Origin of the sequence: Mesorhizobium sp. KR1-2, assembly GCF_040045035.1 — a bacterium.
GTDB lineage: Bacteria > Pseudomonadota > Alphaproteobacteria > Rhizobiales > Rhizobiaceae > Pseudaminobacter.
The window spans coordinates 112,893-168,602 of sequence record NZ_JBDZDS010000005.1 but is presented as its reverse complement, the minus strand read 5'-3'; the positions used below and the strand labels follow the sequence as shown (position 1 = coordinate 168,602).

Annotated in this window: 52 protein-coding genes, 1 tRNA gene and 1 pseudogene (2 of these 54 running past the window's edge); 31 read left to right on the top strand and 23 right to left on the bottom strand. The window is 65.2% G+C overall.

Annotated features, from left to right (window positions below):
- Nucleotides 1–1,088, bottom strand: the 5' portion of a protein-coding gene (locus ABLE85_RS12460; RefSeq protein WP_348793045.1) for a sugar ABC transporter permease. The gene continues 298 nt to the left of window position 1, outside the view; 1,088 of the gene's 1,386 nt are visible here — the first part of the coding sequence; it begins with the start codon at nucleotides 1,086–1,088; the stop codon falls past the left edge of the window.
- A 209-nt stretch (nucleotides 1,089–1,297) separates the two neighbouring features.
- Nucleotides 1,298–2,341: a D-xylose ABC transporter substrate-binding protein gene (xylF, locus tag ABLE85_RS12455; protein ID WP_348793044.1), complete on the bottom strand. Its 1,044-nt coding sequence runs from the start codon at nucleotides 2,339–2,341 to the stop codon at nucleotides 1,298–1,300.
- Between the two features lie 191 nt (nucleotides 2,342–2,532).
- On the opposite strand from xylF, the gene ABLE85_RS12450 reads away from it, so the two are divergent.
- Complete coding sequence (locus ABLE85_RS12450) at nucleotides 2,533–3,771, top strand: ROK family protein (RefSeq protein WP_348793043.1); 1,239 nt, start codon at nucleotides 2,533–2,535, stop codon at nucleotides 3,769–3,771.
- An 8-nt stretch (nucleotides 3,772–3,779) separates the two neighbouring features.
- Here ABLE85_RS12450 and phoB read toward each other — a convergent pair whose 3' ends face one another.
- The 7 genes from phoB to ABLE85_RS12415 all read right to left on the bottom strand — a co-directional run bounded on the left by phoB (nucleotide 3,780) and on the right by ABLE85_RS12415 (nucleotide 13,550).
- A complete protein-coding gene (gene phoB, locus ABLE85_RS12445) occupies nucleotides 3,780–4,469 on the bottom strand; it encodes a phosphate regulon transcriptional regulator PhoB (RefSeq protein ID WP_348793213.1) in 690 nt (229 codons plus the stop codon).
- Nucleotides 4,470–4,486: 17 nt separating this feature from the next.
- Entirely contained in the window at nucleotides 4,487–5,194 is a 708-nt protein-coding gene (gene phoU, locus ABLE85_RS12440; protein ID WP_348793042.1) for a phosphate signaling complex protein PhoU, read from the bottom strand.
- Between the two features lie 47 nt (nucleotides 5,195–5,241).
- Entirely contained in the window at nucleotides 5,242–6,066 is an 825-nt protein-coding gene (pstB, locus tag ABLE85_RS12435) for a phosphate ABC transporter ATP-binding protein PstB (RefSeq protein WP_348793041.1), read from the bottom strand.
- A 15-nt stretch (nucleotides 6,067–6,081) separates the two neighbouring features.
- Nucleotides 6,082–7,401, bottom strand: coding sequence for a phosphate ABC transporter permease PstA (pstA, locus tag ABLE85_RS12430; protein WP_348793040.1), 1,320 nt, complete (start codon nucleotides 7,399–7,401; stop codon nucleotides 6,082–6,084).
- The gene (gene pstC, locus ABLE85_RS12425) at nucleotides 7,398–8,864 is read right to left on the bottom strand and encodes a phosphate ABC transporter permease subunit PstC (protein ID WP_348793039.1); all 1,467 of its coding nucleotides are present in this window, start codon (nucleotides 8,862–8,864) and stop codon (nucleotides 7,398–7,400) included. The genes pstA and pstC overlap by 4 nt, the downstream gene beginning before the upstream one ends.
- A 68-nt stretch (nucleotides 8,865–8,932) precedes the next feature.
- Nucleotides 8,933–9,970: a substrate-binding domain-containing protein gene (locus ABLE85_RS12420; protein WP_348793038.1), complete on the bottom strand. Its 1,038-nt coding sequence runs from the start codon at nucleotides 9,968–9,970 to the stop codon at nucleotides 8,933–8,935.
- A gap of 313 nt (nucleotides 9,971–10,283) precedes the next feature.
- A complete protein-coding gene (locus ABLE85_RS12415; RefSeq protein WP_348793212.1) occupies nucleotides 10,284–13,550 on the bottom strand; it encodes a response regulator in 3,267 nt (1,088 codons plus the stop codon).
- A 176-nt stretch (nucleotides 13,551–13,726) separates the two neighbouring features.
- Between ABLE85_RS12415 and ABLE85_RS12410 the strand changes: the two genes are divergently transcribed.
- Nucleotides 13,727–13,984 (top strand): hypothetical protein, encoded by a 258-nt coding sequence (locus ABLE85_RS12410; RefSeq protein ID WP_348793037.1) that lies wholly within the window; start codon nucleotides 13,727–13,729, stop codon nucleotides 13,982–13,984.
- Between the two features lie 39 nt (nucleotides 13,985–14,023).
- On the opposite strand, the gene ABLE85_RS12405 is transcribed toward ABLE85_RS12410, so the two are convergent.
- Complete coding sequence (locus ABLE85_RS12405; RefSeq protein WP_348793036.1) at nucleotides 14,024–14,947, bottom strand: LysR family transcriptional regulator; 924 nt, start codon at nucleotides 14,945–14,947, stop codon at nucleotides 14,024–14,026.
- Between the two features lie 94 nt (nucleotides 14,948–15,041).
- Here ABLE85_RS12405 and ABLE85_RS12400 point away from each other — a divergent pair, with 94 nt between their 5' ends.
- The 8 genes from ABLE85_RS12400 (at nucleotide 15,042) to ABLE85_RS12365 (ending at nucleotide 24,180) form a co-directional block, all read left to right on the top strand.
- The gene (locus ABLE85_RS12400) at nucleotides 15,042–15,851 is read left to right on the top strand and encodes a phytanoyl-CoA dioxygenase family protein (protein ID WP_348793035.1); all 810 of its coding nucleotides are present in this window, start codon (nucleotides 15,042–15,044) and stop codon (nucleotides 15,849–15,851) included.
- 316 nt (nucleotides 15,852–16,167) lie between these two features.
- Nucleotides 16,168–17,229: a dipeptidase gene (locus tag ABLE85_RS12395; protein WP_348793034.1), complete on the top strand. Its 1,062-nt coding sequence runs from the start codon at nucleotides 16,168–16,170 to the stop codon at nucleotides 17,227–17,229.
- Between the two features lie 50 nt (nucleotides 17,230–17,279).
- Entirely contained in the window at nucleotides 17,280–18,911 is a 1,632-nt protein-coding gene (locus ABLE85_RS12390) for an ABC transporter substrate-binding protein (protein ID WP_348793033.1), read from the top strand.
- A 37-nt stretch (nucleotides 18,912–18,948) separates the two neighbouring features.
- Nucleotides 18,949–19,995 (top strand): ABC transporter permease, encoded by a 1,047-nt coding sequence (locus ABLE85_RS12385; protein ID WP_348793211.1) that lies wholly within the window; start codon nucleotides 18,949–18,951, stop codon nucleotides 19,993–19,995.
- On the top strand, nucleotides 19,992–20,909 hold the full coding sequence (nikC, locus tag ABLE85_RS12380; RefSeq protein ID WP_348793032.1) for a nickel transporter permease: 918 nt from the start codon (nucleotides 19,992–19,994) through the stop codon (nucleotides 20,907–20,909). The genes ABLE85_RS12385 and nikC overlap by 4 nt, the downstream gene beginning before the upstream one ends.
- Nucleotides 20,906–21,739 (top strand): ABC transporter ATP-binding protein, encoded by an 834-nt coding sequence (locus ABLE85_RS12375; RefSeq protein WP_348793031.1) that lies wholly within the window; start codon nucleotides 20,906–20,908, stop codon nucleotides 21,737–21,739. Before nikC ends, ABLE85_RS12375 begins: the two co-directional genes overlap by 4 nt.
- The gene (locus ABLE85_RS12370) at nucleotides 21,736–22,485 is read left to right on the top strand and encodes an ABC transporter ATP-binding protein (protein ID WP_348793030.1); all 750 of its coding nucleotides are present in this window, start codon (nucleotides 21,736–21,738) and stop codon (nucleotides 22,483–22,485) included. Before ABLE85_RS12375 ends, ABLE85_RS12370 begins: the two co-directional genes overlap by 4 nt.
- A 180-nt stretch (nucleotides 22,486–22,665) precedes the next feature.
- A complete protein-coding gene (locus ABLE85_RS12365; RefSeq protein ID WP_348793029.1) occupies nucleotides 22,666–24,180 on the top strand; it encodes an ATP-binding protein in 1,515 nt (504 codons plus the stop codon).
- A 647-nt stretch (nucleotides 24,181–24,827) separates the two neighbouring features.
- Here ABLE85_RS12365 and ABLE85_RS12360 read toward each other — a convergent pair.
- The 3 genes from ABLE85_RS12360 to ABLE85_RS12350 all read right to left on the bottom strand — a co-directional run bounded on the left by ABLE85_RS12360 (nucleotide 24,828) and on the right by ABLE85_RS12350 (nucleotide 27,049).
- Entirely contained in the window at nucleotides 24,828–25,310 is a 483-nt protein-coding gene (locus ABLE85_RS12360; RefSeq protein ID WP_348793028.1) for a hypothetical protein, read from the bottom strand.
- A 251-nt stretch (nucleotides 25,311–25,561) separates the two neighbouring features.
- Nucleotides 25,562–26,218 carry an acyl-homoserine-lactone synthase gene (locus tag ABLE85_RS12355; RefSeq protein ID WP_348793027.1) on the bottom strand — a complete coding sequence of 219 codons (657 nt, stop codon included), beginning with the start codon at nucleotides 26,216–26,218 and terminating at the stop codon, nucleotides 25,562–25,564.
- A gap of 105 nt (nucleotides 26,219–26,323) precedes the next feature.
- Entirely contained in the window at nucleotides 26,324–27,049 is a 726-nt protein-coding gene (locus ABLE85_RS12350; RefSeq protein ID WP_348793026.1) for a LuxR family transcriptional regulator, read from the bottom strand.
- 140 nt (nucleotides 27,050–27,189) lie between these two features.
- Between ABLE85_RS12350 and ABLE85_RS12345 the strand changes: the two genes are divergently transcribed.
- From ABLE85_RS12345 to ABLE85_RS12330, 4 genes are all read left to right on the top strand, one after another.
- Nucleotides 27,190–27,402: a hypothetical protein gene (locus ABLE85_RS12345; protein WP_348793025.1), complete on the top strand. Its 213-nt coding sequence runs from the start codon at nucleotides 27,190–27,192 to the stop codon at nucleotides 27,400–27,402.
- 289 nt (nucleotides 27,403–27,691) lie between these two features.
- Nucleotides 27,692–29,494: an adenine deaminase gene (gene ade, locus ABLE85_RS12340; RefSeq protein ID WP_348793024.1), complete on the top strand. Its 1,803-nt coding sequence runs from the start codon at nucleotides 27,692–27,694 to the stop codon at nucleotides 29,492–29,494.
- 181 nt (nucleotides 29,495–29,675) lie between these two features.
- A complete protein-coding gene (locus ABLE85_RS12335) occupies nucleotides 29,676–30,452 on the top strand; it encodes an ABC transporter substrate-binding protein (protein ID WP_348793023.1) in 777 nt (258 codons plus the stop codon).
- Nucleotides 30,453–30,628: 176 nt separating this feature from the next.
- Entirely contained in the window at nucleotides 30,629–30,949 is a 321-nt protein-coding gene (locus ABLE85_RS12330) for a YMGG-like glycine zipper-containing protein (protein ID WP_348793022.1), read from the top strand.
- Nucleotides 30,950–31,078: 129 nt separating this feature from the next.
- On the opposite strand, the gene ABLE85_RS12325 is transcribed toward ABLE85_RS12330, so the two are convergent.
- The 3 genes from ABLE85_RS12325 to ABLE85_RS12315 form a co-directional block, all read right to left on the bottom strand.
- Nucleotides 31,079–31,705, bottom strand: coding sequence for a hypothetical protein (locus ABLE85_RS12325; RefSeq protein ID WP_348793021.1), 627 nt, complete (start codon nucleotides 31,703–31,705; stop codon nucleotides 31,079–31,081).
- A 34-nt stretch (nucleotides 31,706–31,739) separates the two neighbouring features.
- On the bottom strand, nucleotides 31,740–33,134 hold the full coding sequence (locus ABLE85_RS12320; protein ID WP_348793020.1) for a selenium-binding family protein: 1,395 nt from the start codon (nucleotides 33,132–33,134) through the stop codon (nucleotides 31,740–31,742).
- Nucleotides 33,135–33,354: 220 nt separating this feature from the next.
- On the bottom strand, nucleotides 33,355–33,807 hold the full coding sequence (locus ABLE85_RS12315; protein ID WP_348793019.1) for a hypothetical protein: 453 nt from the start codon (nucleotides 33,805–33,807) through the stop codon (nucleotides 33,355–33,357).
- Between the two features lie 235 nt (nucleotides 33,808–34,042).
- On the opposite strand from ABLE85_RS12315, the gene ABLE85_RS12310 reads away from it, so the two are divergent.
- Entirely contained in the window at nucleotides 34,043–34,948 is a 906-nt protein-coding gene (locus ABLE85_RS12310; RefSeq protein WP_348793018.1) for an alpha/beta hydrolase, read from the top strand.
- Between the two features lie 103 nt (nucleotides 34,949–35,051).
- Here the strand turns inward: ABLE85_RS12310 and ABLE85_RS12305 are convergent.
- From ABLE85_RS12305 to ABLE85_RS12295, 3 genes are all read right to left on the bottom strand, one after another.
- Nucleotides 35,052–35,126, bottom strand: a tRNA-Glu gene (locus ABLE85_RS12305).
- Between the two features lie 103 nt (nucleotides 35,127–35,229).
- Nucleotides 35,230–35,610 carry a VOC family protein gene (locus tag ABLE85_RS12300; protein WP_348793210.1) on the bottom strand — a complete coding sequence of 127 codons (381 nt, stop codon included), beginning with the start codon at nucleotides 35,608–35,610 and terminating at the stop codon, nucleotides 35,230–35,232.
- Between the two features lie 17 nt (nucleotides 35,611–35,627).
- Nucleotides 35,628–36,017, bottom strand: a complete 390-nt coding sequence (locus ABLE85_RS12295) for a fimbrial protein (protein WP_348793017.1) — start codon at nucleotides 36,015–36,017, stop codon at nucleotides 35,628–35,630.
- A 31-nt stretch (nucleotides 36,018–36,048) separates the two neighbouring features.
- Between ABLE85_RS12295 and ABLE85_RS12290 the strand changes: the two genes are divergently transcribed.
- The 3 genes from ABLE85_RS12290 to ABLE85_RS12280 all read left to right on the top strand — a co-directional run bounded on the left by ABLE85_RS12290 (nucleotide 36,049) and on the right by ABLE85_RS12280 (nucleotide 38,952).
- The gene (locus ABLE85_RS12290) at nucleotides 36,049–37,077 is read left to right on the top strand and encodes an RluA family pseudouridine synthase (RefSeq protein ID WP_348793016.1); all 1,029 of its coding nucleotides are present in this window, start codon (nucleotides 36,049–36,051) and stop codon (nucleotides 37,075–37,077) included.
- 176 nt (nucleotides 37,078–37,253) lie between these two features.
- Nucleotides 37,254–38,165: an RNA polymerase sigma factor RpoH gene (gene rpoH / locus ABLE85_RS12285; protein WP_348793015.1), complete on the top strand. Its 912-nt coding sequence runs from the start codon at nucleotides 37,254–37,256 to the stop codon at nucleotides 38,163–38,165.
- 496 nt (nucleotides 38,166–38,661) lie between these two features.
- The gene (locus ABLE85_RS12280; protein ID WP_348793014.1) at nucleotides 38,662–38,952 is read left to right on the top strand and encodes a GIY-YIG nuclease family protein; all 291 of its coding nucleotides are present in this window, start codon (nucleotides 38,662–38,664) and stop codon (nucleotides 38,950–38,952) included.
- Between the two features lie 529 nt (nucleotides 38,953–39,481).
- Here the strand turns inward: ABLE85_RS12280 and ABLE85_RS12275 are convergent.
- Together ABLE85_RS12275 and ABLE85_RS12270 are read right to left on the bottom strand one after the other, a co-directional pair.
- Nucleotides 39,482–39,847: a cell division protein ZapA gene (locus tag ABLE85_RS12275; RefSeq protein WP_348793013.1), complete on the bottom strand. Its 366-nt coding sequence runs from the start codon at nucleotides 39,845–39,847 to the stop codon at nucleotides 39,482–39,484.
- 5 nt (nucleotides 39,848–39,852) lie between these two features.
- Nucleotides 39,853–40,125, bottom strand: a complete 273-nt coding sequence (locus ABLE85_RS12270) for a DUF4164 domain-containing protein (RefSeq protein ID WP_348793012.1) — start codon at nucleotides 40,123–40,125, stop codon at nucleotides 39,853–39,855.
- A 260-nt stretch (nucleotides 40,126–40,385) separates the two neighbouring features.
- Here ABLE85_RS12270 and tkt point away from each other — a divergent pair, with 260 nt between their 5' ends.
- The 8 genes from tkt (at nucleotide 40,386) to ABLE85_RS12230 (ending at nucleotide 50,089) form a co-directional block, all read left to right on the top strand.
- The gene (gene tkt, locus ABLE85_RS12265) at nucleotides 40,386–42,383 is read left to right on the top strand and encodes a transketolase (protein ID WP_348793011.1); all 1,998 of its coding nucleotides are present in this window, start codon (nucleotides 40,386–40,388) and stop codon (nucleotides 42,381–42,383) included.
- Between the two features lie 26 nt (nucleotides 42,384–42,409).
- A complete protein-coding gene (gap, locus tag ABLE85_RS12260) occupies nucleotides 42,410–43,420 on the top strand; it encodes a type I glyceraldehyde-3-phosphate dehydrogenase (protein ID WP_348793010.1) in 1,011 nt (336 codons plus the stop codon).
- Between the two features lie 193 nt (nucleotides 43,421–43,613).
- Entirely contained in the window at nucleotides 43,614–45,437 is a 1,824-nt protein-coding gene (locus ABLE85_RS12255; RefSeq protein WP_348793009.1) for a potassium/proton antiporter, read from the top strand.
- 111 nt (nucleotides 45,438–45,548) lie between these two features.
- Complete coding sequence (locus tag ABLE85_RS12250; RefSeq protein WP_348793008.1) at nucleotides 45,549–46,745, top strand: phosphoglycerate kinase; 1,197 nt, start codon at nucleotides 45,549–45,551, stop codon at nucleotides 46,743–46,745.
- A gap of 143 nt (nucleotides 46,746–46,888) precedes the next feature.
- Nucleotides 46,889–47,914 carry a class I fructose-bisphosphate aldolase gene (locus tag ABLE85_RS12245; protein WP_348793007.1) on the top strand — a complete coding sequence of 342 codons (1,026 nt, stop codon included), beginning with the start codon at nucleotides 46,889–46,891 and terminating at the stop codon, nucleotides 47,912–47,914.
- A 253-nt stretch (nucleotides 47,915–48,167) separates the two neighbouring features.
- Entirely contained in the window at nucleotides 48,168–48,701 is a 534-nt protein-coding gene (locus tag ABLE85_RS12240) for a dihydrofolate reductase family protein (protein WP_348793006.1), read from the top strand.
- Between the two features lie 112 nt (nucleotides 48,702–48,813).
- The gene (locus ABLE85_RS12235) at nucleotides 48,814–49,263 is read left to right on the top strand and encodes a cupin domain-containing protein (RefSeq protein ID WP_348793005.1); all 450 of its coding nucleotides are present in this window, start codon (nucleotides 48,814–48,816) and stop codon (nucleotides 49,261–49,263) included.
- A gap of 106 nt (nucleotides 49,264–49,369) precedes the next feature.
- Entirely contained in the window at nucleotides 49,370–50,089 is a 720-nt protein-coding gene (locus ABLE85_RS12230) for an SGNH/GDSL hydrolase family protein (protein WP_348793004.1), read from the top strand.
- Nucleotides 50,090–50,371: 282 nt separating this feature from the next.
- Here ABLE85_RS12230 and ABLE85_RS12225 read toward each other — a convergent pair whose 3' ends face one another.
- Nucleotides 50,372–50,533, bottom strand: a complete 162-nt coding sequence (locus tag ABLE85_RS12225) for a hypothetical protein (protein ID WP_348793003.1) — start codon at nucleotides 50,531–50,533, stop codon at nucleotides 50,372–50,374.
- A gap of 146 nt (nucleotides 50,534–50,679) precedes the next feature.
- On the opposite strand from ABLE85_RS12225, the gene ABLE85_RS12220 reads away from it, so the two are divergent.
- From ABLE85_RS12220 to ABLE85_RS12205, 4 genes and pseudogenes are all read left to right on the top strand, one after another.
- Entirely contained in the window at nucleotides 50,680–52,587 is a 1,908-nt protein-coding gene (locus ABLE85_RS12220; protein WP_348793002.1) for a propionyl-CoA synthetase, read from the top strand.
- A 98-nt stretch (nucleotides 52,588–52,685) separates the two neighbouring features.
- On the top strand, nucleotides 52,686–52,853 hold the full coding sequence (locus ABLE85_RS12215) for a hypothetical protein (protein WP_348793001.1): 168 nt from the start codon (nucleotides 52,686–52,688) through the stop codon (nucleotides 52,851–52,853).
- Between the two features lie 27 nt (nucleotides 52,854–52,880).
- Nucleotides 52,881–53,222: pseudogene (locus tag ABLE85_RS12210) on the top strand (DJ-1/PfpI family protein); the annotation flags it as partial.
- Between the two features lie 230 nt (nucleotides 53,223–53,452).
- Complete coding sequence (locus ABLE85_RS12205) at nucleotides 53,453–54,172, top strand: YafY family protein (protein ID WP_348793000.1); 720 nt, start codon at nucleotides 53,453–53,455, stop codon at nucleotides 54,170–54,172.
- 136 nt (nucleotides 54,173–54,308) lie between these two features.
- Here the strand turns inward: ABLE85_RS12205 and ABLE85_RS12200 are convergent, their stop codons facing one another.
- Nucleotides 54,309–55,016, bottom strand: a complete 708-nt coding sequence (locus ABLE85_RS12200; RefSeq protein WP_348792999.1) for a DUF1013 domain-containing protein — start codon at nucleotides 55,014–55,016, stop codon at nucleotides 54,309–54,311.
- Nucleotides 55,017–55,416: 400 nt separating this feature from the next.
- On the opposite strand from ABLE85_RS12200, the gene ABLE85_RS12195 reads away from it, so the two are divergent.
- A protein-coding gene (locus ABLE85_RS12195; RefSeq protein WP_348792998.1) for a DUF3291 domain-containing protein crosses the window boundary here: on the top strand, nucleotides 55,417–55,710 show its 5' portion. It continues 261 nt past the right edge of the window; the window shows 294 of its 555 coding nt (coding positions 1–294); it begins with the start codon at nucleotides 55,417–55,419; its stop codon lies off the right edge, out of view.

Genomic DNA, 55,710 nt, shown 5'->3' with positions numbered 1-55,710 from the left:
ATCAGCATGAAGATCTTCATCGTCACCCAGCGCGTGTTGATGCCGGCAAGCTCGGCGGCTTCCGGATTGCCGCCGATCGCGAAGACGTAGCGGCCGAAGCGGGTGCGCGTGGTGATGAAGGTCATGATGATACCGGCCGCGATCGCCATCAGCACCGGGATGGCGATGCCGTGGGCGATGAACAGCCCGCCGTCCGGAATGGTGATGTTGTTGGCCTCGGCATATTTCTTCACCGTGCCAGCCGGCCAGGGATAGGAGTTGGCGACCAGGACAGCGGCGAGGATGAGGATGCAGGCGACAGCTCCCAAAAACGTCTCCGCCCAGACGGGGCGGAGTGGGAAACGGAAGCGCTTGCGTTGGTTGCGGCCCGAGACCAGCATCAGGATGACGGCCGCGCAGGCGACGAGACCGACGATCCAGCTCCAGGTCGCGCCGATCGCGCCCTCCGGCCCGCCGCCCATCAGGCGGAAGGTGGCATCCATCGGCGCCACGGTCTGGCCGCTGGTGACCCACCAGGCGGCGCCGCGCCAGACAAGCAACCCGCCGAGCGTGATGATGAAGGCGGGAACGCCGAGATAGGCGATGAGAAAGCCCTGGAAGGCGCCGATCGTCAGCCCGACCAGCAGGCCGGCGGCCAGGGCAATGATCCAGATCGAGGGATCGCCAAGCGAATAGCCGCCAAAGCGCGGCAGGACGATCGCCTGGGTGACGCCCATGATCATGCCGCACACGCCAAGGATGGATCCGACCGACAGGTCGATGTTGCGCGTGACGATGACCAGCACCATGCCGGTCGCCATGACGGCGACCGAGGAGGATTGCACCGACAGGTTCCACAGGTTGCGCGCGGTCAGGAAGGTCCGGCTGTCGAACTCGAACGGACTGACGCCCAAGCGCAGGCTTGAGATGAACTGGAAGCCGATCCAGATGAGCAGCAGCGCGCCGACCATGCCCAGCATGCGCGTGTCGAGTTCGGTCGCCTGGAGGAAGCGGCCGACCGCGCCCGTCTCGGACGCTCGCGCCCGGTCCACGAGCCCATGACCCACGGTGTCCTGCGCCGCGGGTTCCTCAGTTGTCACTTCGGTCATGACGTCCTCCCGCCCGGTCCGGTCTTGCGCCGGTTGCCGGCTGCATCCTAGCGCACGCCCCTCGAAAAACGGAATCGATTTTCCGGAAGCGATCATGTGGGAATTCAAGGTGTTGCGGTGCCCCGCATCGGTGGGCACGCAGCACCGCCGAATGAAACGCCGCGGTTCGTTCAAACCGCGGCGTCGAATGATCCGGACAGCGTCTCGTCCTAGTCGCAGGCCGCGACCGAACCCGCCTTCACGCCCTGGCAGACCACGTCCTTGCCAACCCAGCCGGCGTCGATGACGGCCTTGAGGTTGTCCTTGGTGACAGCGACGGGCTTGAGGAAGACCGACGTCATCTCGACCTTGTTGGGGCCGTCAGACCACTTCACCGCATGCGGGATGTCGTCCATCTTCTTGCCGTCGGCGAGCTGCGAGGCGATCTCGGCAGCCGCCTTGCCAAGCTCACGCGCATCCTTCCACACCGACACGGTCTGCGTGCCGAGCGCGATGCGGTTGAGCGCGGCATGGTCGCCGTCCTGGCCCGACACCGGCACCGAACCGGCCAGGCCCTGCGCGTCGAGGGCTGCGATCGCGCCGCCCGCAGTGCCGTCATTGGAAGCCACCACCGCGTCGACCTTGTTGTCGTTGGCGGTCAGGAACTGCTCCATGTTCTTCTGCGCGTTGGCCGGCAGCCAGCCGTCGGTATAGGCCTCGCCGACATTCTTGATCTTGCCGGCACCGATGGCGTCCTTCAGCACTTCCATCTGGCCGGAGAACAGGAAGTCGGCGTTCGGGTCGGCGCCGTTGCCCTTGATGAAGACGTAGTTGCCTTCGGGCTTGGCCTCGAACACCGACTTGGCCTGCAGGCGGCCGACTTCCTTGTTGTCGAAGGTCAGGTAGAAGGCGTCCTTGTTCTCGATCAGGCGGTCATAGCCGACGACCGGAATGCCTTCGGCCACGGCCTTCTCGACAGCGGGCCCGATCGCGCTGGAGTCCTGCGCCAGGATGATCAGCGCGTTGGCGCCCTGCGAGATAAGGCTTTCCACGTCGGTCAGCTGCTTGGACGCCGAGGACTGGGCGTCGGCGGAAATATACTTGTCGCCCGAGGCTTCGAGCGCGGCCTTGATCGCCGCCTCGTCGGTCTTCCAGCGCTCCTCCTGGAAGTTCGACCAGGAGACGCCAATGATCTTGTCCTTCGCCTGCGCCACGGCAGCCAGCGACATGGACAGAGCAACACCCGCCAGCATGGCGGTTGCAAACTTCTTCATGATTTCCTCCCTGCGCCCCCTCCAGGGCGCGATGACGATGGTCTGCGGCCTTGGTCGAGGCTATTTTTTCGAGCCTCGAAAAAAAGAATGGCGTATGGCCCGAGTTCTGTCAATATCCTTGTATGACCGTTGACGCGGGGCGTGCGAACTGGAATGTGCTCAGCGCTACGGGGCCGGGAGGAATGCCGAACATGTCGACGGCGATCCGTCACGACGATCTGCGCAAGCGCAACCGAGCCATGGTCATCGCGGCCGTGCGGCGCGCGGGCCAGCCGTCCCGCACCGAGATCGCCGGCTCGACCGGCCTCAGCCATTCGACCATTTCCGCGATCTCGGCCGACCTCATCGCCGAAGGCATCCTCGTCGAGACCAAGGGGACGGAAGCAGTCAGCTCGAAGCGCGGCCGGCCCCAGGTGGCGCTGGGCCTTGCCCCCGATGCCGCCGAAATCGTCACCGTTGTGCTCTCCCTCCACCTTCTCGCGGTCGCGGTGGTCGACTATTCCGGGCAGGTCATCGCGGCGGAGGAGCGCCGCCTCGACACGCTGACCATGTCGCGCGAAGCGCTCCTCGGCGACTGCGTGGCCATGGTGTGCCGGCAGATCGAGGCGCGCCGCGCCGCCGGCCGGCGCGTGCTGCGCATCGGCATGGCCGTGCAGGGCATCACCGATTCCGTCTCGCGCATTATGCTGTGGTCGCCGATCACCCCGCACGCGCATCTCGAATTCGGCGACCGGCTCGAAGCCGCCACCGGCATTCCCGTCACGGTGGACAACGACTGCAACATGATCGCGGTGGCGCTGCGCTGGCGCCGGCCCGAGCGCTACCGCAACGACTTCATCGCCATCCTGCTCTCGCACGGCATCGGCATGGGCATGATGCTGAGGGGCGAGCCGTTCACCGGCACGCAGTCGTCGGGCGGCGAGTTCGGCCACATGATCCACCGGCCCGACGGGGCACTGTGCCGCTGCGGCCGGCGCGGCTGCGTGGAGGCCTATGCCGGCAACTACGCGATCTGGCGCAACGCCGGACGCTGGAGCGAGGACGAGGCCCCCCTGGCCGACATTTCGGACGAGGAGATACGGGCTCTGGCCGACCGGGCGCGCGCGGCCGACGGTCCCGAGCGCGAGGCCTTCCGCGTCGCCGGAGAGGCCATCGGCTTCGGCCTCGGCAGCCTGTTTGCGCTGATCGACCCGGCGCCGGTCGCGCTGGTCGGCATCGGCGCGACCGCTTTCGACCTGATCGAGCCGGCACTGCGCGAGGCGATCGCCAAGACCGCCGGCGGCCAGCACAACGGCGAGATATCCTTCGACATCGAGCCCAACGAAGTGCCGCTGATCCGCGAGGGCTGCACCATGAACGCCCTCACCTTCGTCGACCGCGAGATATTCGCGCCCGGCGCCGCGCCGGCAAGCACCGAAGGCGCGGCCTGAACGACGGCTCAGTCTTCGCGGATCGCGTAGCCCGAGCCGCGGATGGTGCGGATGACGTCCGGCATGCGGCCGTGGTTCACCGCCTTGCGCAGGCGCCCGACATGCACGTCGACCGTGCGCTCGTCGATATAGATCGTCTCGCCCCAGACATTGTCGAGCAGCTGGCTGCGCGAGAAGACGCGGCCCGGATGCCGCATCATGAATTCCAGCAGGCGAAACTCGGTGGGCCCGAGCTTGATCTCGGTCTTGCCGCGATAGATCCGGTGCGCCTCGCGGTCGAGCATGATGTCGCCGACCTTGAGCACGCTGGACAGGACCTCGGGCTTGGCGCGGCGCAGCAGCGCCTTCACCCGCGCCATGAACTCGGGCGTGGAGAACGGCTTGACCAGATAGTCGTCGGCGCCGGTGGAAAGGCCGCGCACGCGGTCGCTCTCCTCGCCGCGCGCCGTCAGCATGATGATGGGCAGGCGCTCGGTCTCGGGCCGCATCCTCAGGCGCCGGCACAGTTCGATGCCGGAAACCGCCGGCAGCATCCAGTCCAGCACCAGAAGGTCCGGCACGTTTTCCTGCAGCCGGATCTCGGCCTCGTCGCCGCGTGGCACGACCTCGACCTGATAGCCTTCCGATTCCAGGTTGTAGCGGAGCAGGACGCCGAGCGGCTCCTCGTCCTCCACCACCATGATTTTCGGTGCAATCATCATTTGGAAGCTCTGCCTCAGACCGCCGGCGTCGCCAGCGAGGTTTCGTCGAGCTTCGGCCGGTTTGGCGGAAGCTGCTGCCCGGTCAGCACGTAATAGGCGTTTTCGGCGATATTGGTGACGTGGTCGCCGATGCGCTCGAGATTCTTGGCGCAGAACAGGAGATGCGTGCAGGCGGTGATGTTGCGCGGGTCTTCCATCATGTAGGTGAGAAGCTCGCGGAACACGGCGGTGTATTTCACGTCGATCTTCTCGTCCGCGGCCCGCAGCGTCTTTAGCCCCTCGGGCTCGCGCGAGACATATTTGTCGACCACGCCGTTGACCTGGTCCAGCACCATGGCCGACATCGTCTCGATCGAGTGGGCAAGGCTGCGCGGCATGGCGCTCTCGCCCACGGCGTTGACGCGCTTGGCGATGTTCTTGGCGAGATCGCCGATACGTTCGAGATCGCCGGCCATGCGGATGGCGCCGACCACGGCGCGCAGGTCCTGCGCCATGGGCTGGCGCTTGGCGATCAGCGTGATGGCGCGGTCGTCCAGCTCGCGCTGGCGGGCATCCATCACCGCATCGTCGGAGATCACGCGCTGGGCCAGCGCGTTGTCGGAGTTTATCAACGCCTGGATCGAGGCGCTGACCATCGCCGCGGCAAGGTCGCCCATGTCCCTGAGCAGGCGGTCGATGTGCCCGAGATCCTCGTCGAAGGAGGTGACGGTGTGTTTGCCCATGATGCTGGTCCTCGCAATCTGCGCGTGGGGTTCGGCCAAGCGGCGGCTCAGCCGAAGCGCCCGGTAATATAGTCCTGCGTGCGCTTGTCGTCGGGGTTGGTGAACATCTTGTCGGTCTCCCCCTCCTCGACCAGCTGGCCGAGATGGAACATGGCGGTGCGCTGCGACACGCGCGCCGCCTGCTGCATGGAGTGGGTGACGATGACGATGGTGTAGTTCTGGCGCAGCTCGTCGATCAGTTCCTCCACGCGCGCGGTGGCGATGGGGTCGAGCGCCGAGCACGGCTCGTCCATCAGGATCACCTCCGGCGACACCGCGATGGCGCGCGCGATGCACAGGCGCTGCTGCTGGCCGCCGGACAGGCCGGTACCCGGCTCGTGCAGGCGGTCCTTCACCTCATTGAACAGGCCGGCCTTCTTCAGGCTGGTCTCGACGATCGCGTCGAGGTCGCCCTTCTTGCGGGCGAGGCCATGGATGCGCGGGCCGTAGGCGACGTTCTCGAAGATCGACTTCGGGAACGGATTCGGCTTCTGGAACACCATGCCGACGCGGGCGCGCAGCTCCACCACGTCGATCTTGGGATCGTAGATGTCCTCGTCGTCGAGGGTGATCTTGCCGGTCACGCGGGCGCTGTCGATGGTGTCGTTCATGCGGTTGAGGCAGCGCAGGAAGGTCGACTTGCCGCAGCCCGAGGGGCCGATCAGCGCCGTCACCTGGTTCTCGCGCACGTCGAGGTCGACGTCGAACAGGGCCTGCTTCTCGCCGTAGAACACGCTCACCTTGCGGCCGCGCATCTTGATGGTTTCGTTGGGCGTACCGTTCATCTTGTCGTTCACCGCGCTTTCGAGTGCCGTTTCGGTCATGATGTTCATATTACAGGTCCCCACCTACCAGCGCCGTTCGAAGCGGCGTCGAAGCACGATCGCCGTGATGTTCATCGCCATCAGGAAGATGAGCAGGATGATGATGGCGCCCGACATGCGCTCCACGAAGGCGCGCTCGGCCTCGTTGGCCCACATGTAGATCTGCACCGGCAGCGCGGTCGACGGCTCCAGCGGCGTCCCCGGATAGTCGGCCACGAAGGCGACCATGCCGATCAGCAGCAGCGGCGCCGTCTCGCCCAGCGCGCGCGCCAGGCCGATGATGGTGCCAGTGAGGATGCCGGGGGCCGCCAGCGGCAGGATGTGCTGGAACACCATCTGCATCTTGGAGGCGCCGAGGCCCAGCGCCGCCGAGCGGATCGACGGCGGCACGGCGGCAAGGGCCGCACGCGTGGCGATGATGATGGTGGGCAGCGTCATCAGCGTCAGCACCAGACCGCCGACCAGCGCGGCCGAACGCGGCAGGCCGAGGAAGTTGATGAACACCGACAGACCGAGAAGGCCGAAGACGATCGACGGCACCGCGGCCAGGTTGTTGATGTTGACCTCGATGAGGTCGGTTAGCCGGCTCTTCTTGGCGAACTCCTCGAGGTAGATCGAGGCGGCGACACCGATGGGCAGCGCCAGCAGCAGCACGATCACCATCATGTAGAACGAGCCGATGATCGCCACGCCCATGCCCGAGGTTTCCGGGCGGCTGGAGGCGCCGAAGCTGAACAGGCCCTTGTTGAAGTGCTCGGCCAGCGAGCCGTCGGCGGCGAGCTGCTTCATCCAGACGATCTGCTGGTCGGACACCTTGCGGCGGCTTTCGTCGACCGACAGGTCGATCTGGCCCTTGAAGGCGGAATCGATGTTGGCGGCGGCGAGGATGGGCACGTTGCGGGTGGTGCCGATGATCGACGGGTCGTCCGCCACCACCGCACGCAGTTGAGCCCGCACGCCATCCGAGAGGAAGCCCTTGAGCTTGCGCGCCGCCGCCTTGTCGTCCGGGGAGATCCCCAGCTTGGTCAGCAGCGCGCTCTCGGCCAGTTTGGGATAGTTGGCCGTGATCAGCACGTTCGGGTCGGTCGCCCGCTTGTTTTCCGGGTCGATGATGTTTTGGTCGAAGGTGATCGGCAGCGTCACGGTCGTCTGCCAGAAGGCGGTGTAGCCCTTGCTGACGATGGAGACCAGCATGACCGCGAGGAACACGATGCCGACCGAAACCGCCAGGATGCCGTAAAGGCGGAAGCGGCGTTCGGCGGCGTAGCGACGCTTCAGCCCGATGTCGCGGCGCGGGCGGGTAACGGTACCGTTGGCAATGCCGTTCAAGGGGATGTCGGTCATTCGTACTGTTCCCGATACTTGCGCACGATGTAGAGCGCGAAGATGTTCATCACCAGCGTCAGCGCAAACAGCGTGATGCCGAGCGCGAAGGCCACCAGCGTCTGCGGCGAGTTGAACTCGAGGTCGCCGGTGAGCTGGTTGACGATCTTGACGGTGATGGTGGTCATCGCCTCGAAGGGATTAAGCGTCAGGTTGGCGGCCACGCCCGCGGCCAGAACCACGATCATGGTCTCGCCGACGGCGCGCGAGGCCGTCAGCAGGATGGCGCCGACGATGCCCGGCAGCGCGGCGGGCAAAACAACGCGCTTGATCGTCTCCGAGCGCGTCGCGCCAAGCCCCAGCGAGCCGTCACGCATGGCGCGCGGCACGGCGGTGATGATGTCGTCGGAGAGCGAGGAAACCACCGGGATCAGCATCACGCCCATCACCAGGCCGGCAGTGAAGATGCTCTGCGCCTGGATGAAGCCGGTGCCGCCGGCAAGGGCCGCGCTCAGATCGCGCAGGAAGGGCCCAAGCGTCACCAGCGCGAAGATACCGTAGACGATGGTCGGGATGCCAGCGAGCAGTTCGAGCGCCGGCTTCACCACCGCGCGCAGCCTCGGCGAGGCATATTCGGCCATGTAGACGGCCGACATGAGCCCCACAGGCACCGCCACCAGCATGGCGACGAAGGCGATGTAGAGCGTGCCGGCCAGCAGCGGGATCAGGCCGAACTGGCCTTCCGAACCGCCCGAGCCGGCGGCGGCGAAGCGTGGATCCCACACCGTGCCGAAGAAGAAATTGGCGAGCGGCACGCTCTCGAAGAAGTTGATGGTCTGGAACAGCATCGACAGCACGATGCCGATGGTCGTCAGGATCGCGATGGTCGAGGCACCCAGAAGGGCCCACAGCACGATCGTCTCGACATTGTTGCGCGCCCGCGCGCGCACGCGGATCTGCGAAAGGCCGAAGGCCGCACCCGCCAGCGACAGCGCCAGTATCGCCACCGCACCCACCGTGCGCAGCGTGTCCTGCGTGCGATTGGCGTCGACCGCGATCGGGATCATGTAGTCCTGGGTGTCGGGCGCCAGAGCCACGCCGCGCGCGGCCAGAAGCGGCTGCAGTTCGGCGAAGCTGGCCGGCGGATTGGCCGCCATCTGCGGATCGAGACGGCGCAGGCCATTGGCCAGGCTCTTGGTCAGGCCGGCCGCCAGCGACCGGCTGGCAATCGGGCTTTCGGCCGTCTGTTCGGGCAGTTGCCCCTTGATGTGGGCTTCTAGATAGAGGTTGGAGCCGACACCCCAGGTAATCAGCAGAAGCAGCGCCGGAAGCGTGGCCAGCAGGGCAGCCCACCAGCCGTGGTAATGCGCGCGGGAGTGCGGCTTGACCGTGCCGTCATCCTGCCCGATGGCGCGCTGTCGCCCAAGGAAGAAGGCGACGGCGCCGATGCCGAGCACAGCTGCGAAGACGAACATCAACGACATGAGCAACTCCGGGGTGGCAGACAGCCTTGGGGCGCCGAGGTTGGCGCCCCAAGGCTTCGATATGTCTATTACATCGTCTTGCCGGCGGCGAAAGCCTCGCGCTGCTCGTTGCGCTCGGCTTCCGGAGCGGAGACCAGGCCGTATTCGGCCAGCGGGCTGTCCGGGCCGATCATCTGGTCGTCGAGGAAGAAGTCGACATATTCCTTCAGGCCCGGCACGACGCCGAGATGGGCCTTCTTCACGTAGAAGAACAGCGGGCGCGAAACCGGGTATTCGCCCTTGGCGATGGTCTCGGTCGACGGCACGATGCCTTCGACGGTGGCGACCTTCAGCTTGTCGGCGTTGTTCTCGTAGAAGGCGAGGCCGAACACGCCCACGCCGGTCTTGTTGGAGGCGATGCGGGCGAGCGTCTCGGTGTAGTCGCCGTCGATGTCGACAGCCTTGCCGTCCTTGCGTACGGCCACGCAGGTCTTGGCGGCAGCCTTGTCGTCCTGGCCGGCAGCCTTGATGGCGTCGAGCGCGCCGGTGGCCTTGCAGCCGGCCGAGAGCAGCTTCTCTTCGAAGACTTCACGGGTGCCGTGCTTCTCGCCCGGAATGTAGGCGGCGATGTCCCAGTCGGGCAGGTTCGGGTTGACCTGGTTCCACTTAGTGTTCGGGTTGTCGACCAGCTTGCCGTCGACGACGATCTGGGCGGCCAGCGCCTTGTAGACGTCGGTCGGCGTCAACGCCCAATCCGGACCGTTGATGTCGGTGGCGAAGACGATGCCGTCATACCCGATGCGGACTTCCTGGATGTCCTTGACGCCGGCTTCGGCGCAGGACTTCAGCTCGTCTTCCTTGATCTTGCGCGAGGAGTTGGCGATGTCGATGGTGTTCTCACCGACGCCCTTGCAGAATTCCTTGATGCCGGCACCCGAACCGCCGGACTCGACCACCGGGGTCTTGAAGTTGGTGAAGGTCTCGCCGAAGTTCTCGGCAACGATCTTCGCATAGGGCAGCACGGTGGACGAGCCGGCGACCTGGATCTGGTCGCGGGCGGCGGCGATGCCGGCGGACGCGGAAAGCGCGAGCGCTGCGGCCGAGGCCATAAGGAAGTATCTGGTCATGAACCCTGACTCCTGTCGGAATTTGTTGCAACGCTTTTCGCGTCGGCAGAGGCCTTACCGACGGTATGTAACAGTTGCGTGACAGTTTGATGTCAGTGCGGTAACGGCAAAAATCAGGCCGTTCGGGGCCCTCCCTGGGCGCCGCTCGATCCACGCCGAATATCAAGGTGAATCAATAACTTGCAGAATCGAGGCCGCTTCACGCCACGCCGCTCCCCGTGCCGGAAAAATTCGCGCCGCGAGATGCGCGCTCCGGACTGATGACATGAAGCACTATGACGCCGGCTAAGGCCGGCGCCAGAGTCGCGAATTGTCAGCCGGCGGCGCGGCTGTCATCACCCTCGTGGCCGGCCCAGCGCTCGACCTTTTCCAGCAAGGCCCTGGGGCTGATCGGCTTGGCCAGATAGTCGTCCATGCCCGCTTCCAGGCAGCGTTCGCGGTCGCCCTTCAGCGCATGCGCAGTCACCCCGATGATCGGCACGCGGGCGCCGGAGGCTGCCTCCAGTTCGCGGATCGCCCCCGTCGCCTCGAGCCCGTTCATCTCCGGCATGGACACATCCATCAGGATCATGCGCGGATTCATTTCCTTGAAGGCCGCCACCGCCTTGCGGCCATTGCTGACGATCTCGAAGGTGAGGTTCGTCTCGTCCAGGATCTGGGTGAAGACGAGCTGGTTGACCTCGTTGTCCTCGGCCACGAGGATGTCGACGCGATGGTCGGCGGTCCTCGCCTCGCGGCTGCGCTGGCGCACGGCGGCCGCCGGCTGCAGCGGTTCTCCGGCCGCTATCGGCGCAGCCGGCCGGGGCGGCGGTATTTCGCCGGCAAAGCGGATGGCGCGACGGCGCTGGATGGTCGTCACCAGCGCCTCCAGGAGTGTCGAGGAACGCGCCGGCTTGATCAGCTGCGCGTCGATTGCCAGGTCGCGGAAACTGGCGTTGACCAGCGACTGGTCTACCGAGGTCAGCATGACGATAGGCGTCTCGGCAAGGTTCGGTATGGCACGCATGATGCGCGCCATGTCGGCGCCCGTCATGCCGGGCATCTGATAGTCGAGCACGACGCAATCGACCGGAATGCCCAGGTCGGCGGCCGCCTGCAGCACCTTCAACCCTTCCGCACCGCTTTCGGCCGCGCAGGCATCGAAGGTCCAGGACGTCATCTGCTCCATCAGGATGGCGCGATTGACCGAATTGTCGTCGACGATGAGGACGCGCGCGCCGGTGACGTCGATTGGCGTGGTCTTGCGCCCTTCCGGCCGGCCGGCATTGGGCAGGGCAAGCGTGAACCAGAAGGTCGATCCCTTGCCCTCGGTGCTCTCCACGCCGATCTGGCCGCCCATCAGCGCCACCAGGCGGGACGTGATGGCAAGGCCAAGCCCGGTGCCCTCGTGCCGCCGGGTTGAAGAAGAATCGACCTGGCTGAACTTCTCGAAGACGAGCTTCAGCTTCTCGGCGGGAATGCCGATACCAGTGTCGCTGACGGCGATGCGCAGCTGGGCGACGCCGTCGACCGTCTCCCCCGTCACGTCGATCAGCACATGGCCGGCATCGGTGAACTTCACCGCGTTGCCGACCAGATTGGTGATGATCTGGCGGATGCGGCCGACGTCGCCCACGAAAAGGTCACGCAGATTGGGCGCGACATGGACGATCAGCTCCAGGTCCTTCTCCTTCGCGCGTGTCGACACCAGCGTGGCAACATCCTCGATCGCCTCGGCCAGGTTGAACGGCGCCGGGTCGAGCACCAGTTGGCCGGCGTCGATCTTGGAGAAGTCGAGGATGTCGTTGATGATCGTCAGCAGCGCGTTGCCCGACTTCACGATGATGTCGGTGAAGGTCTTCTGTTTCGGGTCCAGGTCGGACTTGGCCAATAGCTCAGCCATGCCGAGCACGCCGTTCATCGGCGTACGGATCTCGTGGCTCATATTGGCCAGGAATTCCGACTTGGCGCGGTCAGCGAGCACCGCGCGAGTCTGCGCCTCCTGCAGCTCATTCTCGCGCTGCTTCAGCTCGGAAATGTCAGTGCTCGAGCCGATCAGGTGCACCGAGCCGTCGCGGGAAACGAGCCGGCTCTTCTTGGCGATGAGATGGCGCATGCTGCCGTCGGCATGGGTCAGCGTCTCCTCCATCTCGCTGAGCTCTCCGGTGCGCAGGACTTCCAGGTCGCGCCGGGCGAAGCCCACGCCCTCGTCGCCGAAGAAGTCGCGATCGCTGCGGCCGACGGCATCTTCCTTCGAGATGCCGCCGAAGCTGCACCACATCTTGTTGACGAATTCGAAGGTGAGATCGGCATTCTTCACGTAGGCCGATACCGGCAGTTCGTCGAGCACGTGGCGGTAGAGCTCGATCTGACTCATGCTGTCGCGCAGCGCGTTTTCGCGCGTCTTCAGCTCGGTGATGTCGACGCGCACGCCTATATAGGTGCCGTCGTCGGCGCGCGTGTCGAAGGCCTTCACCCAGCGCTCGTCCGGATTGAGGCGCTCCGAAACGAGATGTCTGGCGTAGTAGCGCTCCATGTAGCCCGATATCCAGGCTTCGGCATCGGTGTCGTAGAGCGCGTCCAGTGCCGTATCGCCGGATTCCCGGAAGTAACCCACCTGGTGCGCGAGCTCTATGGCGTAGCGCAGCGATTGGCCGGGAACCCAGGCGTCGAGCATCGCCGGCAGGCTGTCCTTGAGCTTGCGATTGGCCAGCACGAAACGGTCGTCGCGATCGTAGATGATGACGCCGGCCGGCAGCGATTCCAGCACATTGGCCAGCCGCTGCCGCGCTTCCTCCGCCTCGTTCTCCCGCGTCTTGATGTCGGTGACGTCGAACAGGAAGCCGGCTACATAATTCTGCTTGCCATCCGGGCTTACGCGCGTCTTGCGCACGATGCGCGTCCGAGTCTGGCCCTTCTGGGTGAAGTTCTGCTCGACCTCGAAAAGCTCTCCGGTCGCCAACACCTGCCGCTCGGTGCCCTCGAAGCGCTTTGCGTCGGCCACATCGACGAATTCACGATAGGTCCGGCCCAGCATCTCCTGCGGCCGGCAGCGAAACAGCGACGAGAAGGCTTCGTTGACGAAAACGAAGCGCAGGTCAGCATCCTTGACGAAGATCGGGTCCTTGATGCCATTGATGACCACTTCGGCCAGTTGCGCCTTGTTCAGCGCCTCCGCCAGCCGCGTCTCGCGATCCTTCATCTCGCTGACGTCATAATAGCTGACGAGGCGTCTGCCGCCGGACAATGCCGTCACCGCATAGATCAGCGTGCGGCCGTCGGCGCGCTTGAATTCGCGCGACGCGACGTCGCCTGCGCGGATCTCGGCCAGCCGCTGGGCGGCATAGGCTTCCCAGTTGTCATCGGCGACCCCGTAGACACCGTCGTAGCGGCTGATCTCCAGCAGCGCCTGGAATGGTGAACCGACGCCGACGTCCTGCGGCGACACGTTCCAGATTCGATAGAACTCACTGTTGACGATCTCGGCCTTCAGATCGGCATCCAGCAGCACGACGCCCATCTTCATGGCATCGAGCACACGTGCCAGATCCGACTGCGCTCCTCCAAGCGCGGGCGATCCTTCGACGCCTGCCATATCCATCATGTTTCCCCCACCCCGCCGGGCTGCAGCCGGCCGTCCGCCCGGGTCGTTGCGGGAATTTTGCCGCACAAGCCTTAATGATTGGCTAACCTTAACTCCTTGCGCCATGGCACTGGATCGCATTGCCCTCGGCGAAGTCGGCTATATTTTCATGGGGACGACAGGGAGGACCAGCCATGCCGCACCCCAGCCCGATCGCCACAGCGCCGAGAAACGGCAGCAAGGTCCGCGTCTTCTGGACCGATGCCGACGGGCAGATGAACGAATCCATCGCCCAGTACCGTTCGGCTGAGATGCTGAAAGCGCTCGGCGGCGACGCCGACGCGACCGATGTCGGCTGGTGGGCCTTCATTGATTCGACCACCCAGAAGAAGATCGAGCCGCATTCCTGGGCGCCGCTCAAACGCGAAGACGAAGAGGACGAAGACGGCTAGCATAAGGGCATCCGTCAGGGTGACCGCCGCTCCAGCCCGTCAGCCCTCCTGCGCAGGCGAAAACGCTTCACGCCGCGAAAACCACTCCCTCGCCACATCGATGAAGGCGCCCGCCGCCTTTGAAAGTCGCTGGCGCGAGTCGTAGGCCAGGATGATGCGCTGCAGCGGCACCGCCTCGCTCAGCGGCTTGCAGGCCAGCCCCTGCCCGTCATAGCTGCGGTCGCCGGCAGGCCGCGTGTAGGAAATGGCCACGCCGAAACCATTGGCCACCAGGCTGCGCTGCAGCTCGAAGGAGCGGGTCTTGGCGGCCACCGCCGGCGAGTGCCCATAGGTACGGAACAGCTCCAGCACGTGCTGCCAGCTATAGGGCTGGTCCGTCACGATCAGCGGCTCGCGGGCAAGGTCGGCGAGGCTGACGGTGTCCTGCTTTGCCAGCTTATGGCTGGCGGCCAGCAGCGCATGCGGCGGCAGTTCGCTCAGCAGGACGCGGGCTGCATTCGGCGGCAGGCCGAGATCGTAGGTCAGCGCGATGTCCACCGCGGCATCGCCAAGCCGCTTCTCCAGCGTCTCGAAGCGTTCCTCGCTGACCGTGATGCGCACCGTCGGATGCAGTTCCGCCATACGCCGGATCAGCGCGGGGGCGAAATGCGGCGCAAGGTCCTGGAAGCAGCCCAGCACCAGCTCGCCGCCCACCGCCGCCCTGCCGCGCGCCAGCGCGTCGAGGTCGTCCACGTCGTCCAGCACGATCTTCGCCTTGGCCATGAAGGCCTGGCCGAACGGAGTCAGCGCGATGCCCACGCCGCGCTGACGCACGAACAGCTTCTGCCCGGTCCGTTCCTCGATCTGGCTGATAGCCACCGAGATCGACGGCTGCGAGACGTTGAGCTCGCGTGCGGCCGCGCTGATGCTTTCGTGGCGTGCCGCCGCCACCGCATAGCGAAGCTGGCTCAGCGAATGACTCATAAAAAATCCCTATATTTGGTAAATGAAGACATATTATTTTATCCAAACAGGAAAGCGCGCGATAGACTGGGCCTGTCCCAACGCGGAGAAAGCCATGAAGCCTGCCCCCTACTCCCTCAGCCCCGAGATTATCGCCGACTACCAGCGCGACGGCGCCGTCTGCATCCGCGGCGCCTTCAAGGGCTGGGTCGACACCATCGCCGCCGGCATCGAGCGCAACCTGCGCGAAAAAAGCGCCACGGCCGTCGACATTGCGGGCGGTGTCGGCAGCTTCTTCGACGACTACTGCAACTGGGAGCGCATCCCCGAATTCGGCAAGGTCGTGCGCGAATCGCCCGCCGCTTCGATCGCAGCCGGAGTGATGCAGTCGCAGACCGCGCAGTTCTTCCACGACCACGTTCTGGTCAAGGAGCCCGGCACCCAGAAGGCAACACCCTGGCACCAGGACATCCCCTATTACTTCGTCGACGGCCAGCAGACCGTCAGCTTCTGGATCCCCATCGACCCGGTGAAGGAGGCCACGCTGCGCCTCGTCGCCGGCTCGCACAAATGGAACAAGCTGGTTCTGCCCGTACGCTGGATGGACGACGGCAATTTCTACGCCGGCGAAGGTGACTACCTGCCGGTGCCGGACCCGGACGCAGACCCGGAAATGAAGGTGCTGGAATGGGAGATGGAGCCCGGCGACGCGGTGCTCTTCGATTTCCGTACCGTCCACGGCGCGCGCGGCAATCTGGCACCCAGCCGCCGCCGCGTGCTTTCGCTGCGCTGGGTCGGCGACGACGCCCGTTACGTCGAGCGTCCGGGCCGCACCTCGCCGCCCTATCACGGCCACAACATGCAGCAGGGCCAGAAGCTGCGCGAGGACTGGTTCCCCGTCGTCTGGGACGCAAGCGCCGCCTGAACCTGCCCTTGCGGCATCCGGTCCAAGCGGGTGTTTTCGGTCGAGCCAGCCGTTGGAGCATTTTGCCGCCAGGCGGAATCGCTTGGCGTCGCACAAATGAGGCTAAAACAAGAAGATAGAGCGGGATAAGGACATCCGCCAGGATGGCCTCCGCTCTAGCGGCCGGCTCGATGCCTCTTGATCTTGGGCGAGCCATCTGCATTCATCGGCGCCCGAAGGGACCGTCTGCCCGTTCGCCGCGAGCACCCGACGCAGCATGCCTGCATCGGACAAGCGACGAAATGAGCGGCCGGCGGTCTCCAAACCGGGGTTTTTGATGCAAGCTGTATTCGACGGCCATAACGATGTCCTGCTGCGTCTGTGGCAGAACGAGAAGAAAGGCGGCGACGCCGTCACTGAATTCACCGAGGGCACGCACAAGGGTCACATCGACCTGCCCCGCGCCAAGGCCGGCGGCCTGGCGGGCGGCCTCTGCGCCATCTACATCCCCTCCGGCGACCTTGTCCTGAAGGCGCCTGCCGCCGACGGCAGCTATGCCACCCCGCTTTCGGAGCCGCTGGAGCGCGCACCCTCGCTAGACATTGCGATGGAGATGGCCTCGATCGCCCTTCGACTGGAGCGCGCCGGAAGCTGGCGGCTGTGCCGCACCATGGCCGACATCGACAACGCCATGGCCGACGAGAAATTCGCCGCCGTGCTGCACATGGAAGGTTGCGAGGCGATCGACGCCGACCTTGCGGCGCTCGAAGTGTTCTATGCCGCCGGCCTGCGCTCGCTCGGCCCCGTCTGGAGCCGCAACAACATTTTCGGCCACGGCGTTCCCTTCGCCTATCCGATGAGCCCCGACACCGGCCCCGGCCTCACCGACATCGGCCGCGAGCTGGTCAAGGAGTGCAACCGCCTCGGCATCCTCATCGACCTGTCCCACATCACCGAAAAGGGTTTTTGGGACGTCGCCGAACTTTCCGACCAGCCGTTGGTCGCCAGCCACTCCAACCCGCACGCGCTCGTGCCGGTGGCCCGCAACCTCACCGACAAGCAGCTCGACGCGATCCGCGAGAGCAAGGGCCTGGTCGGTCTCAACTTCGCCGTCACGATGCTGCGCGCCGACGGTCGCGAGAATGCCAACACGCCGCTTTCCGACATGGTGCGCCACATCGACTACCTCGTCGACAAGCTCGGCATCGACGGTGTGGCCATCGGCTCCGACTTCGACGGGGCGCTGGTTCCGCAGGACATCGGCACCGCCGCCGGGCTCCAGAACCTCATTGTCGCGCTGCAGGAGGCCGGCTATGGTGGCGCCGAACTGGCGAAACTATGTCGCGAGAACTGGTTCCGTGTCCTGCGCTCGGCATGGCACGAAACCGACAGCGACTAACAACAACACATCGTCAAAAAAGGGGACAATTCGACATGATGATGGGAAAGATGAACGCACGATTCCGTCCGCTGCTGGCGGGCGCCGCCGCGCTCTCCATGCTGGCTTTTGCCGGCGCTCCGGCCTTCGCCACCACGCCCGCCGACACGCTGGTCCAGGCCTGGGCCATCGACGACACCATCACGCTCGACCCGGCCGAGTCCTTCGAGCTCAGCCCCGCCGAATTCCTCGGCAACGCCTATGACATGCTGGTGCGCCTCGACACCGACGACACCACCAAGGTCAAGGGTGGCGTCGCCGAAAGCTGGACCGTCTCCGACGACGGCCTGACCTACACCTTCAAGCTCAAGCCCGGCATCAAGTTCGCCTCCGGCAACCCGATCACCGCCGAGGACGTCGCCTGGTCGTTCGAGCGCGCCGTCAAGCTCGACAAGAGCCCGGCCTTCATCCTCACCCAGTTCGGCCTCACCGGCGACAACGTCACCGAAAAGGCCAAGGCTGTCGACGAAAACACCTTCGTGCTCACCGTCGACAAGTCCTATGCGCCCAGCTTCGTGCTGAACTGCCTCACCGCCACCGTCGGCGCCGTGCTCGACAAGAAGCTGGTGATGGAGCACGCCGACACCACCAAGCCGAGCGACGACTACAAATACGACAACGATTTCGGCTACGCCTGGATGAAGACCAACTATGCCGGCTCGGGTCCCTTCAAGATCCGCGACTGGCGCGCCAACGAAATCCTCGTCCTCGAGCGCAACGACAACTACTACGGCGAAAAGCCTGTGCTCGCCCGCGTCATCTATCGCCACGTCAAGGAAAGCGCCACCCAGCGCCTGATGCTCGAAGCCGGCGACATCGACGTCGCCCGCAACCTCGAGCCGGGTGACTACGAAGCGGTGATGAAGAACGCCGACCTCACCACCACCTCCGCGCCCAAGGGCACGGTCTACTACATCAGCCTCAACCAGAAGAACCCGAACCTCGCCAAGCCGGAAGTCCGCGAGGCCTTCAAGTATCTCGTCGACTACGACGCGATCGGCTCGACCCTGATCAAGGGCATCGGCGAGATCCGCCAGACCTACCAGCCCAAGGGCGTTCTCGGCGCACTCGACTCCGATCCGTTCAAGCTCGATGTCGCCAAGGCCAAGGAACTCCTGGAAAAGGCCGGCCTGAAGGACGGCTTCTCCGTGACCTTCGACGTGCGTAACAGCCAGCCGGTCACCGGGATTGCCGAATCCTTTCAGCAGACCGCGGCCGAGGCCGGCGTAAAGATCGAGATCATCCCCGGCGACGGCAAGCAGACGCTGACCAAGTACCGCGCCCGCAACCACGACATGTATATCGGCCAGTGGGGCATGGACTACTGGGATCCGAACTCGAACGCGGAAACCTTCACCTCGAACCCGAACAACTCCGACGAGGGCACCGTCAAGACGCTCGCCTGGCGCAATGCCTGGGACGTGCCGGAGCTGACCGAGGAGACCAAGGCTGCCCTTCTTGAGCGCGACAACGACAAGCGCGCCGCGATGTACCAGAAGCTGCAGCAGGCAGCGCTCGACACCAGTCCCTTCGTGATGCTGTTCCAGCAGATCGAGGTCGCCGGCGTTCGTGGCAACGTCAAGAACTACAAGCTCGGGCCGACCTTCGACTCGAACTTCCTCGCTCCCGTGGCCAAGGATTGATCCGGAAGGGATCGCTCCGTTGAGCACGGAAACCCAATTGTCGGCAGGGCGCGCCAAAAGGCGCGCCTATGCCACCGCCACCACGATCGCCAGTTTTCTGGTCATTGTGGCGACCACCTATCTCGGCCTCCTGGCCGTCACCTTCTTCATCGGCCGCGTCGTGCCCATCGACCCGGTTCTCGCCATCGTCGGCGACCGGGCGCCCCCCCATGTGGTCGAGCGCACGCGCATCGAGCTGGGGTTGAACCTGCCCTACTACCAGCAGTTCTTCATCTATGTGAAAGGCGTTCTGCAGGGCGATTTCGGCACCTCGGTGCTGACCACCAATCCGGTCATGACCGACATCCGCCGCGTGTTCCCGGCCACCATGGAACTCGCCACTGTCGGCACCATCATCGGCGCCGCCTTCGGCATTCCGCTCGGCGTGCTCGCCGCCGTCAGGCGCGGCAGCCTTGCCGACCAGATCGTGCGCGTAATCGGCCTCGTCGGCTATTCGGTGCCGATCTTCTGGCTCGGGCTGCTCGGGCTTCTGGTGTTCTACGCCCGGCTCGGCTGGACCGCCGGCCCCGGCCGCATCGACGTGGTGTTCGAATACACCTTCACCCCGATCACCGGCTTCTACCTGCTCGACGCGCTCCTCAATCGCGATTGGTCGGCGTTCCGGGACATCTTTGCCCACATCATCCTGCCCGCCTCGCTGCTGGGCTATTTCTCGCTGGCCTATATCAGCCGCATGACGCGCTCCTTCATGCTGAACGAACTGCATCAGGAATACATAGTCGCCGCGCGCGCCAAGGGCCTGTCCGAACGCCGCATTATCTGGGGCCACGCGCTGCGCAACGCCGCCGTCCCGCTGGTCACAGTCATTGCGCTGTCCTATGCCGGCCTCCTCGAAGGCTCGGTGCTGACCGAATCCGTCTTCGCCTGGCCCGGCCTCGGCCTCTACATCACCAATTCGCTCCAGAACGCCGACATGAACGCGGTGCTGGGCGGCACGATCGTCATCGGTTCGGTCTTCATCGCCATCAACCTTCTTTCCGACGTGCTCTACCGCATGCTCGACCCAAGGACGCGCATCAGATGAGCGAACTTGCCCTCTCCCGCCGTGAATGGCTGCTGACCGACAGGCCGCAGTCCCGCACGCAGGCCCGGCTCGGCCGCGCCTATGTCACCTGGCGCCGCTTCACCGCCAACAAGCTGGCCGTCATCGGCATGCTGATCATCCTCGCGCTGATCTTCGTCGCCATCTTCGCGCCGCTGCTCGCGCCCTACTCGCCCTATATCGGCGACCTTGCCAAGGCACGCCTGCTGCCGCCGGGCGCCGAGCACTGGCTGGGCACCGACGGCCAGGGGCGCGACATCCTCTCGCGCCTGATCTACGGCTCGCGGCTCACCTTGCAGGTGGTCGTGCTGGTCGCTGTCATCGCCGCGCCCATCGGCCTTCTGGTCGGCACCGTGGCCGGCTATGCCGGCGGCTGGGTGGATGCGGTCCTGATGCGCATCACCGACATCTTCCTCGCCTTCCCCAAGCTGGTGCTGGCGCTGGCCTTCGTCGCGGCCCTCGGGCCCGGCATCGGCAACGCCATCATCGCCATCGCCATCACCTCCTGGCCGCCCTATGCGCGCATCGCGCGCGCTGAGACGCTGACGGTGCGCAATTCCGACTACATCTCGGCCGTGCGGCTGATGGGCGCCTCGCCCTGGCGCATCGTGCTGCGTCACATCATGCCGCTGTGCATCTCCTCGCTCATCGTGCGTGTCACGCTCGACATGGCAGGCATCATCCTCACAGCCGCCGGCCTCGGCTTCCTCGGCCTCGGCGCACAGCCGCCGCTGCCCGAATGGGGCGCCATGATCGCCTCGGGCCGCCTCTTCATCCTCGACCAGTGGTGGGTCGCCGCCATGCCCGGCGTCGCCATCCTCGTCGTCAGCCTCGGCTTCAACCTGCTGGGCGACGGCCTGCGCGATGCCCTCGACCCGCGGGGGAACAGCCAATGAGCACGCTTCTCCAGGTAGACGACCTGCGCGTCTCCTTCCCCACCCGCACCGGCCTCGTTCAGGCGGTGCGCGGCGTCTCCTTCTCGCTCGGTAAGGAGCGGTTGGGCATCGTCGGCGAATCCGGCTCCGGCAAGTCGCAGACCGGCCGCGCTATCATGGGCCTGACGGCCGAGCATGCCGAGATCACGGCCAAGAAGCTCGACTTCGCCGGCATCGACTTGCTGAAAGCTTCCGCCTCCCAGCGGCGCGCGCTGCGCGGCAAGCGCATCGCCATGATCCTGCAGGACCCGAAATATTCACTGAACCCGGTGATGACCATCGGCCGCCAGATCGTCGAGGCGCTGCGCGCGCACGAGCCGGTGGGCGGCGCCGAGGCGCGTCGACGCGCGCTGGAGATGCTGGCCGCGGTGCAGATCCGCGACCCCGAGCGCGTCTTCAACCTCTACCCGCACGAAGTGTCGGGCGGCATGGGCCAGCGCGCCATGATCGCCATGATGCTGGTGGCCGGCCCCGAACTGCTGATCGCCGACGAGCCCACCTCGGCCCTCGACGTCACCGTGCAGCTCGAAGTGCTGGGCATCCTCAACCGGCTGGTGGCCGAGCGCGGCATGGGCCTCATCTTCATCTCGCACGACCTCAGGCTGGTCTCGTCCTTCTGCGACCGCGTCATCGTCATGTATGCCGGCCGCATCGTCGAGGAACTGCCCGCCTCGCGGCTGACCGAGGCGGAGCACCCCTATACGCGCGGCCTGCTCAACTGCATGCCCAAGATCGGCGCCGACCGGCATCCCCTGCCGGTGCTCGACCGCAAACCGGAATGGGCGCTATGACCCCCGCTCTCTCGATCGACAGCCTCCGCGTCGCCTTCGACGATTTCATCGCGCTCAAGGACGTCAGCCTCGAGGTCAAGCCGGGCGAGTCCTTCGGCCTGGTGGGCGAATCCGGCTCCGGCAAGTCGACGCTGCTGCGTGCTGTGGCTGGCCTTGCGCCCGTCACCGGCGGCAAGGTCGAGGTGAACGGCAAGCCGCTGGGCGCCAGGCGCGACAAGGCCTTCTATCGTCAGGTGCAGATGGTGTTCCAGGACCCCTACGGGTCGCTGCACCCGCGCCAGACGGTCGACCGGCTGCTCCTGGAACCGCTGGATATCCACGGTTTCGACGACACCGAAAGGCGCATCGTGCGCGCGCTGGACGAGGTGGGCCTGAGTTCCAGCTTCCGCTTCCGCTATTCGCACCAGCTGTCCGGCGGCCAGCGCCAGCGCGTGGCGATCGCGCGGGCGCTGATCCTGGAACCCTCCATCCTGCTGCTCGACGAGCCGACCTCGGCGCTCGACGCCTCGGTGCAGGCCGAGGTGCTCAACCTGCTCGAACAGGTGCGCGCGGCCCGAAATCTCACCTTCATCATGGTCAGCCACGACCTCGCCGTCGTCACCCATATGTGCGACCGGCTGATGGTGATGCAGCACGGGCGCGAGGTGGAGCTGCTGTCGTCGGCCGATCTCGCCGCCCGCAAGGTCAGCCAGGACTATACGCGCAACCTGCTCGTCGCCAGCGAGGGGTTTAGACGCAGCGCTTGAGCGCTGCGCGACCTTTCACCTGTGGGTTTCAGCCACGGGCTTGCGCAACCGCCCTGCCAAAATGTTAAAGAAGGCCTGCGCTTGCAGGGCTTCAGGTGAGTCTCTCGCGCTTCACCACGCACGCCCCGCAGGCAAACCGTCGAAACCCAGAAAACTCGTCCGATGCGTCGAGGAGGCGCAATGAAGGTAGGCATTGACATAGGTTCGGGACCCAACGGAACCCCTGCAATGCTCGACCTCGAGGAATTGCTGGCGACCCGCCTGCTCGTGCAGGGCAATTCGGGCTCGGGCAAGTCGCACCTCCTGCGCCGCCTGCTGGAACAGAGCGCGCCCTGGGTGCAGCAATGCATCATCGATCCCGAGGGCGACTTCGTCTCGCTGGCCGACAGATTCGGCCATGTCGTGGTCGATGCCGCGCGCACGGAAGCCGAGCTCACCCGCATCGCCGCGCGTATCCGCCAGCACCGCGTCTCCGTCGTGCTCAACCTCGAAGGCCTCGACGTCGACCAGCAGATGCGCGCCGCCGCAGCCTTCCTCGGCGGCCTGTTCGACGCCGAGCGCGACTACTGGTATCCGGTTCTGGTGGTGGTCGATGAGGCCCAGCTTTTCGCGCCCGCCGCAGCCGGCGAAGTCGCCGACGACGCCCGCCGCCTGTCGCTGGCCGCCATGACCAACCTGATGTGCCGTGGCCGCAAGCGCGGCCTGGCCGGCGTCATCGCCACACAGCGTCTGGCCAAGCTCGCCAAGAACGTCGCGGCCGAAGCTTCCAACTTCCTGATGGGCCGCACCTTCCTCGACATCGACATGGCACGCGCGGCCGACCTGCTCGGCATGGAAAAACGCCAGGCAGAAATGTTCCGCGATCTCGGCCGCGGCCATTTCGTGGCGCTGGGCCCCTCCATCGCGCGCCGGCCGCTGCAGGTCACCATCGGCTCGGTCGAGACCGCTGCGCGCTCCACCAGCCCCAAGCTGATGCCACTGCCCGAGACCGCACCCGAAGACGCCAGCGACCTGATCTTCACGCCCGGCCCCGAGGAACGGCGCCCGGCCGTCAAGCGCACGCCCCCGCCGCCTCCCCCGACGCCCACGGCCGACATTCTCGCCCAGCTTTCGCAGCCCAAGCCCGCGCCGGAAGCGCCCGCCGAGCCGGTCTTTGCCATCATCGACGAGGCCGACCGCGATGAGCGCATCGAGCTGGTGCTGAAGGAGATATTGGAGGATGCGGACTCCTCCTTCCGCACCGACGCCATCCTCTATCAGGATTTTCTTGTCCGCTGCCGCATCCGCCGCGTGCCGGGCGAGCCCTTGTCGCTGCCGGCCTTCCGCCGCAGGCTTGCCGTGGCCCGCGCCGGCGTCGACAACACCACCGCATCCAGCGACAGCTGGCAGCAGGCGCTGGAGTTTTCGGCCACCGTACCGGAGGATGTGCAGGGCGTATTCCTTGTCGTCGCGCAGGCTGCCGTCACCGGCGCCCCATGCCCCTCGGATGCCGTGATCGCGCGAGCCTATGGCACCCACTCGGCAAGACGGGCGCGGCGCGTGCTAACCTATTTCGAGGAACGCGGGCTTCTGGTGGTACGAACGGATTTTCGCGGCAACCGCGTCGTGGCCTTCCCCGACCTCGACTGCGAGACCGCGCCGGGTGACCCCAACCTTCCCGATGATCTGGCCGACGAGCAATTCGCCGCCGAATGAGCGGCTCGTCTGTCCGCCAAGTCCATTCTGCGTAACGACAGAGATTTTCGGCAGAACGCGCATCTTCAGCCAGATGCGCCCGAAACAGATAAGTCTAGCCGGGCGCATGCCTTGGCAGTCTCTGAAACCGGCAATGAAACGGGCTTTCGGGCACCCGATCGGGGCTCGGATATATTTTTATAATTTTTTTTCGATCCCGCGGAACCTTTTGCGCGCGAGTGTCTTTAATAGGCACGACAGGTAGAGCCCCCCCTTCAGCCTGCCGTGCCCTTACTCAGCAAGCCGTCTCCTCCCCGGAGACGGCTTTTTTTTGGGCTTGCTCCCGATCGCGTTAAGACTTTCGCAATTCAATTAAAGGCGTGGTAAATAAGGGCTGTAGGTCGAGCGGGGGCGGAACGCGCTTAGACCGGAGGGCACACATATGCCGATTGCTCGATTGGGAATGGTGCTATTGATTTCGGCCGCATTTGCCGGAGCCTTTGCCGGCATCGTTCGCTATACGGCCACCACAAACCGCTTCGGCGTCGAATGTCGGGTTTCAAGCAATCCCGACTGTCTGGGCCCCTACTGGCCCTGACGCGCCAACCGGCCAGGTCAGGCGTGCCGACACTGCCTCCCGTGTCAGGGGCAGGCTTACCCCTGCTGTCCTACTGACAGAGCACTTTGACGCGACCGGCCTCATTGACAGCGTCGCCGCATGAGATCGGAGCCGCCGGATACTCAACCGGCTGGGGATCGGGCTGGATCTCTGCCACCTTGGCCGAGTGCGGCGCGGGTTTCTTCTTTACAGGAAGATTCGTCTTCGCAGGGTGCTTCTTTTCGCCCACGATCGGCGCGGGGGCCGGCGGCACCGACGGGAAAGCAGTGACGCTAGGGCGTGTCACCGGCACCCCCCAGGGGAAAAGTGCGGGCGACTGGAATTCGATCGAACCGTCGGAAGTGCGTGTGCAGCCGCTGGCGGCCAGCGAACCGCAACAGAGGAGCGCAGCAAGCGTCGGCCGGGCGCGATAGTCCATCTTCAAATCCCTTGCAAAAGGCTGGCAGTCCGACGGCAGTCTCCTTTCAGCCAGCGAAATTCCGGCACGAAAAGCAACAGGTTCGTCGGCATTTTGTCGCTTGCCGCCAAACAAAGTCGCGATCTGTTGTTCCGCCGCAACGCAATCGGCGCGCCTCGGCCGCTCTGGCGCCCCAACCGGGATGGGGGCCGGCAGCCGGGCGCGCCGGCGGGGAGGATGCGTGGCGCCGCAGGATCCCGCTGCCCGGGCGGGGGACAACCGGGCTTGGGGCAGTGCCGGCAGGCGCCATGCCGGCAATTCGAAAAGTGCTCATTTCCGAAATTGGCTGGCCGATACCCAGACCAGCCCGCAGATGTCGCCCCGCGTCAGGCCGCAAGTCCTGCCACGGCGCTGCTGGAGGCGAAGCCGCGATGGTAGAGCGGCAGATCGACCTTGAGCACCGAGCGCATCCTGGCGACCGTCGCCTTCGTCATCGCAAAGCCGCCGCAGCACACCGGGCGCCGGCCGTAGCCGTCGGCGCGGCCGAGCTCCTGCACCTCGAGTCCGGCCCGGCCGTAGACGCGGGCCATGTGCGGCTCGTAGTTGCAGATCATCGTGCGGATGCCGTGGGCCACGGCGCATTCCGCCGTCGCCAGGCAGAGCAGGCCGAAGGCGCGGGCCGGGTCGGTGTCGGGATGGTCGCGGGCGATGGCCTCGACGTCGATGCAGGTGCGGGTGGCTTCCCAGATTCCCGGCGCCGTCAGATCGGCCGCATGCGGGAAGGTCCGGCGGAAGACGTCGTAGAGCAGCGTCGGGCCGGTGGTGGGCATCAGGCGCATGGAGCCGTAGAGGGTCTTGGCGTCCGGGCTGCACCAGACGACATAGACCGGCTTCATGTCGTCGTAGCGGTCCCGCTCGTGTTCGCCCTGGACGGGAACGTCCCAGCCAAGCTGGTCCTTGAAGACCCGCTTGCGGAGCCGATGCATCTGATCGAGAAGCGACTGATACTTGCCGTATTCGTGAGCCTGAATGGTGATGAACATGGCTGCCGCCCTTGTGTTGCCTATGGCCACACTGTCGTCGGAAAGGCGGCGCGAGAAAATTCCCGCGGAAGGGTGCCCTAATTCGGGTCCCCCAATATGAGGGGGTCAGGGATTGATCAGCCGCAGCCGGATCGCCTTGGCCACGGCCTGCGGCAGGTTGGAGCAGTCGAGCTTGTAGCGGGCGGTCTTGAGATAGTCGCGCACCGTGTGCTCGGAAATGCCGACGATCACGGCGATGTCCTTGCTTTCCTTGCCTTGGGCGGTCCAGGTCAGGCATTCCAGCTCGCGCGGGCCGAGCTGCGGCAGCGGGTCGGATTCCCCATGGAGCTCGACGATGGCCTTGCGGTGGACCTTATGCGCGATCTCCGCCAGCTCGACGCCGCTGCCCTGGGTGAAGGCTGTCCAGTCGTCCCCGCTCATGCGCGAATTCAGCGAGAACAGCGCCCGCCGCCCGCGCTTGTCCACCACGGGGATCGAATAGCCGTTGCCGCCGAGGCCGTGCTCCTGGGAATCACGCATCAGCTCCATGGCGTCGTTGGTCAGGGTCAGCTCGCGCCAGTCGAACGGCAGCTGGCGGGAAAAGCCCTCCTTCACCACCGGGTCCACCCGCACATAGCCGCGCAGCAGATATCTGGTCAGCCACGTCGCCGGATAGGTGCTCTTCACATAGGGTGCGTCGACATTGCCGCCGATGGTCTGGGCGAGATGATAGGTGGCATTGTCGATCTTCAGCAGGTCCCGGATCGCGACCACCGCATCCTCGACGGTCGCGGCGCTCTCGATCGCCTGGTAGATCACGTCGAACAAGGTTTCGTCCGACTTCACGATCATTTCACCCCCCGACCTCCATCCAGGGCGAAATATGACCGGAAACCGGCTTTTACGCAATGGATACCCCCAATTTGAGGGGATGGCGGTTGCGGGCAACGAGGACTACGGTCCTGCAAGAAATATCGATAGCTGGAAACGGTATGACGCAACGTGCTCAACTCTCGACGGACGTCCTGGACGGAGCCGCTCTCCTCCGGCACGATCTGGTCGAAGACGCCGCGCACAATCTCGTCCAGATCTTCGCGGAGATGGCGCCAGCAGAGGCCCTGACGCGGGCGCTTGTGAGCGAGCGCAGCGAGAACCGCGACATGGCGCGCCTGTGGGTCGACGTCTATCTGCGCTGCTGCCGCTGACCGGATTCCTCGGCGGCGGTTCGAGCCCGTCGCGTGCCTTTCAAACGCACCAGAACTGCCCGAGCCGGCCTTGCGCCGCCACGTCCACCTAAACCGTTTTCCTCCCAAATATCGCAAACATTCTGATTGCCGGACCGGCGCGCCGCCGCTACGTCTCGCGAAAATTCGCGGCATTCCTGGATTTCTGTCTGGACTATTACCGTCAGCGTGCAAACTACGCGTCGCCGCGATATTGTGTCGAGGTCGTTCGCTCCCACGCGGACTACCGTTTCCGAGGGGAGGAAAGAAAATGATCAAGACCTGGTTCGAATGCACGCCGCAGCTCGTGGACGTCGCCATGGGGCGCACGCCCGCCGACATGGTCATCCGCAACGTGCGCTGGGTGAACGTACACTCCGGCGAGATCGTGCCGGGCACCGACATCGCCATCGCCGCCGGGCGCTTCGCCTTCGTCGGCCCCAATGCCGACCATGCCATCGGGCCGCAGACCCAGGTGATCGACGGCGAGGGCCGCTATGCCCTGCCCGGCCTGTGCGACGCGCACATGCATGTCGAGAGCGGCATGATCACGGTCACCGAATTCGCCCGCGCGGTCATTCCGCACGGCACCACCTCCATGTTCATCGACCCGCACGAGATCGCCAACGTGCTGGGCATGCCCGGCGTCAAGCTGATGCATGACGAGGCGGCGGGCCTGCCCATCAACGTCTTCGTGCAGATGCCGAGCTGCGTGCCGAGCGCGCCGGGCCTAGAAAACGCCGGCGCCAGCCTCGGCCCCGCCGAAGTGCGCGAGGCGATGTCCTGGCCCAATATCGTCGGCCTCGGCGAGATGATGAACTTCCCGGGCGTGGTGGCCGGCGACGCCAACATGCTCGCGGAGATCGGCGCGACCCAGGCGGCGCACAAGACCGTCGGCGGCCACTATGCCTCCAAGGATCTCGGCCTGCCCTTCCACGGCTATGTCGCCGCCGGCCCGGCCGACGACCACGAAGGCACCAGCCTGGCCGACTGCGTGGCCCGCGTCCGCCAGGGCATGCGCGCCATGCTGCGGCTCGGCTCGGCCTGGTACGACGTCGCCGCCCAGATCAAAGCGGTGACCGAGCTGGGGCTCGATTCGCGCAACTTCGTGCTCTGCACCGACGACAGCCATTCGGGCACGCTGGTGCATGACGGGCACATGAACCGGGTGGTCCGCCACGCCATCGCGCAAGGCCTGAAGCCGATCACGGCGATCCAGATGGCGACCCTCAACACCGCGCAGCATTTCGGCATGGAGCGCGAGCTCGGGTCGATCACGCCTGGCCGGCGCGCCGACGTGATCCTGACCTCGGACCTGGTCACGCTTCCGGTCGAAACCGTTGTCGCACAGGGCCGGCTCGTGTCCCGCGACGGTGGGCTCGTCGTCGACATCCCACCCTATCCTTACCCGGCCGAAGCCAAGGACACCGTCAAGCTCGGGCGCAAGCTCGGCGCCGCCGACTTCGACATCGCCGCGCCCGCCGGCGTGAACGGGGTCAGGGCGCGCGTCATCGGCGTCATCGAGAACCAGGCGCCGACCCGCGCGCTGGAAGCCTCGCTGCCCGTTGCCGATGGCGTCGTCCAGATGGACCGCGCCGGCGACGTCTGCCAGATCGCGCTTGTGGAACGCCATCGCGGCACCGGCACCGTCGCCAACGCCTTCGTTTCCGGCTTCGGCTACGACAAGCCCTGCGCGGTGGCCAGCACCGTCGCCCATGACAGCCATCACATGATCGTCGTTGGAACCGACAAGGTCGACATGGCGCTGGCAGCCAACCGGCTGGGCGAGGTCGGCGGCGGCGTGGTCATCTTCAGCGAGGGCCGCGAACTGGCGTTGGTGAAACTGCCGATCGCCGGGCTGATGTCGGATCAGCGCGCCGAGGTAGTGGCCGATGAGGCCAACGCCCTCATCGAGGCCATGCGCCAGTGCGGCTGCAGCCTGAACAACGCCTATATGCAGCACTCGCTGCTGGCGCTGGTGGTCATTCCGGAACTACGCATCTCCGACATCGGCCTGATCGACGTGACGCGCTTCGAGCCCACCGACGTGCTGATCGAAGAGGCGGCGGTGTAAGCCGCCGCCAGGCCCAAGAGATCCCGGTAGCATGGACCAGTCACAGGCACTATAGAACGTGCCGCTGCCTGCGAAGCGTTCTCCCGAAGCTTCCTGGAAGGCAAACAGGTCTGCGCCTTGTGCGCGACACCACTGACTGGGCCGCGGCCGGAAGCTGCGGCCAACGACGGAGAGGAACATCATGCGTATTGCAATGCGTATCGCGCTTGCGGCTTCGACCATCGCGCTGGCGATCGGCGCGGCCCGGGCTGAGGACAAGGTTCTCAAGATCGGCACCGAGGGCGCCTACCCGCCCTTTAACAACCTGACCGCCGACGGCAAGCTCGAGGGCTTCGACATCGACATCGCCAACGCGCTCTGCGACGAGATGAAGGTGAAGTGCGAATTCGTCACCCAGGAATGGGACGGCATGATCCCCGCCCTGCAGGCCAGCCGGTTCGACGCCATCATCGCGCAGATGTCGATCACCGAGGAGCGCAAGCAGCAGGTCGACTTCTCCGACAAGTACATCGACACGCCGCCGGCCATCGCCGCCCTCAAGGATTCCGACATCAAGGGCACGACCAAGGAAGACCTAGCCGGCAAGACCATCGGCGTCCAGGGTTCGACCATCCACTTCAACTACGCCGAACAGTACTTCACCGACAGTGAGGTGAAGTCCTACCCGACGGCGCAGGAGTACCAGCTGGACCTCGCCAACGGCCGTCTCGACGCGATCAATGACGACATCGTCTCGATCCAGGAGTGGCTGGACTCGCCGGAAGGCGCCTGCTGCAAGCTGGTCGGCACCTTCAAGTCCGTGCCCGAGATCCACGGCCCCGGCGCCGGCATCGCGGTGCGCAAGGGCGAGGACGAGCTGCGCGAGAAGCTGAACGCCGCGATCCAGGCAATCCGCGCCAACGGCAAGTACAAGGAAATCAACGACAAGTACTTCAAGTTCGACGTCTACGGCGAATAAGCCTGCGTCGACGCGCATTGTACGAGCGTAAGAACGGCGGGACCCCGGTCCCGCCGTTCGCATTAGGATTTCCCGGTTTTCCACATCGCCGCCTGCGCCTTCCCATTGCAACCTTCGTTCTGCCGCATTGGGCACGCAGGTCGCGGGCGGGGGCTGCAAGGAGAGGACTACCGCATATGAAAGTTTTCAGAACCACCGCCGTCGCTGCTGCGCTGCTGGCCGTCGCGCTCGCCGGCTGCGCATCGACCGAACGGGAACAGCGTGCCGGGACGGGCGCGCTGGTCGGCGCGGCCGGCGGCGCGCTGGTCGGCCAGGCCCTTGGCCGCAACACCCAGAGCACGGTCGTCGGCGCGGCCGGCGGCGCCCTGCTGGGCGCGGCAGTGGGCACGATGACGACGCCGCAAGGCCGCAGCGAGCAACTCTGCCGCTATCGCAGCCATGACGGGCGCGTCTATACCGCGCCTTGCGACGACCGCTACTACAACGGAAACTACTAACCGCAGCGACCCGCGACGGCGCTTCCTCTCCCCCGTCGAGCGGGGGAGAGGTGGTTTGCGAAGCAAACCGGAGTGGGGGTCGAATTCTAGACGTGATCCCCTGTGCACCGACCCGCGGGATCACGGCCCTCATACGATCAGGATGATGCCGGTGATCGCCAGCGCGGCCGTCCAGATAAGATCGAAGTTGATCCAGCCGCGCCGCAGGACCGAAAGGCCGAGCCACTCATAGACCGCAACCGCCATGGCGAGCGTCACGGCGAGCATGGCCGCAGTGTGCACGCCGACCGCGGCCAGCGCGATCGGCAGCGACCCGGCCGCCGTCAGCTCCCCCGCCGGACTTGCCGCGAGGCACAGGGGGATGAGCACCGGCACCAGCATGAGCCCGGCGCCATGGGCCGTCGCCATCAGGAACGACCAGACCCCAAGCCCGACCATGCCCGTCGTCATGCCGATGCGGACGCGGTGGCGGTGACCGTAGGCGAGGTAGTAGATCGCCCAGCCGACGAGCAGCGCGCCGGCCGTCATTTCAAGCAGACGCTCGTCGACGACGAAGCCGAGGGTGATCACCGCCATCGCCACCACGGCAATCGACGCAGCGTGCCCTATTGCAATGGGAATCAAGGACAAAAGCACCACCTTGCGGCTGCCCCTGTGCAGGCCGAGGGCAACTGCAAACAGCCAACCCATGGCGGGGTTGAGACCGTGAAAGGCGCCAAGGCCGGCAAGCACCAGCCAAGGCGTTAGTGAGACCATCCTACGAAACCGTCCCGTTCGACGTCATCGATCGTCAAGGATAGCAGTAGGAATCGGAAGAACAATCGCCGCCCTCCAGGCGCACCTGATGTGGCCGGCGGCCCTTCGGCCAGTCGACGAAGAAGTCCTCGTCGAACTTGATGCCGCCATTCTCCCCGACATCGAGCTTCACCATCCAGCCGTCGATGCCCTCGGGATAGAACTGCGGGTCGATGGCGCCGTAGAGGGAATTGGTGAAATAGACCCGCTTCCCGTCGCGGCTGATCTCCACCATCTGCGGGCCGCCATTGAGCGCGCCGTTCTGCGCCTTGGCATGCGATGCCCGGGAGACGATGCCGCCGATGCGCACCCTGCCGGTTTCCTTCGGGTTGAACGGGTCCGACACGTCGTACTGGATCATGTCTCCGGTGCCCCAGCAGGAGACGTAGAGGAAGCGGTCGTCCATCGACAGGTCGATGTCGGTCACCAGCGGCGCAACCGCCTTGAAGCCTTTCAGCACCGGCGGCAGCAGGTCGGGATCGGCCGGTTCGGCCGGGATCTCGATGATCTTCTTCACCGCCCATTTGTCGCCGTCGCGATACCAGGTCCAGATCGAGGCCGAGAGATCCTTGAGGCTGATGACGCAGCCGACGAAGCCGTAGGCCTTGGTGGGGTCATGGGCGGGGCGCAGCTCGAACACCAGCTGGTATTCCGGCCCCAGGTCGATCTCCTGCAGATGCTTGCGCTTGTGCAGGTCCCAGAAATGCAGCTTGCGCCCGTATTTGCTGCCCAGCAGGACTTCCGGCACGAGCCCGTTCTCGAATGTGTCCGGGGTTCCCCATTCGCTCGTCACCATCGTGTCGTAGCCGAGATGCCACCAGAAATCGTAGGCAAGCTTCTGCGGCCCTCGGTCCATCTCCCAACGGCCGAGAACGTCGAAGCTGTCGGGGTCGACCAGGAATATGCCGCCCGGCGCCTTGCCCTCGGCGTCGCCCAGCGCGTTCACATAGATGCCTTCCGGCCCGCAATGGACGGTGTGCAGGCGCGAATAGCCGGCCTTCTCGGCGATCTCTCCGGGCTCGATGACCTTCACGATCGTCGGGTTTTTGGGGTCCGGCTTGGTGTCCATGATATAGAGCCGCGACGAACGCAGACCCGGCACGACCAGATAGCGCCGTTCCATATGCGGGTGCGGCGCGTTGGGGCAAAGGCACGACGAACAGGCGTTCCAGCCGAAATGGTGCAGCTCGTCGCCCACATTCGGCATCTCGACCTGGCCGACGATCCGGGAATATGTCGATGACCCCGGATTTACGTCGACGACGGCGATCGCGTCGGGTTTCTTGCGGTCCGGATCGAAGGCCGCCACATAGGCCAGCATCTCCTTCGGTGCCTTGGCCGCCATTCTCGGCGAGGGATAGAAGGAAGGATCGGGTTGCCAGATTGCCATGATAAACCCTCCATCTCACAATGACGTTAGTCTTCTGCAGGTCCCCCGGAATTACTTTTGTGGTGATCTTCTCACTTGATCGGTGCTGTGTCCAATCAAGTCGTTTGTAGCCGACCGGCTTCCCTCATCATCAGAGCGAAGCGGCCCTCGGTTGAGGGCAGCCAAATCACGAATAATGCCAGCAGCTCAATCAACGATTTCCAGCAGAGCAGGAGGATGCTTAATCGCCCTGTATGTTCACGTTGATATGGCCGTTGTCGTACACTTGCACCTTAAGGTTCGGGTTGCCCTTCTGAACTTCGTATTCCACGCCGCGACCCATTTTCCAGTCATGGACGGAGGTCGTCTCGCCCCATCGGTTGGGCTTTGAACTGAAGAATTTGTCAGGATGATCGCTCGGGTCGCGCAAATTGAAATCGTAATAGTTCTTCCGATCCTGAAGAACGATATCTCGCGCGCTTGTTAACCGCTTCCCATCGTTGCCGTATTTGTCTTTATCGCTGATATGAGCGGTATAGCTATCTACCAGCTTCGGGGTAGCCGGCGTAGCTACCGGTTCGGCAATTTTCGTCGGCAAAACCGTAGTACTTTCTTGCTCGGGACGCTTGTCGGCCGTGCATGCAGAAACCAATGCAATTGCAAGAGCGATAGGTACAGAACCAATGCGATTCAAATTCTAAGCCTCCTCACCAGTACAAAAGCGCAAAGGACTAACCCGATTCCATGAGTCTGAATAGGGTTCCAAAAGTGCTATTTTCCCAGACGACACCTCAAGGCGGGAGCTAGCGGCTCGGCTAATCCTTCCCGTCCTCATTCGAGCTTTCTCGGTACGAATCGAACTCCACAATGGTTAAGCCCCTTTACTCGAACGACTTGCCAACGCGCACCACCTCAACGGGAGCTCAGACATGCGAAAGTTCGCCTCGATCTTGAGCGCCATGCTCTTCGCCACGCCCGCCCTGGCCCAGGTTCAGCCCTTCCCACCCGGCTTCAGGGCCGAAACGATCTCCACCAACGGTGCACAGATCTTCGTCCGGTTCGGCGGCCACGGACCAGCGGTGGTGCTTTTGCATGGCTATGGCGAAACCGGCGACATGTGGGCGCCGCTGGCCGCCCGGCTGGCGCGCGACCACACCGTGATCGTGCCGGATCTGCGCGGCATGGGTCTCTCTTCGCACCCGGCCGGTGGCTACGACAAGAAGACGCAAGGCGGGGATGTCGCCGGCGTGCTCGACGCGCTGAAGATCGGCACGGTGGAGATGGTCACCCACGACATCGGCAACATGGTCGGCTATGCCTTCGCGGCCGAACAGCCCGACCGAGTGACAAAATTCGTGCTCATGGATGCGCCAATTCCAGGCATCGGCCCCTGGGAGGAGATCCTGAAGAACCCATTGTTGTGGCATTTCCGCTTCGGCGGCCCCGACATGGAACGGCTGGTCGAGGGGCGCGAGCGCATCTATCTCGATCGCTTCTGGAATGAGTTTTCGGCCGATCCGAAGAGCTTCGACGAAGCTTCGCGTGCGCACTATGCCGCGCTCTATGCCAGGCCCGGAGCCATGCATTCCGGCTTCGAGCAGTTCAAGGCCTTTGATCAGGACACTGTCGACAACAGGGCGCTTCTGGCCAAGGGTCCGCTGCGGATGCCGATCCTTGCGATCGGAGGCGAGAAGTCATTCGGCCCAATGATGGCGGTGATCATGCGCGCCGCCGCCAGCAATGTCCAAGAGGTCGTCATTCCTCGTTCCGGGCACTGGTTGATGGAAGAGAATCCGACGGCCACGATCGAGGCCATCACAGAGTTCCTGCAATAGGCATGCCGAACACTCAACATGGCGTTTCCCGGACACTGCCGAAGCCGCTTATTCGATGATATTTGACGCTTTTTCGGAGGGGAATCTAAGTATTTGAAAGTCTTGGTACGCCCAAGGGGAATCGAACCCCTGTTTGCGCCGTGAGAGGGCGCCGTCCTGACCGCTAGACGATGGGCGCGTGTAAGACTTGCGCCATATAGGCGAGGCGTTTGGAAAACGCAACCGGGATTATCGCATTCTCCACAGGCGACGCTTTTGCCTGTGGCCGAAAAGCCTCGATCTCAGCGCCGGGGCTCGATCAGATCCCACAGATTCCCGTAAAGATCGGCGAACACCGCGACCGAGCCATAGGCTTCGTGGCGCGGCGCCTCGCGGAATTCCACGCCGGCCGCCAGCATCGACGCATGGTCGCGCGAAAAATCATCGGTCTCCAGGAACAGGAAGACGCGGCCGCCGGTCTGGTCGCCGATTCGCGACAGCTCGGCCTCGTCCTTGGCCTGCGCCAGCAGCAGGCGTGCGCCGTTGCCGCCGGCGGGGCCGACCGTCACCCAGCGCTTGCCACCGCCGAAGTCGATATTCTCGAAAAGCTCGAAGCCGAGCTTTTCCACGTACCAGGCGATCGCCTCGTCATAGTCGCGCACCACGAGCGCGACGGTCGCCATCTTGCGCGCCGGCGCGCTCACTGCGCCGTCACCACGAAGCGGCCGATCATGCGGCGCTCGGCGAAATCGTAGAGGAAGATGACACGGCTGCCGTCGGCAAGCTCGGCCTCGATCGAGATGCGGTTGCCCGACAGCGACTGCGAGACGATCCTGGCGCCCGCAGGCAAGGCGATGTCGCCCGACATGAAGGCCTGTTCGGAAGGCGACGGCACGACGGCGCCGCTGGTCGCGACCGGCGTCTCGGGCTTGGTGCCGGTTTTGTAGACAATCGCGGCCAGCACAGCCATAAGGGCGATGAACAGCAGGCCGAGATTGATGATGGCGAAGCGCACCAGCTTGCGGCGAACCTTTTCGACCGCGGGGTCCAACGGCTTTTCGTCTTCGTCGTGCAGGTTCGGCGATGCCATTATCTCAACGGTTCCGGATTATTGAAGCGCAATGAGCGACCCTGATAGCGAAGCTGGCGGCGTAATGAAAGAGTACAGCGCCGGCCCTGACGCCGCAGGCATGCGGCTCGACCAGTGGCTGGCCTCCGCGATCGGCCCGGATTTCTCGCGCAGCCGCGTCCAGACGCTGATCCGCCAGGGCGCGGTCGCGGTCAACGGCCAGGCCGTCACCGAGACCAAACGCAAGCTCGCCGAAGGCGATCTCGTCACCATGGAAATGCCCGAGCCGGAACCCGCCGAGCCGCTTGGAGAAAATATTCCGCTCGACATTCTTTATGAGGACGACCAGCTCATCGTCATCAACAAGCCGGCCGGCCTAGTCGTGCATCCCGGCGCCGGCAACTGGACCGGCACGCTGGTCAACGCGCTGATCCATCATTGCGGCGACAGCCTGTCGGGCATCGGCGGCGTGAAGCGGCCGGGCATCGTGCACCGGCTGGACAAGGACACGTCGGGCGTCATGGTGGTCGCCAAGACCGACAAAGCGCACAAGTCGCTGTCGGAGGCGTTTGCCGACCATGGCCGCGACGGCGACCTCGAGCGCGCCTATGTCGCGCTGGTGTGGAACATCCCCTCCCGCATGACCGGAACGATCGACGCCCCGCTCGGCCGCGCCGCCGACCGGGTGCGCCGCGCCGTGGTGCCCGAAACGCGTGACGACGCCCGCCACGCCGTCACCCACTACACCGTGCTCGAACGCTACGGCGAGGGGCAGAAACAGGCCGCCGAGGCCGCCCTGGTGGAATGCCGGCTGGAAACCGGCCGCACCCACCAGATCCGCGTCCACATGGCCCATATCGGCCACCCAGTCGTCGGCGACCCCGACTACGGCCTCGCCTTCCGCACCAAGGCCAACCGCCTGCCCGAGCCGCTCAAGGCGCTGGTCCAGGCCCTGCCCCGCCAGGCGCTGCACGCGCGGCTACTGGCATTTCGCCATCCGGATACCCATATGATCATGCGATTCGAGGCACCGTTGCCCGTGGACATTGCGGAGATCGTCGAGGGTTTCCGCAAGATGTGAAAACTTGACCGCGTTTGTTCACTTTGGCGTGACAATCTGTTTCACGTTGAACGAATGGGTGCTTTTCCCTTTTTGTTCCTTTATAAGGACGGTTGACGCCGGAGAGCATGAGGCGCCGGCGCCGCATGCCTGCCTGAATCAGGGGGCAGATCCTTAGTAGAGGGAGGGCGCTATCTATGGCCCAGACATTACCTAGCATTGTTTCCGGGGAAGGCGGCCTCGCCCGCTACCTGGAGGAAATCCGCCGCTTTCCGATGCTCCAGCCGCAGGAAGAGTACATGCTCGCCAAGCGGTACCAGGAGCATGAAGACACCACCGCCGCGCACAAGCTCGTCACCAGCCATCTGCGGCTCGTGGCCAAGATCGCCATGGGCTACCGTGGTTATGGCCTGCCCATCGGCGAGGTCATTTCGGAAGGCAATGTCGGCCTCATGCAGGCCGTGAAGAAATTCGAGCCCGAGCGCGGCTTCCGCCTGGCCACCTACGCGATGTGGTGGATCAAGGCCTCGATCCAGGAATATATCCTGCGTTCGTGGAGCCTCGTGAAGATGGGCACCACCGCCAACCAGAAGCGCTTGTTCTTCAACCTGCGCAAGGTGAAGGGCAAGATCCAGGCGCTGGAGGACGGCGACCTCAGGCCCGAGCAGATCGCCGAGATCGCGACGCGCCTCAACGTCAGCGAGGAAGAGGTCGTGTCGATGAACCGTCGCCTGTCGGGCGACGCATCGCTCAACGCACCGATCCGCGCCACCGAGGGCGAGTCCGGCGAATGGCAGGACTGGCTGGTCGACGACCATGACAGCCAGGAAGAGATGCTGATCGAGCAGGACGAGCTGGAAAACCGGCGCGGCATGCTCGCCGGCGCCCTGTCGGTGCTGAACGACCGCGAACGCCGCATCTTCGAGGCGCGCCGCCTTTCGGAAGAGCCGATGACGCTGGAAGAGCTTTCGAGCGAATTCGACATCAGCCGCGAGCGCGTCCGCCAGATCGAGGTCCGCGCCTTCGAGAAGGTGCAGGACGCCGTCAAGGCCGCCGCCAAGCGCCAGGCGCAGGCCCTGCGCACCATCGAGGCACAGCCCGCCGCCTGATTTTTGGCCCGCCGGCACCGGCCCGGAACTCACATAGACCAATCGCGTCGGCCACGGCCGGCGCGATTTTTTTTGGGGTCATGTTTGTCTCGACGTGGACAGAGCCTCCATATCTGGACCGCCGTGCTGGCGGCTCTGCCGAGGCATGGGTCCCCGGAACCTCCACACTTTGCTATCGCTCGTGCTCCGGCCCGAGGACGACGGAGGAATGGTGGCGGCGCAAGTCTTTGACGCCTGAGCTTGGTACCGCGCCTTGGCCGGGGCCTTGTAGCTCGCCTTGAATGTCGCGGTGACAGCTCAACTGCAGCAACGCTGCAGATTGGCCGGAAACCACCACCCATCCGTCGTCCTCGGGTCCGAAGCCCCGCAGGGGCGTAGGGTTCCGGGGACCCATGCCTCGCCGGTGGTGCAGCCAGAGCCGATCCAGAAAAGCGAGCCGGACTGGCACCGCGCAACATCGGCTTGCCCCGGATAACCAGGCAGCTAAACTCCCACAATGGGCCGGCGGGGATATGTCTACATTCTTACGTCGCAGAAGAACGGCACGCTCTACATCGGCGTGACATCCGATCTGGCCGGCCGCCTTCAGCAACACCGAACCGGCACCGGCTCGAAATTTGCGACTCGCTACGGCGTCATGCGGCTGGTCTGGTTCGACGAGTATGAGCTGGTCACCGACGCCATCGCGCGGGAGAAGATACTCAAGAAGTGGCCGCGCCAGTGGAAGATCAACCTGATCGAGGAGCATAACCCGCACTGGCATGACATTGCATGGCACCTGCTTTGAGGTGTTGCGGGCGCGACTGGTGTTTCCGGACCGTGGTGCCGACGGTGCCGGCTCGCTTTCTGGACCGGCTCTGGCTGCATGACGGGCGAGGCATGGGTCCCCGGAACCCTACGCCCCTGCGGGGCTTCGGGCCCGAGGACGACGGAGGAGAAAAAACGCCTGCGCAAATCTTCGACGCCGCAGCCTGGTATCGCGTTTTGGCCGGAGCTCGGTACCCCCTTGGCTGGAATTCGGTATCTCGCCTTGTATGTCGCCGTGAGAGCTCAATGGCGGCAGCAACTGCAGCAACGCTGCAGATTGGCCGGAAACCACCCCCTCCGTCGTCCTCGGGCCGGAGTACGAGCGCAGCGAAGTGCGGAGGTTCCGGGGACCCATGCCTCGCCGGTGGTGCAGCCAAAGCCGGTCCAGCAAGCGAACCGGGCTGGCACCGCACAGCTATCATCTAGCCCCAGCTTGCCTCGGATAGCGAGGCCTCGCCTGCTTCCGGGGCACGGTGCCAGCAGCCCGAGGACGAACAGGCGACGAACGCCTACCCCTTCCGCACCGCCAGTTTCTCGGCAAGGTCTTCCATGCGCTGGGCAAGGGCGGAGAGCGCGCCGGTCAGCGCGGCATCGTTCTTGTCGGCCTTGGTGAGCGCGTCGTCGCGGGTCTTGCGCAGGGTGTTGACCTCGCTCTCCATGCCCTGCACCCGCTTGCGCAGCTCCGACAGCTCGTCCATCACCATGATGCCGGCCATCACCGTCAGCCGCAGGTCGCCGATCTCTCCGAAGGACTCCTTCAGGTGGGTGACATAGAGGTCGAAGCTCTGCGCGAGGTCGATCAGGTGCTCCTCCTGCCCCTCGTCGCAGGCCATGCGATAGGCCTTGCCGTCGATCGTGACCGTCACTTGCGCCATGGCACCTACCTGTCAAGCACCGCGCGGATCGTCTCCATCGCGGTCACCAGCCTGCGCGAAACCTCCTTGTTGGCTTCCTCCAGCCGCTCGGCGCGCGCTTCAGAATTGTCGAGTTCCTGCGCGAGCCGGCTGCGGTCGGCGTTCATGCGCTGCACCTCGGCCTCGGCCTCGCTGTAGTCCTGCTCATGCTCCAGCCGTGCGGCGACGCTGTGCTCCAGCGCCTCCATGGCCCTACCGAGCCGGCTGATAACCTCTTTGAGAGTGGTTTCCCCGGTCATGGCACCGTCAAAACTCCTGCCCATCACCGAATCGCTCACGTTCCGAACGACTTACCTGAGAAACATTAGGCTTCGCGCAAACGCGACGTCAACAAAGCGATTCGGGCTTTCCCCTGCTATCGTGCCTCATCTCGCCGCAGCGCCCCCGAGTCCCCATCGAAAAGCCGGTGCTTTGGTTGACTCATTCGGCGTGCCTGCTATGTGTCCCCTGCTTTTTTACGGGGGCGCAGGCCCCAAAAATCAAGGCTTGGCGAGCAATCATGACCTCACGCGAAAAACACGACCGGATGGCCAATGCGATCCGCTTTCTGTCTATGGATGCCGTCGAGAAGGCGAACTCCGGCCATCCCGGCCTGCCCATGGGCGCCGCCGACATCGCCACCGTGCTCTACACGCGCTTCCTGAAGCACGATCCGAAGAACCCGCACTGGGCCGACCGCGACCGTTTCGTGCTGTCGGCCGGCCACGGCTCGATGCTGCTCTACTCGCTGCTCTACCTGACCGGCTACGAGGACATCTCCCTCGACCAGATCAAGAATTTCCGCCAGCTCGGCTACCGCACCGCCGGCCATCCCGAATTCGGCCACGCCGCCGGCATCGAGACGACCACCGGCCCGCTCGGCCAGGGCATCGCCAACGCGGTCGGCATGGCGCTGGCCGAACGCATGCTCAACGCCAAGTTCGGCGACGAGCTGGTCGACCACTACACCTACGTCCTGTCGGGCGACGGCTGCCTGATGGAAGGCATCAGCCAGGAAGCCATCGCCCTGGCCGGCCATCTCAAGCTCAACAAGCTGATCGTTATGTGGGATGACAACAACATCTCCATCGACGGCCCGCTGTCGCTGACCGACTCCACCGACCAGCTCGCGCGCTTCGCCGCCTCCGGCTGGAACACCGCCCGCGTCGACGGCCACGATCCCGAAGCGATCGCCGCCGCCATCGAAGCGGCCCGTAGCTCCGACCGCCCGACCATGATCGCCTGCAAGACCACCATCGGCTTCGGCGCGCCCACCAAGGCCGGCACCAGCAAGGTCCATGGCTCGCCGCTCGGCGCCGAGGAAATCGCCGGCGCGCGCAAGGCGCTGGGCTGGGACTACGCGCCGTTCGAGGTGCCGTCGGACATTCTCGACGCCTGGCGCGTCTCGGGCCTCAACGCCTGCAAGAAGCGCAAGGAGTGGGAGGCTCGCCTCGCCGAGGCCGACGCCGAGATCCGCGCCGAGTTCGAGCGCCGCATGGGCGGCGACCTGCCGGGCAACTTCGATGCGGTGGTCGCCGAGTACAAGCAGAAGCTCGCCACCGACAAGCCGAAGGTCGCCACCCGCAAGTCTTCGGAGATGGCGCTGGAAGTCATCAACGCCGTGGTCCCCGAGACGATCGGCGGCTCGGCCGACCTCACCGGCTCCAACAACACCAAGACCAGCCAGACCAAGCCGGTCGTCCCCGGCGACTACAGCGGCCGCTATGTCTATTACGGCATCCGCGAGCACGGCATGGCGGCAGCCATGAACGGCATGACCCTGCATGGCGGCATCATCCCCTATGGCGGCACCTTCCTGACCTTCTCGGACTATGCCCGCCCGGCCATGCGCCTCGCCTCGCTGATGGGCATCCGCTCCATCTTCGTCATGACGCATGACTCCATCGGCCTCGGCGAAGACGGCCCCACCCACCAGCCGGTCGAGCACCTCGCCGCGCTGCGCGCCATCCCCAACCACAACGTGTTCCGCCCGGCCGACGCCATGGAAGCGGCGGAGTGCTGGCAGCTGGCGCTGCAGTCGACCAAGACCCCGTCGACGCTCGCGCTCACCCGCCAGAACCTGCCGGCGGTACGCACCGAATATGTCGAGGAAAACCTCTGCGCCTACGGCGCCTACGAGCTGGCAACGGCCGATGGCGAGGCAGAAGTGACCATCTTCGCCACCGGCTCCGAGGTCGAGATCGCGCTTGCCGCGCGCGACCAGCTGCAGGCACGCGGCCATCCGGCCCGCGTCGTCTCGGTGCCGTGCTTCGAGCTGTTCGAGCAGCAGAGCGACACCTACAAGGCCGCCCTCATCGGCAACGCCCCGGTCAAGATCGCCATCGAGGCGGCGATCCGCTTGGGCTGGGACCGCTTCATCGGCGTCGACGGCATCTTCATCGGCATGCACGGCTTCGGCGCCAGCGCGCCCATCGAGAAGCTCTATCCGCATTTCGGCATCACCGCCGAGGCTGCGGCAGAGGCCGCCGAGGCGCGCCTGAACAAGAAGTCGAACTGATTTTTCGCTCCCAGGGAGAAACACAAATGACCGTCAGAGTAGCCATCAACGGGTTCGGCCGCATCGGCCGCAACATCCTGCGCGCCATCTACGAATCCGGCCGCAAGGACATCGAGGTCGTCGCCATCAACGACCTCGGCCCGGTCGAGACCAACGCGCACCTGCTGCGCTACGATTCCGTTCATGGCCGCTTCCCGCACGAGGTGAAGGTCGACGGCGACCACATCGTCATCGGCTCGAACAAGATCAAGGTCACCGCGATCAAGGATCCGGCGCAGCTGCCGCACGCGGAACTCGGCGTCGACATCGCGCTCGAGTGCACCGGCATCTTCACCTCGAAGGAGAAGGCCTCCGCCCATCTCACCGCCGGCGCCAAGCGCGTCATCGTCTCGGCTCCGGCCGACGGCGCCGACCTCACCGTCGTCTACGGCGTCAACCACGACAAGATCTGCAAGGATCACGTCGTCATTTCCAACGCGTCGTGCACCACCAACTGCCTGGCGCCGGTGGCCATGGTCCTCAACAATGCCTTCGGCATCGAGAAGGGCTTCATGACGACCGTGCACGCCTATACCGGCGACCAGCCGACGCTGGACACTATGCACAAGGATCTCTACCGCGCCCGCGCCGCGGCCATGTCGATGATCCCGACCTCGACGGGTGCGGCCAAGGCCGTCGGCCTGGTGCTGCCGGAACTGAAGGGCAAGCTCGACGGCGTGTCGATCCGCGTGCCGACCCCGAACGTCTCGGTCATCGACTTCAAGTTCGTGTCCAAGAAGCCGGTCACCGTCGACGAGGTCAACGCCGTGCTGGTGGCGGCCGCCGACGGCCCGCTCAAGGGCATCCTCGCCTACACCGAGGAGCCGCTCGTTTCGGTCGACCTCAACCACAACCCGGCCTCGTCCACCTTCGCGCTCGACCAGACCAAGGTGATCGACGGCAACCTCGTGCGCGTGATGTCCTGGTACGACAACGAGTGGGGCTTCTCCAACCGCATGGCCGACACCGCCGTCGCCCTCGGCAAGGTCATCGCCTGACCCGATCCGCGGCAGTCGCCCTGGTATCTTCGACGCCCGGCTCAGGCCGGGCGTTTCCGTTTCCGGCCCGAAATATTTCCTGACAGGCCAAAAAAGTGCATTCCCAAGAATGACTTTGCTTGCGCGCGGCCATGTCTTCGCCTCACTGTAGGAGAATTCACCCACCAGGGATGTCAGGGGAAATGCGCCGTCAATGGATCAGGCAATCTATCTTGCGACACTGGTCGGTACAGCACTGGTGCTCGCGGCGGCGTTCTCGAGCCTGATCGCCTTCCGCTTCGGCGCACCGCTGCTGTTGCTGTTCCTCGGCATCGGCCTGCTGGCCGGTGCAAACGGCCTCGGCCTGCAGTTCGACAATGCCGGCGTCGCCTATTTCGTCGGCTCGCTCGCGCTGGCGATCATCCTGTTCGATTCGGGCTTCGGCACATCCGTCAGCGTGCTCAGACAGGCCGGCATGCCCGCCTTGACGCTTGCGACGGTGGGCGTGGCGCTGACGGCCGTCATCTTCGGCGTGACGAGTCGTTTCCTGACCGGCTTCACCTGGATGGAATCCTTCCTGCTCGGCGCCACCGTGGCCTCCACCGACGCGGCGGCGGTGTTCTTCCTGCTGCGCGCCGGCAACATCAACCTGCGTGAACGCGTGCGCTCGACGCTGGAAATCGAATCCGGCACCAACGACCCGATCGCCATCTTCCTGACCCTGACGCTGGTCGAACTCATCGCCATCGGCGGCAATCCCGAGGCCAAGGTGCTGTTCACCGACCTGGTCCTGGGCTTCTTCATCACCATGGGCCTCGGCGCTGCCGTCGGCATGCTGGGCGGCTTCGTCATCGCGCGGCTTGTCGAATGGCTCAATCTCGACCGCGGCCTGGTGCCGATCTTCGTTCTGACCCTGTCGCTGCTTGTCTTCGCCGCCGCCGGCGCCATCGGCGGCTCGGGCTTCCTCGCGGTCTATATGGCCGGCCTTGTCGCCGGCAATTCCGGCATGCGCGCCCAGGCAGCGCTCAAGCGCTTCCAGAGCGGCATGTCGTGGCTGGCCCAGATCATCATGTTCCTGGTGCTGGGCCTGTTCGCCACGCCGTCGCAGTTTCCCGCCATCCTGCTCGGCGCTATCGTGCTCGGCCTGTTCCTGATCCTGATTGCCCGCCCCGTCGCCGTGTGGCTGTGCCTGAAGCCCTTCGCGCTGCCCCACGCCGAGGTCACCTTCATCTCCTGGGTCGGCCTGCGCGGCGCGGTCTCCATCCTGCTGGCCATCACGCCGCTGCTGGCGGGGCTGGAACACGGCCGCGCCATCTTCAACACCGCCTTCATCATCGTGCTGGTCTCGCTCGTCGTGCAGGGCTGGACGGTCGGCCCGCTCGCCCGCCGCCTCGGTCTCATCGTGCCCCACCGCGCCGGCCCGATCGAGAAGGTCGAGCTGGAACTGCCGGGCTCGGCCCACCACGAGCTCGTCAGCTATCGCGTCGTGCCGGGCAGCCCCGTCCTGCGCGGCGAGCGCCTGCCCCGCTGGGCCCGCCCCTCGCTGGTGGTGCGTGAAGGCCGCTCGATGAAGTTCCCGGACTTCGGCAAGCTGGTGGCGGGCGACCGCGTCTACATCTTCGTCCACGACCGCTACCCGGCGCTGCTCGACCGGCTGTTCACCAGCCGCGTCGATGTCGATCCGGAGGATGCCGAGTTCTTCGGCGCCTTCGCCGTCGATCCCGACCGCCCGGCCGCGGATCTGGAAGCCGCCTACGAGCCGGGCCTCACCGAGGCCGAACTGAAGATGACCATCGGCGAGCTCTTTCTGTCGCGCTTCGGCGGCCACGTCGAATATGCCGACCGCCTCACTCTCGGCCCGATCGAGCTCATCGTCCGCGACATGGACGAGAACGGCAGGATCACCGGCGTCGGCCTTTCCTTCGAGCCGAGCCAGCCGCAACCGCTGATGCCGGAGGGCCTGCGCGCGCGCATGCACTGGCTCTTCGACCGCCTGCGTGGCAAAGCTTCCGGCACCGACGCCCAACGCGAAGTCTAAGCCGGCTCACGGCCGCTGCGATTCGTCGCGCTGGCTAGGCCAAAGGCCAACCTTGCATCCGGCGCGCACCGCGATAAGGTTTCGCCATTTTCATCTAGGAGAGAATTGCCCATGGCCGGTTTCAAGACGCTCGACGACCTGGGGGAGGTCAAGGGCAAGCGTGTCCTCGTGCGCGTGGACCTCAACGTCCCCGTCGCCGACGGCAAGGTCAGTGACGCCACCCGCATCGAGCGCGTCGCGCCGACCATCAAGGACCTGTCCGGCCGCGGCGCCAAGGTCATCCTGCTCGCCCATTTCGGCCGGCCCAAGGACGGGCCCGATGCGGCCCTGTCGCTGGCGCCCATCGCCGAGGCCACCGCGCAGGTGCTCGGCCACGCCGTCGCCTTCGCCACCGACTGCGTCGGCGATACCGCCGCCAAGGCCATCGCCACCATGAAGGACGGCGACGTGCTGCTCCTGGAGAACACCCGCTTCTACAAGGGCGAAGAGAAGAACGACGCCGAATTCACGAAGGCGCTTGCCGCTGGCGGCGACATCTATGTCAACGACGCCTTCTCGGCCGCGCACCGCGCGCACTCTTCCACCGAGGGCCTGGCACGCCTGATGCCGGCCTATGCCGGCCGCACCATGCAGGCCGAGCTCGAGGCGCTGGAAAAGGGTCTCGGCAATCCGGTCCGCCCTGTGGTGGCGATCGTCGGCGGCGCCAAGGTCTCGACCAAGATCGACCTCCTGATGAACCTCGTGAAGAAGGTTGACGCGCTGGTCATCGGCGGCGGCATGGCCAACACCTTCCTGGCCGCGCGCGGCACCGATGTCGGCAAGTCGCTGTGCGAGCACGACCTCGCCCCCACCGCCAAGCAGATCATGATCGAGGCCGCGCAGTCGGGCTGCGCCATCGTCCTGCCGTCCGACGGCGTGGTGGCGCGCGAGTTCAAGGCCAACGCCGCCAACGAGACCGTGGGCATCGAGCAGGTTCCGGCCGACGCCATGATCCTCGACGTCGGCCCCAAGACGGTCGAGGCCGTCAACCAGTGGATCGACCGCGCCGCGACGCTGGTCTGGAACGGCCCGCTCGGCGCCTTCGAGATCGCGCCCTTCGACCGCGCCACGGTGTCGGCGGCAAAGCATGCGGCCGCCCGCAGCAAGGAGGGCAAGCTGGTCTCCGTCGCCGGCGGCGGCGACACGGTCGCGGCCCTCAACCATGCCGGCGTGGCCGACGATTTCACCTATGTCTCGACCGCCGGCGGCGCCTTCCTGGAATGGATGGAAGGCAAGGCGCTCCCCGGCGTCGAAGTTCTCAAGAAATAAGCTTTTGACTTTCGCCCCTTTCGAGGGGCGAAATGCTTTATCGGGGGACCGTCCAGACTTTCAATCGATTCAAGCATTTGACCGCCGTTCCGTTGTGCACATACTTCTGTTATGCGCCCCTCGAACGACACTAGGAGGGTTTCATGAGCGAACGTCTCGAAGACATCGCCGCCGCTATGGTGGCAAGCGGCAAGGGTATTCTGGCCGCCGACGAAAGCAGCGGCACGATCAAGAAGCGCTTCGACGTGATCGGCGTCGAATCCACCGCCGACTCGCGCCGCGACTACCGCGAGCTGCTTTTCCGCTCGACCAACGCGATGAAGAACTACATCTCGGGCGTCATCCTCTATGACGAGACGATCCGTCAGAAGGCCGCCGACGGCACCCCGCTGGTCGATCTCATCAAGGCCACCGGCGCTATCCCCGGCATCAAGGTCGACGCCGGCGCCAAGCCGCTGATCGGCTTCCCGGGCGACACCATCACCGAAGGCCTCGACGGCCTGCGCGAGCGCCTGGCCGACTACTACAAGCTCGGTGCCCGCTTCGCCAAATGGCGCGCCGTGATCGACATCGACACGACGAAGAACGTGCCGTCGCGCTACACCATCGACGCCAACACCCAGGCGCTGGCCCGCTATGCGGCGCTGTGCCAGGAAGCCGGCATCGTGCCGATCGTCGAGCCGGAAGTGCTGATGGACGGCGCCCACGACATCGACACCTGCTACGACGTCACCCGCGCCACGCTGGTCAAGCTCTACGACGCGCTCTACGACGCCCGCGTGAAGCTCGAAGGCTCGATCCTGAAGCCCAACATGGTCATCGCCGGCAAGAAGTCGGGCAGCAAGAACTCGCCCGAGGAAATCGCCGAGAAGACGCTGCGCCTGTTCCGCGAGACGGTGCCGGTCGCCGTGCCGGGCATCGCCTTCCTGTCGGGCGGCCAGTCCGACGAGGAAGCGACCGCCAACCTCAACGCCATCAACGCCGCCGGCGCGCAGCCGTGGAAGCTCACCTTCTCCTACGGCCGCGCCCTGCAGGCCGCCCCGCAGAAGGCCTGGAGCGGCAAGGCCGAGAACGTCGCCGCCGCGCAGGCCGCCTTCGCCCACCGCGCCCACATGAACAGCCTTGCCACGCTCGGCAAGTGGCAGGGCGCGCTGGAAAAGGCGGCGTAAGCCGAACCTACCGGAACATCAGGAAGGCCCCGTCTCGCGCGGGGCTTTTTCTTTGGGCGATAGGAGTGAAGCAGCCCTCCGCGACGAGCGTCTCGGATGGTGGTTAGGCAACAGTCTGCTTTTGTGCGTGGCGGGCGAGAAAGAGCACTTCTGATAATTGGCCACGGCACCAAGCGGGTGGCCGGATTGTAGCCCGCTTCATTTCCACGTACCCTCGGCAGCGTCCGAGGCGGTAGCGAGGAGAAGATCCCCTATGGCGAGGCTCGTCTTTGCATTGAATCAGTCGCTGGACGGCTATGTCGACCACATGGCATTTGCGCCCGATCCTGTGCTTTTTCGTCATTTCATCGATGACGTGCGCGGCCTGTCCGGCACCGTATACGGTCGCCGCATGTACGAGGTGATGCGGTATTGGGACGAGGATCGTTCCGAGTGGGACGAGGCGGAACGAGACTATGGGGCGGCGTGGCGGAGCCAACCGAAGTGGGTCGTGTCGCGCTCGCTGAAGTCGGTTGGCCCGAACGCCACTCTTGTCAACGATGATGTAGAGGCGGCGATACGCGGGCTGAAAGCTCGGCTCGATGGGGAGATTGAAGTTTCCGGACCGGAACTGGCGGCAGGCCTGGCCGAAATGGGTCTTGTCGACGAGTATCGATTGTATCTCCATCCCGTCGTGCTCGGCGGCGGCAAACCGTTATTCGCCGGGCCGCGGCCCCGACTGCGCCTCGTGGCGAGCGATCGTATCGGCGAGGACGTGATCAGGTTGACATACGTTCCAGCACAGTAGGGGACAAGCCCCGTCTCGCGCGGGGCTTTTTTGTCGCCTGCGGCCCGTCACGCGGCATCTTCGCCTTGGCAGCGCTTCCGTGATATCTTCGCCCTTGGGGATGGAGGAGAGGATGTCTCACTTCGTGAAGGCCGTGGTCTCGACGCCGGGCCATCAGCGCATTGCCCGCACGCCCTTTGGAGCCCGGGTCGTCATCCATGCGACGGCAGCCGAAACGAACGGCGCCTTCGGCATGTGGGAAACATTTACCCCGCCTGGCCAGGGACCCGCGCCGCACACCCACACTCGCGAAACCGAGGTATTCAGGGTCGTCAAGGGCGTCTACAGGTTCCGATGCGGCGGCGAAGAGTTCGATGCGCCGCCGGGCACGGTCGTCACGCTGCCGCCATTCGTCGAGCATTCGTGGAAGAATATCTCCGACGAGGACGGCCAGATGTTCGCCGTTGTAAGCCCGGGAGGCTGTGAGCGGTTGTTCATCGACATCGAAGCCACCGGCGCTGACACGCCTGAGAAGGTGGCAGTGATCGAAGCACGCCTCGGCATCATCAACGAGGCTACCTAGGCGCTCGCCGCGCAATAGGCCCCACGCCTGGCCCGCGCCTGTTCCAACCGCGAGCCCAGCCACGCGGGGCTTTTTCTTTTTCGGGACCGGGCTATAAATTCGCCACATGTCCCGCCTTTTGCCGCTCCTCACCTGGCTCGCCTTTCCCGCCTATGTCTGGCAAGGGCTCGGCGTGCGCCGCCGCACCTCGCGCATGCTTCCGGCGCGCGGGCCGGTGTTGCACGGCATCGCAGGCAGCGAACCCGCTGTCTCGCTGCTGGTGCTGGGCGATTCCTCGGCCGCTTCCGTCGGCATCGACCATTCGCAGCAAGGGCTTGCCGCGCAGCTGGCCTCGCTGATCTCGGCGCGCACCGGCCGGGCCGTGCGCTGGCGGGCCGCCGGCTTCAACTCGGCCACTGCCGGGCAGCTGCTCGACCATGTGCTGCCCAATCTGGCGGCCGAGCCGTGGACGCATATCGTGCTGTCCATCGGCACCAACGACACCAAGAATTTCCACACGCTGCGCCGCTTCAAGAGGGAGTTCGGCGGCCTGCTCTATGCGCTGCGCGCCAAGTGGCCGGAAGCGCACGTGGTGTGGTCGCCGGTGGTGGAGTTCACGCGCGTTCCGGCGCTGCCGCCCTTGCTGGCGAAAATCCTCGAAATCCGCGCCAGCGCCCTCAACGCGCTCGGCACCCGGCTGTGCCACGAACGCGGCGCGATGCCCGCCACGCGCCTGCCGATCCCCGACCCGCAGACCGGCTTCTCCACCGACGGTTTCCATGCCTCCGCCGCCGGTTACCGCGCCTGGGCCGAGCATCTAGCGGATCTTGTGCTGGCTGAGAGTTGAGCGGCAGGCGGTCGCGATCCCGCATCCCGGCAGCTTGATTCTGTAGCTGCATCGGCGGCACGACCGTCGAGGCATGGGTCCCCGTAACCCCTCGCTTGCTCGCTGCGCTCGCGCTCGGGGCACGAGGACGACGAGGTAAGGTTCCGTCATCCTCGGGCCGGAGCATGAGCGAGGCGAGATGCGAAGGTTCCGGGGACCCATGCCTCGGACTCGCAACCGGCAGACCGGTGCCGAACTGAGAATTGCGGCACCACTAAGCGCAAGGCCCTGGCCCGCCCCCGCTCAAACCCCGTGGCTGAGCACCACCGTCAGGCCGAGCGCCCCCAGCGCGATCAATGCCAGCTTCCAGAAGTCGCGCCGCTGCCGCAGCCCCGGCAGGCCGAGGGGCTTGATGATCTGGATCAGCATGAAGCCGATGATGACGAGCGACAGCGCTTTGGACATCTCGCCATTGAGCAGCAACGCCCGGCTTTGTCAAAGCGCTGCTTGGCCAGGACTGCGGCTTGCCTGCCAGCTTATCCCATAGTCAGATGGACGCCGCCGACCGTCATTGTCTAAGAAAAGCAGACCCGGCATAGGGAGGTGTCGTCATGTCTTCGCGCTACCACGAAGTCTATGAAAGCTGGAAACGCGATCCGGAAGGCTTTTGGGCCGAGGCCGCGCGCGACATCGACTGGTTCAAGCCATGGGACAAGGTTTTTGACCCTGACGCCGGCGTCTATGGCCGCTGGTTCGCCGGCGCCGAGTGCAACACCTGCCACAACGCGGTCGACCGCCACGTCGCCGGCGGCCGCGCCGACCAGACCGCGCTGATCTATGACAGCCCCGTCACCGGCCGGCAGAAGAAATTCACCTACGCCGAACTCAAGGCCGAAGTCACCGCGCTTGCCGCCGTGCTGCAGGATCAGGGCGTCCAAAAAGGCGACCGCGTCATCATATACATGCCCATGGTTCCGGAAGCGGCCTTCGCCATGCTCGCCTGCGCGCGGCTGGGCGCCATCCACTCCGTGGTCTTCGGCGGCTTTGCCTCCAAGGAGCTTGCCACCCGCATCGACGACGCCACGCCAAAACTCATCATCTCGGCCTCCTGCGGCATCGAGCCCGGCCGCGTCATCGCCTACAAGCCGCTGCTCGATGGCGCCATCGACCTCGCGCGCCACAAGCCCGAGCGCTGCCTCATCCTCCAGCGCGACGGGCAGCGCTGCGAGCTCACCCCCGGCCGCGACCTCGACTATACGCAAGCCGTCGCCGCTGCCAAGGCCGCGAGCCGCGAGGTGCCTTGCGTGCCGGTGCTCGCCACCGACCCGCTCTACATCCTCTACACCTCCGGCACGACCGGCCAGCCCAAGGGCGTGGTGCGCGACAATGGCGGCCACATGGTCGCGCTGAAATGGTCGATGGAGAACGAATTCGGCGTCAAGCCCGGCGAGGTGTTCTGGGCGGCGTCCGACGTCGGCTGGGTAGTCGGCCATTCCTACATCGTCTACGCGCCGCTCTTCCACGGCTGCACGACCATCCTGTTCGAGGGCAAGCCGGTCGGCACGCCCGACGCCGGCACCTTCTGGCGCGTCATTTCCGAGCACGGCGCGGTCGCCCTGTTCACCGCGCCCACCGCCTTCCGCGCCATCCGCAAGGAAGATCCGGCCGGCGAGCATCTTGCCCGCTACGACCTGACAAAATTCCGCACCCTGTTCCTCGCCGGCGAGCGCGCCGACCCCGAGACGATCAAATGGGCCGAGCAGCGGCTGGACCGCCCGGTCATCGACCATTGGTGGCAGACCGAGACCGGCGCTCCGATCAGCCAGAACCCGATGGGGCTCGGGCAGTTGCCGGTGAAATACGGCTCGCCCGGCGTGGCCATGCCCGGCTACGACGTGCAGGTGCTGGACGATGCCGGCCATCCGGTCGCGCCCGGCACGCTCGGCAATGTGGTGATAAAGCTGCCGCTGCCGCCCGGCTGCCTGCCGACGCTGTGGCACGCCGACGAGCGTTTCCGCCGCGCCTATCTCGACGAGTTCCCCGGCTACTACAAGACCGCCGACGCCGGCTTTCTGGACGAGGACGGTTACCTCTTCATCATGGCCCGTACCGACGACATCATCAACGTCGCCGGCCATCGCCTCTCCACCGGCGGGATGGAGGAAGTGCTGGCCTCGCATCCCGATGTCGCCGAATGCGCCGTGGTCGGCATCTATGACGAGCTCAAGGGCCAGGTGCCCTGCGGCTTCATCGTCCTGTCCTCCGCGGCCACCCGCGACACGGCGACGATCGAGAAGGAGATCGTCCAGCTGGTGCGCGAGCGCATCGGCGCCGTCGCCGCCCTAAAACTGGTCGTCACCATCAAGCGCCTGCCCAAGACGCGCTCGGGCAAGATTTTGCGCTCCACCATGCAGAAGATCGCCGACAAGGAGGAGTGGATCATGCCCGCCACCATCGACGATCCCGTCATCCTCGAAGAGATCAAGGCCGCGCTCGCCGCGCGCGGCATAGGCGTCTGACGGCAGCTTCCCAAAGTGCTCGCGCCGAGCAGGCTCCTGACAGACTGTTGTCAGCACGGCTGTGCGACAGTGCTCTCCGCAAGCCAAGGAGAGTCGCCATGTTCACCCCAGAGTTTTTCCGCGCCGTCAGGCACTATGCCGGCAAGATCCAGACCATGCGCGACCAGATCCGCACCGAGCGCTTTTTCAACTCCCTGCCGGAGAGCATCCAAAAGGATATAGGCTGGCCCGACACCTACGCGGCCCGTCGCGCGCGCCGCAGCTGATCGATGTCGTCGGAGAGGAGTTCCGCCATGAATGACGCCAGGACCGTCGGTTTCGTGTTCATCGATGGCTTCGCCGATTGGGAATACGGGCTGCTTGCCGGCTCGATCGCCGAATGGTTCGGCGCGCGCACCGTGTCGCTGACCCACACGGGCGAGCCCGTCAATTCAATGAGCGGCTTTCGCCTCGCCCCGCATCGCGGCGCCGATCCGGCCGAGAACGCCGATCTCGATGCCATCGCCGTCGTCGGCTCCGATGTCTGGGCGACCCCGCGGTCGCCCGACGTCTCGGCGCTGCTGCGCACCGTGGAGGAGCGCGGCGGCGTGGTCGGCGGTATCTGCGGCGGCACGCTGGCACTCGCCCGCGTCGGCCGGATGCGCGAGCTTTTCGCGCGCGAATATTCCTGACATTGCCGCCAAGGCTCCTGACAATATGTTGTCAGGAGCGTCGTGGCATGATGCCATAAGAGGGGGAGCTGCTTCCCAGTCCCCGTGAGACGAGCCTCTCCGCGCCGAAGGGCGCGGCCTTGTTGTAAACCCGCGCCTGCCGTCCCGGCTCCCCCCGGCTGCGGCGGGCGCGCTTCAGCCTGACGGAACCGCCCATGCGACGTGCAGACCGGCTTTTCCAGATCGTTCAGCACCTTCGCGGCGGCCGCCTCGTCACCGCGCAGAAGCTCGGCCAGTGGCTGGAGGTGTCCGAGCGCACCATCTACCGCGACATCGCCGATCTGCAGTCCACGGGCGTGCCCATCGATGGCGAGGCCGGCGTCGGCTATATGATGCGCGAGGGCTTCGACCTGCCGCCGCTGATGTTCACGCGCGACGAGATCGTGGCGCTGGTGGCGGGTGCCCGCATGGTCCGGGCCTTCGGTGGCGCCACCATGGCGCGCGCGGCCGACGAGGCGCTGGTCAAGATCGGCGCGGTGCTGCCCGATGCCGAGAAGGACCGCATCGCCCGCACCGAGATCCACACGCCGATGTGGGTGGTCACCGACGCCGACCGCGCGGCCATCGACGTTCTAGAGCGCTCCATCGAAAAGCGCGACGTGCTCGCCCTCGACTATCGCGACGAGGCCGGCCGCAGCACCATGCGCGACGTGCGCCCGCTTGGCCTCTGGTTCTGGGGCAAGGTGTGGACGCTGGTCGCCTGGTGCGAGATGCGCGACGATTTCCGCGCCTTCCGCATCGACCGCATCGCCCGGGTAACGCAGGCCGGTCGCGGCTTTCGGCCCGAGCGCGGCAAGCAGCTCGCCGACTTCTACCGCCGCGTCGAGCGCAACGAATATGCCGGCGACGGCGCCAGTCGTTCGATGCGGGGCTGAGCCGGACCGGTCCCCTTCTTCCCTTGAGCCGCCGGGCCATTCATCCCGAGCGCCTGATCCTCAAACCGACGCACAATTGCGCTCAACAAAAAACCCCGCCGAGGCGGGGTTTTTTTCGTTCTATGAGAGGCTTCGCTCAGCGGCGATGATCCAGCTCGTCCTCGTCTTCGTCCTCGTGCTTGGACTTCAGCGACGAGAGCTTGGCGAACACGGCGTTGGCGTCGAGCTCCTTCTCCTCCTCGGCCACGGTCTCGCCCACTTCCAGCCGCTCGGTCATGGAGGCGGGCAGCAGCGTGTCGCCCGTAGGCGCGGCTGCCGGGCGGCCGTGCGAGGCGCGCTGCACCTCGATGTCGAGGTCGATCTGCGAGCAGAGGCCCAGCGTCACCGGGTCCATCGGCGTCAGGTTGGCCGAGTTCCAGTGCTTGCGCTCGCGGATCTGCTCGATGGTCGACTTGGTGGTGCCGACCAGGCGCGAGATCGCCGCATCCTTCAGCTCGGGGTGGTTGCGCACCAGCCACAGGATGGCGTTGGGGCGGTCCTGGCGCTTCGACAGCGGCGTGTAGCGCGGGCCCTTGCGCTTGGACTCGGGCACCCGCACCTTGGGCTCCGAGAGCTTCAGGCGATGATTGATGTCGCGCTCGCCGCGGGCGATCTCGTCGCGCGAGAGCTGGCCGGTCATGATCGGGTCCATGCCCTTGATGCCCTGCGCAGATTCGCCGTCGGCGATTGCCTTCACCTCGAGCGGGTGCAGGCCGCAGAACTGCGCGATCTGGTCGAAGGAAAGCGCCGTGTTGTCGACCAGCCAGACGGCGGTCGCCTTGGGCATAAGCAGCGTATTGGCCATCGAAAATATCCTTTCGTTCGCCCGCGTCCCTTTACGCGGGCGGTGGATCAAGACCACCGAAATCGGGAATTCGACGGTTATATAACGCTGTTCGGGCCCTGGAGCAAGAAAACTTCACGCAATTCACCGTGGTCAGAGAACCACCACCCACGCCTCGCTTCGATGAAGTATCGCCACGAGAAAGCAACTCGAAACATTCAAGCTGCCGGGAACAGGCCAGTTCAGCAATTTCTACGCAGACCCCGAAGCGTTTGGCAGTCCAAGCTCGAGAATCGGTCCCGCCTTTCGGTGACGGGCGTGCCTGGCAAATTCTAGACCGCTCGACGTTGCACCTACCAAGCACCTGACTGTATCTTTTAACCTTGGATCATAAACCGTATCGGAAATTGCAGGAGACCGGATGGCTGGAAATAATCTTGCTCTGTACACTTTCGGTATATTCCGGCACCCGGCCAATGATCCCTCAAATCAGGGCTTTCATGATCGTAATGATTTGAATTTCCAGATCGTTGAACAAAGCCACGGCTTTGTCGCACGATCCGGTTATCTTGACGAACCCGGCCCGCCGAGTTGGGGCGAACAAGTTTTTCCCAGATTCTACATCGAGCGTGGAGATGGGTGGTCGCCATCCACCTTGTCCTTGTGGGAAGATTTGGCCTCGGCCGTGGCGTTCTCCTATAGCGGCGTTCACGCC

Coding starts and splice junctions, on each gene's coding strand:
- xylF (WP_348793044.1), bottom strand. CDS start 2,341: ATGAAGAAGTTTGCAACCGCCATGCTGGCGGGTGTTGCTCTGTCCATG.
- ABLE85_RS12450 (WP_348793043.1), top strand. CDS start 2,533: ATGTCGACGGCGATCCGTCACGACGATCTGCGCAAGCGCAACCGAGCC.
- phoB (WP_348793213.1), bottom strand. CDS start 4,469: ATGATTGCACCGAAAATCATGGTGGTGGAGGACGAGGAGCCGCTCGGC.
- phoU (WP_348793042.1), bottom strand. CDS start 5,194: ATGGGCAAACACACCGTCACCTCCTTCGACGAGGATCTCGGGCACATC.
- pstB (WP_348793041.1), bottom strand. CDS start 6,066: ATGAACATCATGACCGAAACGGCACTCGAAAGCGCGGTGAACGACAAG.
- pstA (WP_348793040.1), bottom strand. CDS start 7,401: ATGACCGACATCCCCTTGAACGGCATTGCCAACGGTACCGTTACCCGC.
- pstC (WP_348793039.1), bottom strand. CDS start 8,864: ATGTCGTTGATGTTCGTCTTCGCAGCTGTGCTCGGCATCGGCGCCGTC.
- ABLE85_RS12420 (WP_348793038.1), bottom strand. CDS start 9,970: ATGACCAGATACTTCCTTATGGCCTCGGCCGCAGCGCTCGCGCTTTCC.
- ABLE85_RS12415 (WP_348793212.1), bottom strand. CDS start 13,550: ATGGATATGGCAGGCGTCGAAGGATCGCCCGCGCTTGGAGGAGCGCAG.
- ABLE85_RS12410 (WP_348793037.1), top strand. CDS start 13,727: ATGCCGCACCCCAGCCCGATCGCCACAGCGCCGAGAAACGGCAGCAAG.
- ABLE85_RS12405 (WP_348793036.1), bottom strand. CDS start 14,947: ATGAGTCATTCGCTGAGCCAGCTTCGCTATGCGGTGGCGGCGGCACGC.
- ABLE85_RS12400 (WP_348793035.1), top strand. CDS start 15,042: ATGAAGCCTGCCCCCTACTCCCTCAGCCCCGAGATTATCGCCGACTAC.
- ABLE85_RS12395 (WP_348793034.1), top strand. CDS start 16,168: ATGCAAGCTGTATTCGACGGCCATAACGATGTCCTGCTGCGTCTGTGG.
- ABLE85_RS12390 (WP_348793033.1), top strand. CDS start 17,280: ATGAACGCACGATTCCGTCCGCTGCTGGCGGGCGCCGCCGCGCTCTCC.
- nikC (WP_348793032.1), top strand. CDS start 19,992: ATGAGCGAACTTGCCCTCTCCCGCCGTGAATGGCTGCTGACCGACAGG.
- ABLE85_RS12375 (WP_348793031.1), top strand. CDS start 20,906: ATGAGCACGCTTCTCCAGGTAGACGACCTGCGCGTCTCCTTCCCCACC.
- ABLE85_RS12370 (WP_348793030.1), top strand. CDS start 21,736: ATGACCCCCGCTCTCTCGATCGACAGCCTCCGCGTCGCCTTCGACGAT.
- ABLE85_RS12365 (WP_348793029.1), top strand. CDS start 22,666: ATGAAGGTAGGCATTGACATAGGTTCGGGACCCAACGGAACCCCTGCA.
- ABLE85_RS12355 (WP_348793027.1), bottom strand. CDS start 26,218: ATGTTCATCACCATTCAGGCTCACGAATACGGCAAGTATCAGTCGCTT.
- ABLE85_RS12350 (WP_348793026.1), bottom strand. CDS start 27,049: ATGATCGTGAAGTCGGACGAAACCTTGTTCGACGTGATCTACCAGGCG.
- ABLE85_RS12345 (WP_348793025.1), top strand. CDS start 27,190: ATGACGCAACGTGCTCAACTCTCGACGGACGTCCTGGACGGAGCCGCT.
- ade (WP_348793024.1), top strand. CDS start 27,692: ATGATCAAGACCTGGTTCGAATGCACGCCGCAGCTCGTGGACGTCGCC.
- ABLE85_RS12335 (WP_348793023.1), top strand. CDS start 29,676: ATGCGTATTGCAATGCGTATCGCGCTTGCGGCTTCGACCATCGCGCTG.
- ABLE85_RS12330 (WP_348793022.1), top strand. CDS start 30,629: ATGAAAGTTTTCAGAACCACCGCCGTCGCTGCTGCGCTGCTGGCCGTC.
- ABLE85_RS12325 (WP_348793021.1), bottom strand. CDS start 31,705: ATGGTCTCACTAACGCCTTGGCTGGTGCTTGCCGGCCTTGGCGCCTTT.
- ABLE85_RS12320 (WP_348793020.1), bottom strand. CDS start 33,134: ATGGCAATCTGGCAACCCGATCCTTCCTTCTATCCCTCGCCGAGAATG.
- ABLE85_RS12310 (WP_348793018.1), top strand. CDS start 34,043: ATGCGAAAGTTCGCCTCGATCTTGAGCGCCATGCTCTTCGCCACGCCC.
- ABLE85_RS12300 (WP_348793210.1), bottom strand. CDS start 35,610: ATGGCGACCGTCGCGCTCGTGGTGCGCGACTATGACGAGGCGATCGCC.
- ABLE85_RS12295 (WP_348793017.1), bottom strand. CDS start 36,017: ATGGCATCGCCGAACCTGCACGACGAAGACGAAAAGCCGTTGGACCCC.
- ABLE85_RS12290 (WP_348793016.1), top strand. CDS start 36,049: ATGAGCGACCCTGATAGCGAAGCTGGCGGCGTAATGAAAGAGTACAGC.
- rpoH (WP_348793015.1), top strand. CDS start 37,254: ATGGCCCAGACATTACCTAGCATTGTTTCCGGGGAAGGCGGCCTCGCC.
- ABLE85_RS12280 (WP_348793014.1), top strand. CDS start 38,662: ATGGGCCGGCGGGGATATGTCTACATTCTTACGTCGCAGAAGAACGGC.
- ABLE85_RS12275 (WP_348793013.1), bottom strand. CDS start 39,847: ATGGCGCAAGTGACGGTCACGATCGACGGCAAGGCCTATCGCATGGCC.
- ABLE85_RS12270 (WP_348793012.1), bottom strand. CDS start 40,125: ATGACCGGGGAAACCACTCTCAAAGAGGTTATCAGCCGGCTCGGTAGG.
- tkt (WP_348793011.1), top strand. CDS start 40,386: ATGACCTCACGCGAAAAACACGACCGGATGGCCAATGCGATCCGCTTT.
- gap (WP_348793010.1), top strand. CDS start 42,410: ATGACCGTCAGAGTAGCCATCAACGGGTTCGGCCGCATCGGCCGCAAC.
- ABLE85_RS12255 (WP_348793009.1), top strand. CDS start 43,614: ATGGATCAGGCAATCTATCTTGCGACACTGGTCGGTACAGCACTGGTG.
- ABLE85_RS12250 (WP_348793008.1), top strand. CDS start 45,549: ATGGCCGGTTTCAAGACGCTCGACGACCTGGGGGAGGTCAAGGGCAAG.
- ABLE85_RS12245 (WP_348793007.1), top strand. CDS start 46,889: ATGAGCGAACGTCTCGAAGACATCGCCGCCGCTATGGTGGCAAGCGGC.
- ABLE85_RS12240 (WP_348793006.1), top strand. CDS start 48,168: ATGGCGAGGCTCGTCTTTGCATTGAATCAGTCGCTGGACGGCTATGTC.
- ABLE85_RS12235 (WP_348793005.1), top strand. CDS start 48,814: ATGTCTCACTTCGTGAAGGCCGTGGTCTCGACGCCGGGCCATCAGCGC.
- ABLE85_RS12230 (WP_348793004.1), top strand. CDS start 49,370: ATGTCCCGCCTTTTGCCGCTCCTCACCTGGCTCGCCTTTCCCGCCTAT.
- ABLE85_RS12225 (WP_348793003.1), bottom strand. CDS start 50,533: ATGTCCAAAGCGCTGTCGCTCGTCATCATCGGCTTCATGCTGATCCAG.
- ABLE85_RS12220 (WP_348793002.1), top strand. CDS start 50,680: ATGTCTTCGCGCTACCACGAAGTCTATGAAAGCTGGAAACGCGATCCG.
- ABLE85_RS12215 (WP_348793001.1), top strand. CDS start 52,686: ATGTTCACCCCAGAGTTTTTCCGCGCCGTCAGGCACTATGCCGGCAAG.
- ABLE85_RS12205 (WP_348793000.1), top strand. CDS start 53,453: ATGCGACGTGCAGACCGGCTTTTCCAGATCGTTCAGCACCTTCGCGGC.
- ABLE85_RS12200 (WP_348792999.1), bottom strand. CDS start 55,016: ATGGCCAATACGCTGCTTATGCCCAAGGCGACCGCCGTCTGGCTGGTC.